57 protein-coding genes and 6 pseudogenes (2 of these 63 running past the window's edge) are annotated in these 56,151 nt (G+C 53.7%); 18 read left to right on the forward strand and 45 right to left on the reverse strand.

Going from position 1 to position 56,151, the window contains the following annotated elements; all coding sequences use genetic code 11:
- Together NSS88_RS01255 and NSS88_RS01260 are read left to right on the forward strand one after the other, a co-directional pair.
- Nucleotides 1-45: pseudogene (locus tag NSS88_RS01255) on the forward strand (spore coat protein) (its annotated part extends 90 nt beyond the left edge of the window); the annotation flags it as partial.
- 93 nt (nt 46-138) lie between these two features.
- Nucleotides 139-1,500 carry a S8 family peptidase gene (locus tag NSS88_RS01260; RefSeq protein WP_049625120.1) on the forward strand — a complete coding sequence of 454 codons (1,362 nt, stop codon included), beginning with the start codon at nt 139-141 and terminating at the stop codon, nt 1,498-1,500.
- 177 nt (nt 1,501-1,677) lie between these two features.
- On the opposite strand, the gene NSS88_RS01265 is transcribed toward NSS88_RS01260, so the two are convergent.
- From NSS88_RS01265 to NSS88_RS01280, 4 genes and pseudogenes are all read right to left on the reverse strand, one after another.
- Nucleotides 1,678-2,253, reverse strand: coding sequence for a YitT family protein (locus NSS88_RS01265; RefSeq protein WP_033015362.1), 576 nt, complete (start codon nt 2,251-2,253; stop codon nt 1,678-1,680).
- Between the two features lie 154 nt (nt 2,254-2,407).
- Nucleotides 2,408-2,578, reverse strand: a complete 171-nt coding sequence (locus NSS88_RS01270; protein ID WP_020959661.1) for a twin-arginine translocase TatA/TatE family subunit — start codon at nt 2,576-2,578, stop codon at nt 2,408-2,410.
- A gap of 108 nt (nt 2,579-2,686) precedes the next feature.
- A pseudogene (locus tag NSS88_RS01275) lies at nt 2,687-2,865 on the reverse strand (H-type small acid-soluble spore protein).
- A 3-nt stretch (nt 2,866-2,868) separates the two neighbouring features.
- Nucleotides 2,869-3,090, reverse strand: a complete 222-nt coding sequence (locus NSS88_RS01280) for a hypothetical protein (protein WP_033015364.1) — start codon at nt 3,088-3,090, stop codon at nt 2,869-2,871.
- Nucleotides 3,091-3,162: 72 nt separating this feature from the next.
- Between NSS88_RS01280 and NSS88_RS01285 the strand changes: the two genes are divergently transcribed.
- Nucleotides 3,163-4,155: an acyltransferase family protein gene (locus NSS88_RS01285; RefSeq protein WP_049625981.1), complete on the forward strand. Its 993-nt coding sequence runs from the start codon at nt 3,163-3,165 to the stop codon at nt 4,153-4,155.
- A 56-nt stretch (nt 4,156-4,211) separates the two neighbouring features.
- Here NSS88_RS01285 and thiE read toward each other — a convergent pair whose 3' ends face one another.
- The 11 genes and pseudogenes from thiE to NSS88_RS01340 all read right to left on the reverse strand — a co-directional run bounded on the left by thiE (nt 4,212) and on the right by NSS88_RS01340 (nt 13,416).
- Nucleotides 4,212-4,880, reverse strand: coding sequence for a thiamine phosphate synthase (gene thiE / locus NSS88_RS01290; RefSeq protein WP_049625119.1), 669 nt, complete (start codon nt 4,878-4,880; stop codon nt 4,212-4,214).
- 5 nt (nt 4,881-4,885) lie between these two features.
- Nucleotides 4,886-5,686, reverse strand: a complete 801-nt coding sequence (gene thiD, locus NSS88_RS01295; RefSeq protein ID WP_033009277.1) for a bifunctional hydroxymethylpyrimidine kinase/phosphomethylpyrimidine kinase — start codon at nt 5,684-5,686, stop codon at nt 4,886-4,888.
- Nucleotides 5,687-5,703: 17 nt separating this feature from the next.
- A complete protein-coding gene (gene thiM, locus NSS88_RS01300; RefSeq protein WP_033015373.1) occupies nt 5,704-6,513 on the reverse strand; it encodes a hydroxyethylthiazole kinase in 810 nt (269 codons plus the stop codon).
- A gap of 169 nt (nt 6,514-6,682) precedes the next feature.
- Entirely contained in the window at nt 6,683-7,705 is a 1,023-nt protein-coding gene (locus tag NSS88_RS01305; RefSeq protein ID WP_049625982.1) for a glycosyltransferase family 2 protein, read from the reverse strand.
- A 1-nt stretch (nt 7,706) separates the two neighbouring features.
- A pseudogene (locus NSS88_RS01310) lies at nt 7,707-9,421 on the reverse strand (DUF6044 family protein).
- 113 nt (nt 9,422-9,534) lie between these two features.
- On the reverse strand, nt 9,535-9,684 hold the full coding sequence (locus NSS88_RS01315) for a hypothetical protein (protein ID WP_155266792.1): 150 nt from the start codon (nt 9,682-9,684) through the stop codon (nt 9,535-9,537).
- 11 nt (nt 9,685-9,695) lie between these two features.
- On the reverse strand, nt 9,696-10,451 hold the full coding sequence (locus tag NSS88_RS01320) for a 5-oxoprolinase subunit PxpA (RefSeq protein WP_033015378.1): 756 nt from the start codon (nt 10,449-10,451) through the stop codon (nt 9,696-9,698).
- A complete protein-coding gene (locus NSS88_RS01325; protein ID WP_049625983.1) occupies nt 10,448-11,419 on the reverse strand; it encodes a 5-oxoprolinase subunit C family protein in 972 nt (323 codons plus the stop codon). Before NSS88_RS01325 ends, NSS88_RS01320 begins: the two co-directional genes overlap by 4 nt.
- On the reverse strand, nt 11,412-12,104 hold the full coding sequence (pxpB, locus tag NSS88_RS01330) for a 5-oxoprolinase subunit PxpB (RefSeq protein ID WP_341082630.1): 693 nt from the start codon (nt 12,102-12,104) through the stop codon (nt 11,412-11,414). Before pxpB ends, NSS88_RS01325 begins: the two co-directional genes overlap by 8 nt.
- A complete protein-coding gene (locus tag NSS88_RS01335) occupies nt 12,095-12,850 on the reverse strand; it encodes an IclR family transcriptional regulator (RefSeq protein WP_049625428.1) in 756 nt (251 codons plus the stop codon). The genes pxpB and NSS88_RS01335 overlap by 10 nt, the downstream gene beginning before the upstream one ends.
- 131 nt (nt 12,851-12,981) lie before the next feature.
- Nucleotides 12,982-13,416, reverse strand: a complete 435-nt coding sequence (locus NSS88_RS01340; RefSeq protein WP_033016602.1) for a GNAT family N-acetyltransferase — start codon at nt 13,414-13,416, stop codon at nt 12,982-12,984.
- A 304-nt stretch (nt 13,417-13,720) separates the two neighbouring features.
- On the opposite strand from NSS88_RS01340, the gene tnpA reads away from it, so the two are divergent.
- Entirely contained in the window at nt 13,721-14,122 is a 402-nt protein-coding gene (gene tnpA / locus NSS88_RS01345; protein WP_044743973.1) for an IS200/IS605 family transposase, read from the forward strand.
- Between the two features lie 18 nt (nt 14,123-14,140).
- A complete protein-coding gene (locus NSS88_RS01350; RefSeq protein ID WP_227412724.1) occupies nt 14,141-15,604 on the forward strand; it encodes a transposase in 1,464 nt (487 codons plus the stop codon).
- A gap of 695 nt (nt 15,605-16,299) precedes the next feature.
- On the opposite strand, the gene NSS88_RS01355 is transcribed toward NSS88_RS01350, so the two are convergent.
- The 5 genes from NSS88_RS01355 to NSS88_RS01375 form a co-directional block, all read right to left on the reverse strand.
- Nucleotides 16,300-17,820: a bifunctional ADP-dependent NAD(P)H-hydrate dehydratase/NAD(P)H-hydrate epimerase gene (locus NSS88_RS01355; RefSeq protein WP_049625430.1), complete on the reverse strand. Its 1,521-nt coding sequence runs from the start codon at nt 17,818-17,820 to the stop codon at nt 16,300-16,302.
- Nucleotides 17,821-17,966: 146 nt separating this feature from the next.
- Entirely contained in the window at nt 17,967-18,356 is a 390-nt protein-coding gene (locus NSS88_RS01360; protein ID WP_025950097.1) for a MerR family transcriptional regulator, read from the reverse strand.
- Between the two features lie 377 nt (nt 18,357-18,733).
- Nucleotides 18,734-19,522 carry an ABC transporter permease gene (locus tag NSS88_RS01365; protein ID WP_033016600.1) on the reverse strand — a complete coding sequence of 263 codons (789 nt, stop codon included), beginning with the start codon at nt 19,520-19,522 and terminating at the stop codon, nt 18,734-18,736.
- 2 nt (nt 19,523-19,524) lie between these two features.
- Complete coding sequence (locus tag NSS88_RS01370) at nt 19,525-20,298, reverse strand: ABC transporter permease (protein ID WP_033016599.1); 774 nt, start codon at nt 20,296-20,298, stop codon at nt 19,525-19,527.
- Nucleotides 20,295-21,266 carry an ABC transporter ATP-binding protein gene (locus tag NSS88_RS01375; protein WP_033016598.1) on the reverse strand — a complete coding sequence of 324 codons (972 nt, stop codon included), beginning with the start codon at nt 21,264-21,266 and terminating at the stop codon, nt 20,295-20,297. Before NSS88_RS01375 ends, NSS88_RS01370 begins: the two co-directional genes overlap by 4 nt.
- Nucleotides 21,267-21,424: 158 nt before the next feature.
- Here NSS88_RS01375 and NSS88_RS01380 point away from each other — a divergent pair, with 158 nt between their 5' ends.
- The gene (locus tag NSS88_RS01380; protein WP_033016597.1) at nt 21,425-21,853 is read left to right on the forward strand and encodes a hypothetical protein; all 429 of its coding nucleotides are present in this window, start codon (nt 21,425-21,427) and stop codon (nt 21,851-21,853) included.
- 376 nt (nt 21,854-22,229) lie between these two features.
- Here NSS88_RS01380 and NSS88_RS01385 read toward each other — a convergent pair whose 3' ends face one another.
- Nucleotides 22,230-22,370, reverse strand: a complete 141-nt coding sequence (locus NSS88_RS01385) for a hypothetical protein (RefSeq protein ID WP_155266805.1) — start codon at nt 22,368-22,370, stop codon at nt 22,230-22,232.
- 218 nt (nt 22,371-22,588) lie between these two features.
- On the opposite strand from NSS88_RS01385, the gene NSS88_RS01390 reads away from it, so the two are divergent.
- From NSS88_RS01390 to NSS88_RS01400, 3 genes are read left to right on the forward strand one after another with little or no spacing between them, the layout of a single operon-like run.
- The gene (locus NSS88_RS01390) at nt 22,589-22,843 is read left to right on the forward strand and encodes a FeoA family protein (protein ID WP_049625984.1); all 255 of its coding nucleotides are present in this window, start codon (nt 22,589-22,591) and stop codon (nt 22,841-22,843) included.
- Entirely contained in the window at nt 22,836-23,570 is a 735-nt protein-coding gene (locus NSS88_RS01395) for a FeoB small GTPase domain-containing protein (RefSeq protein ID WP_033016595.1), read from the forward strand. Before NSS88_RS01390 ends, NSS88_RS01395 begins: the two co-directional genes overlap by 8 nt.
- Nucleotides 23,539-24,933, forward strand: coding sequence for a nucleoside recognition domain-containing protein (locus tag NSS88_RS01400; RefSeq protein WP_049625323.1), 1,395 nt, complete (start codon nt 23,539-23,541; stop codon nt 24,931-24,933). Before NSS88_RS01395 ends, NSS88_RS01400 begins: the two co-directional genes overlap by 32 nt.
- A 249-nt stretch (nt 24,934-25,182) precedes the next feature.
- Here the strand turns inward: NSS88_RS01400 and NSS88_RS01405 are convergent, their stop codons facing one another.
- The 8 genes and pseudogenes from NSS88_RS01405 to NSS88_RS01440 form a co-directional block, all read right to left on the reverse strand.
- Nucleotides 25,183-25,809 (reverse strand): histidine phosphatase family protein, encoded by a 627-nt coding sequence (locus NSS88_RS01405; protein ID WP_049625324.1) that lies wholly within the window; start codon nt 25,807-25,809, stop codon nt 25,183-25,185.
- A 176-nt stretch (nt 25,810-25,985) separates the two neighbouring features.
- Nucleotides 25,986-26,440 (reverse strand): annotated as a pseudogene (locus NSS88_RS01410) (GNAT family N-acetyltransferase).
- 56 nt (nt 26,441-26,496) lie between these two features.
- Nucleotides 26,497-26,796 (reverse strand): DUF5634 family protein, encoded by a 300-nt coding sequence (locus NSS88_RS01415; protein ID WP_033016592.1) that lies wholly within the window; start codon nt 26,794-26,796, stop codon nt 26,497-26,499.
- A gap of 77 nt (nt 26,797-26,873) precedes the next feature.
- Nucleotides 26,874-28,854, reverse strand: a pseudogene (locus NSS88_RS01420) (putative bifunctional diguanylate cyclase/phosphodiesterase).
- Between the two features lie 134 nt (nt 28,855-28,988).
- Nucleotides 28,989-29,726 (reverse strand): IucA/IucC family C-terminal-domain containing protein, encoded by a 738-nt coding sequence (locus NSS88_RS01425; protein WP_044743913.1) that lies wholly within the window; start codon nt 29,724-29,726, stop codon nt 28,989-28,991.
- On the reverse strand, nt 29,726-30,538 hold the full coding sequence (locus NSS88_RS01430) for an ABC transporter ATP-binding protein (protein WP_049625985.1): 813 nt from the start codon (nt 30,536-30,538) through the stop codon (nt 29,726-29,728). Before NSS88_RS01430 ends, NSS88_RS01425 begins: the two co-directional genes overlap by 1 nt.
- Before the next feature lie 18 nt (nt 30,539-30,556).
- Nucleotides 30,557-31,609: a FecCD family ABC transporter permease gene (locus NSS88_RS01435; protein ID WP_049625288.1), complete on the reverse strand. Its 1,053-nt coding sequence runs from the start codon at nt 31,607-31,609 to the stop codon at nt 30,557-30,559.
- Complete coding sequence (locus NSS88_RS01440) at nt 31,606-32,607, reverse strand: FecCD family ABC transporter permease (protein ID WP_049625287.1); 1,002 nt, start codon at nt 32,605-32,607, stop codon at nt 31,606-31,608. Before NSS88_RS01440 ends, NSS88_RS01435 begins: the two co-directional genes overlap by 4 nt.
- 180 nt (nt 32,608-32,787) lie before the next feature.
- On the opposite strand from NSS88_RS01440, the gene NSS88_RS01445 reads away from it, so the two are divergent.
- Both NSS88_RS01445 and NSS88_RS01450 read left to right on the forward strand, forming a co-directional pair.
- Entirely contained in the window at nt 32,788-33,759 is a 972-nt protein-coding gene (locus tag NSS88_RS01445) for an ABC transporter substrate-binding protein (protein WP_049625986.1), read from the forward strand.
- A 229-nt stretch (nt 33,760-33,988) separates the two neighbouring features.
- On the forward strand, nt 33,989-34,459 hold the full coding sequence (locus NSS88_RS01450; RefSeq protein WP_375153654.1) for a PCYCGC motif-containing (lipo)protein: 471 nt from the start codon (nt 33,989-33,991) through the stop codon (nt 34,457-34,459).
- Between the two features lie 171 nt (nt 34,460-34,630).
- Here NSS88_RS01450 and NSS88_RS01455 read toward each other — a convergent pair whose 3' ends face one another.
- The 5 genes from NSS88_RS01455 to NSS88_RS01475 all read right to left on the reverse strand — a co-directional run bounded on the left by NSS88_RS01455 (nt 34,631) and on the right by NSS88_RS01475 (nt 38,670).
- Nucleotides 34,631-35,359, reverse strand: coding sequence for a 3'-5' exonuclease (locus tag NSS88_RS01455; protein ID WP_033016587.1), 729 nt, complete (start codon nt 35,357-35,359; stop codon nt 34,631-34,633).
- Complete coding sequence (locus NSS88_RS01460) at nt 35,352-36,404, reverse strand: DUF294 nucleotidyltransferase-like domain-containing protein (RefSeq protein WP_033016586.1); 1,053 nt, start codon at nt 36,402-36,404, stop codon at nt 35,352-35,354. Before NSS88_RS01460 ends, NSS88_RS01455 begins: the two co-directional genes overlap by 8 nt.
- Before the next feature lie 17 nt (nt 36,405-36,421).
- The gene (locus tag NSS88_RS01465; RefSeq protein WP_049625274.1) at nt 36,422-37,723 is read right to left on the reverse strand and encodes an ammonium transporter; all 1,302 of its coding nucleotides are present in this window, start codon (nt 37,721-37,723) and stop codon (nt 36,422-36,424) included.
- 174 nt (nt 37,724-37,897) lie between these two features.
- Nucleotides 37,898-38,305: a VWA-like domain-containing protein gene (locus NSS88_RS01470; RefSeq protein ID WP_014195627.1), complete on the reverse strand. Its 408-nt coding sequence runs from the start codon at nt 38,303-38,305 to the stop codon at nt 37,898-37,900.
- Nucleotides 38,306-38,475: 170 nt separating this feature from the next.
- Nucleotides 38,476-38,670: a YozQ family protein gene (locus NSS88_RS01475; protein WP_049625273.1), complete on the reverse strand. Its 195-nt coding sequence runs from the start codon at nt 38,668-38,670 to the stop codon at nt 38,476-38,478.
- 293 nt (nt 38,671-38,963) lie between these two features.
- Between NSS88_RS01475 and NSS88_RS01480 the strand changes: the two genes are divergently transcribed.
- Nucleotides 38,964-39,473 carry a YndM family protein gene (locus tag NSS88_RS01480; RefSeq protein WP_033016582.1) on the forward strand — a complete coding sequence of 170 codons (510 nt, stop codon included), beginning with the start codon at nt 38,964-38,966 and terminating at the stop codon, nt 39,471-39,473.
- Nucleotides 39,474-39,630: 157 nt separating this feature from the next.
- On the opposite strand, the gene NSS88_RS01485 is transcribed toward NSS88_RS01480, so the two are convergent.
- Together NSS88_RS01485 and NSS88_RS01490 are read right to left on the reverse strand one after the other, a co-directional pair.
- Nucleotides 39,631-40,827 (reverse strand): toxic anion resistance protein, encoded by a 1,197-nt coding sequence (locus tag NSS88_RS01485; protein WP_033016581.1) that lies wholly within the window; start codon nt 40,825-40,827, stop codon nt 39,631-39,633.
- Nucleotides 40,824-41,471, reverse strand: coding sequence for a 5-bromo-4-chloroindolyl phosphate hydrolysis family protein (locus NSS88_RS01490; RefSeq protein ID WP_049625272.1), 648 nt, complete (start codon nt 41,469-41,471; stop codon nt 40,824-40,826). Before NSS88_RS01490 ends, NSS88_RS01485 begins: the two co-directional genes overlap by 4 nt.
- A gap of 157 nt (nt 41,472-41,628) precedes the next feature.
- On the opposite strand from NSS88_RS01490, the gene NSS88_RS01495 reads away from it, so the two are divergent.
- Together NSS88_RS01495 and NSS88_RS01500 are read left to right on the forward strand one after the other, a co-directional pair.
- Entirely contained in the window at nt 41,629-41,757 is a 129-nt protein-coding gene (locus NSS88_RS01495; RefSeq protein ID WP_255350121.1) for a hypothetical protein, read from the forward strand.
- Between the two features lie 20 nt (nt 41,758-41,777).
- Complete coding sequence (locus NSS88_RS01500) at nt 41,778-42,440, forward strand: SIMPL domain-containing protein (RefSeq protein ID WP_049625271.1); 663 nt, start codon at nt 41,778-41,780, stop codon at nt 42,438-42,440.
- Here NSS88_RS01500 and NSS88_RS01505 read toward each other — a convergent pair.
- The 6 genes from NSS88_RS01505 to NSS88_RS01530 all read right to left on the reverse strand — a co-directional run bounded on the left by NSS88_RS01505 (nt 42,430) and on the right by NSS88_RS01530 (nt 48,918).
- Nucleotides 42,430-43,176 (reverse strand): TcaA second domain-containing protein, encoded by a 747-nt coding sequence (locus NSS88_RS01505; protein WP_049625987.1) that lies wholly within the window; start codon nt 43,174-43,176, stop codon nt 42,430-42,432. The genes NSS88_RS01500 and NSS88_RS01505 overlap by 11 nt on opposite strands.
- Before the next feature lie 137 nt (nt 43,177-43,313).
- Nucleotides 43,314-44,579, reverse strand: a complete 1,266-nt coding sequence (locus NSS88_RS01510; protein WP_049625269.1) for an MDR family MFS transporter — start codon at nt 44,577-44,579, stop codon at nt 43,314-43,316.
- 142 nt (nt 44,580-44,721) lie between these two features.
- Nucleotides 44,722-45,465, reverse strand: a complete 744-nt coding sequence (locus NSS88_RS01515; RefSeq protein WP_049625268.1) for a CAP domain-containing protein — start codon at nt 45,463-45,465, stop codon at nt 44,722-44,724.
- Between the two features lie 463 nt (nt 45,466-45,928).
- Nucleotides 45,929-46,120: a hypothetical protein gene (locus NSS88_RS01520; RefSeq protein WP_049625267.1), complete on the reverse strand. Its 192-nt coding sequence runs from the start codon at nt 46,118-46,120 to the stop codon at nt 45,929-45,931.
- A 144-nt stretch (nt 46,121-46,264) separates the two neighbouring features.
- Entirely contained in the window at nt 46,265-47,320 is a 1,056-nt protein-coding gene (locus NSS88_RS01525; RefSeq protein WP_061580645.1) for an RNA-guided endonuclease TnpB family protein, read from the reverse strand.
- Between the two features lie 155 nt (nt 47,321-47,475).
- Entirely contained in the window at nt 47,476-48,918 is a 1,443-nt protein-coding gene (locus NSS88_RS01530; RefSeq protein WP_055357779.1) for an NAD-dependent malic enzyme, read from the reverse strand.
- Nucleotides 48,919-49,232: 314 nt separating this feature from the next.
- Between NSS88_RS01530 and NSS88_RS01535 the strand changes: the two genes are divergently transcribed.
- Nucleotides 49,233-50,126 (forward strand): DMT family transporter, encoded by an 894-nt coding sequence (locus NSS88_RS01535; RefSeq protein ID WP_023634139.1) that lies wholly within the window; start codon nt 49,233-49,235, stop codon nt 50,124-50,126.
- A gap of 155 nt (nt 50,127-50,281) precedes the next feature.
- On the opposite strand, the gene NSS88_RS01540 is transcribed toward NSS88_RS01535, so the two are convergent.
- On the reverse strand, nt 50,282-50,833 hold the full coding sequence (locus NSS88_RS01540) for a DJ-1/PfpI family protein (RefSeq protein WP_033025223.1): 552 nt from the start codon (nt 50,831-50,833) through the stop codon (nt 50,282-50,284).
- 144 nt (nt 50,834-50,977) lie between these two features.
- Between NSS88_RS01540 and NSS88_RS01545 the strand changes: the two genes are divergently transcribed.
- Nucleotides 50,978-51,706 carry an NAD-dependent deacylase gene (locus NSS88_RS01545; RefSeq protein WP_055357780.1) on the forward strand — a complete coding sequence of 243 codons (729 nt, stop codon included), beginning with the start codon at nt 50,978-50,980 and terminating at the stop codon, nt 51,704-51,706.
- A complete protein-coding gene (locus NSS88_RS01550) occupies nt 51,703-52,191 on the forward strand; it encodes a fructosamine kinase family protein (RefSeq protein WP_341082670.1) in 489 nt (162 codons plus the stop codon). Before NSS88_RS01545 ends, NSS88_RS01550 begins: the two co-directional genes overlap by 4 nt.
- An 87-nt stretch (nt 52,192-52,278) precedes the next feature.
- Here the strand turns inward: NSS88_RS01550 and NSS88_RS01555 are convergent, their stop codons facing one another.
- Nucleotides 52,279-53,646 carry an ISLre2-like element ISGsp3 family transposase gene (locus tag NSS88_RS01555; RefSeq protein ID WP_341082672.1) on the reverse strand — a complete coding sequence of 456 codons (1,368 nt, stop codon included), beginning with the start codon at nt 53,644-53,646 and terminating at the stop codon, nt 52,279-52,281.
- A 191-nt stretch (nt 53,647-53,837) separates the two neighbouring features.
- On the opposite strand from NSS88_RS01555, the pseudogene NSS88_RS01560 reads away from it, so the two are divergent.
- Nucleotides 53,838-54,293: pseudogene (locus NSS88_RS01560) on the forward strand (fructosamine kinase family protein); the annotation flags it as partial.
- Nucleotides 54,294-54,319: 26 nt separating this feature from the next.
- Here NSS88_RS01560 and NSS88_RS01565 read toward each other — a convergent pair.
- A protein-coding gene (locus NSS88_RS01565; RefSeq protein WP_341082674.1) for a GDYXXLXY domain-containing protein crosses the window boundary here: on the reverse strand, nt 54,320-56,151 show its 3' portion. It continues 262 nt past the right edge of the window; only the last 1,832 of its 2,094 coding nucleotides appear in the window; its start codon lies off the right edge, out of view; it ends in the stop codon at nt 54,320-54,322.

Consider the following 56,151-nt stretch of genomic DNA (forward strand, 5'->3'; position numbering starts at 1 on the left):
GATATGCAAACGGCGCAGCAAGTGTTGCAATCAGCCGGCCGCTGAACGCACAAATGGGATTCGCCTGCTGCAAGGGGAATCCCATTTTTCATGATTTGCCCTCCATTCGCCCATCCTAACAACAAGGAGGTGAACAGCGTGAAACGCCGATACCGAATATGGGCCGCGACCAGCGCGGTTGTTGCTCTACTCGTTGCCGCAGCCGCCTTGGGGCGACCGGCTCTAGAAGAAAACGCCCCGGCTCCACCACGGCTGAAGCCGTTTGACGCCGAGGTCGCACCCACCCATCCAACCGTTGTCGCCTTAGACAGCTTAAGCGCAGGCGAACAGCTGAAACAGCAGTTGAACAAGCACCCGCGCATTCGGGAAATCCTCCATAATCGCCGCGGTGACCGAAGCCATTATTTCGCCAATGAGATCGTCGTCCGCTTTCGGGCATTGCCATCGGAAAGCCGTCTTCAACAAATGGAGGCAGCCATCGCCGGCCAGCTCATCAAGCAGGTCGACCACGTGTTTGTATTCCGTTCGCGCGGGCAAACGTACGAAGAGATGCGCCGCTATTTCCGATCCCTTCCGATGGTTGATTATTGCGAACCGCACTACATTTACATGCAAAATGAGTGGAACAAGCCGGCGCTGATCCCGAACGATTCGTTTTACGCCCGCTACCAATGGAATTTGCCGGCCATTCATACCGAAGCCGGCTGGACGTTGTCGCGCGGCAAACAAACCGTGCCTGTCGCCATCATTGACAGCGGGGTCGATTTGACCCATCCCGATTTAATCCGCCGCCTTGGTCCCGGATACAACGTATTGGCCGACGACCGCTCTCCGAATGACGAAAATGGCCATGGCACCCATGTCGCTGGCATTATCGCCTCACAGCCGAACAACGACGAAGGAGTCGCCGGCATAACATGGTTCAACCCGATCATGGCCGTCAAAGCATTAAATGCGGACGGCTATGGAACGAGCATCGACGTGGCGAAAGGCATCCGCTGGGCGGTCGACCACGGGGCAAAGGTCATCAATTTAAGCCTTGGCAACTACCAACCATCCTCGGTGCTTGAAGAGGCGATCCGCTACGCCGACGCCCATGATGTCGTCCTTGTCGCCGCCTCCGGCAATGACAGCACATCACAGCCGAGCTTTCCGGCCGCGTATCCGGAAGTGATCAGCGTCGGGGCCGTCGACCCGGATCTATCCTACGCTTTGTATTCCAATTATGGCGAGTACATCGATGTGGTGGCGCCCGGGACGAACATTGCCAGCACATTTGCCGGCCATCAGTACGCCGCTCTTTCCGGCACATCCATGGCCGCTCCCCACGTCGCGGCGCTCGCCGCCTTGATTCGTTCCGTCAACCCGCAGCTTTCGAATGATGAAGTGCGCAGCATTATTTTAGAAAGCGCTGATGACTTAGGCGAGAGAGGAAAAGATCCGTATTATGGCTACGGACTTATCAACGTCTATCGTGCCCTCGAGCTGGCGAAACCGTGAACAAGCGCCCGCCTTCCATCTGGAACAGCCTGCATGCCGCCCGTTGCAACGGAATGACGCCATCTCAACGAAGCGTTGCAGGCTCGAACGCTCAAGTTCCATAACCGCCTCCCTTTCCGTCTTGATCATGACAGCGGACAGGCGGGGAATGGCCATGAAAAAACGGTGGGGACTGGATTACACCCCCATCGTTTTTTCGTGCGTCAATATCGTTGTCACCGCCCCGACAACCGTGACGACGACAAGCGAATGAACAAAGGGCACGGAGTCGATGATCAAGCTTCCAGCTGAAATGATGCACGCATCAATCACAAAAATAACGATCCCAACGTTCCAGTTCGTCAGCCGCGCGATAAACTGGGCGAGCAAGTCGGTGCCGCCCGTGCTTGTCTCCTCACGCAGCATCAACCCGATGCCTGCACCAACCAAGATTCCGCCGATCATGGCACTCCACAATGGATCGAGCGCCACCACGCCGCGCAACACCGACAATACGTCAATCATCCAAGAGGAAAACAAAAGACCGTGCAAACTGTTGTAAAAAAACGGGCGGTAGTAAAACCAAGCCGCCACGTAAAGCGGAACGCTTAAGACGATCATCATCAATCCGGCTTGCACGTTCCAGACATATTTGGCGATCAATCCGAGCCCGATCATTCCCCCATCAAGCAAATGGTGAGGAACTAAAAAGACGTTGATGCCAACGCCAATCAACAGGCTGCCGACGATCACCGCCGCCATTTTTTTGATCATCATGACTCCCCTCCGCCACCGGCTGATTGCAACGAACGAACGCACCTCCGTATATGTATATGGCGCTTGTCAGCAGAGCTTGTCTTTTTTTTTGCGGCGAGAGAACAATGGCCGACAAAGCAAAAAATAAGAGGCTAGGCTCTCGCCCAACCTCTTATTTTTGCGCTTTTGTCGCCTCGTCGTCGTCAATGATGCCCTTTGTCGCGTTTTTGAATTCACGCAGCGTTTTTCCAGCCGCTTGCCCTAACTCCGGCAACTTTTTCGGCCCGAAAATGAGCAATGCGAAAAAGACGATGAGCGCAATTTCTCCAAACCCGATGTTCATATTGCTCACTCCAATGTTCAAGCGTCATTTCTTTCGCTATTATATCATATTCGAACAAGGAGTGTCATCGGCTTTCCCTTGACAAAACAACGACAACTTGCCCGGCGCCTACAGCTCTTCAAGCAGGCGCACCGGTACGTCTTGCTCGCGTTCCGGCTCATCAGCAAAATAAATGCGCGCCATTCCCGCCCTTCATCGACGTGCTGAATGATCACCCGTTTTCCTTCATACGTCACCGGGACGATCTCTCCGGCCTCGGCGATCCGTTTCGCCCGCAGCAACTCCATTTCTTATTCGCCTCCTTTTGCACTGTCTTCCGCCTGCGCCCGCAAGCTTTTCCAAAACAATTCATCGTTGCAGACGATGGCGTTCAATTCCCCTTCGTCCCCTTTGGCGTTGATGATTTGCAATAACTGCGTCATATCGTCCGTTTCGCGGCGGTCGTTTTTCACCCAATCATCACCTTTCTTTGTCAAACTGTTGCATGGACAGCCGCTTTCCGGCAGCGGCATGTTTCTGCGGTTGACTCCCCCAAAAAAAAGAAGTATGATTCGAATTGATGTGTTAGAAAAGGAGGAAACACTGTGAAGGAGCGGGACTATTATTTTGACAACGCGAAGTGTGCGTTGATGCTCCTTGTCGTGTTTGGCCATTTTCTGCGCCCGTACATTGACGGCGTCTTATGGGTGCACAGCTTGTATACGTGGATTTTTTTCCATATGCCGGCGTTCATTTTCATTTCCGGCTATTTCGCCAAAAAGTTCTATGAACACGGCTACTTGCAAAAAATTACGAAAAAGCTGCTCATTCCGTACGTTCTGTTCCAGCTGCTGTACTCGGTCTACTACTTCTTCCTGTACGACAAACAGTCGTTGGAACTTGACTTGTTGACCCCGCATTGGAGCCTATGGTTTTTGCTCAGCCTGTTCAGCTGGAACGTGCTGCTGTTATGGTTCGGCCGGCTGCCGAAGCGGATCGCGCTGCCGATGGCGCTTCTTCTCGGCTTGGCCGGCGGGATGATGGAAGCGGAAAAATGGCTGAGCTTGTCAAGAACGCTCACGTTTTTCCCGTTCTTTTTGCTCGGGTTTTTCACGCCAAAGCCGGCGATCGAGCGCCTGTTTGCCGCACCGGTGCGCGTCGCTTCGCTGTTTGTGCTGACTGGCATGTTTGTGCTTATTCATTTCGGGTTTCCAGACTTGCCACAAGACTGGTTGTACGGCTCAAAGTCATACGATACGCTCGGCGTGTCGGAGCCGGCCGGCGCGGCGGGCCGCCTTGCCATTTATGGGGCGAGCCTGCTCATGATGTTTGGCTTTCTGTCGCTCATCCCGAGCCGGCGCTTCTCGTTTTCCGTGCTTGGGGCGCGCACGTTTTACATCTATATCTTGCACGGGTTTATTTTAAAATATTTGCACGAAACGCCGTTTACGGATTTTATTATGGATGTGCACGGCTATCCGCTTCTGCTCGCGCTGTCAGTCGCCGTTATGCTCGTTCTCGGCAGCCGGCCGGTCGTCCGGCTCGTGCGGCCGCTGCTTGAATGGCGGTGGCCGAGGTGGCGGCAGACGGCTTCATAAGACGCAAAAAGGGTGTCCTGCGAACAGGACACCCTTTTGTCTTGTCTGTTTGATGGTCACCGTTTCACACGGGCAGCCCGCACCGCCTCCAATAAACGAGAAGCGGCGGCTTTAGGCGACGGAGATGACGCGATGGCGCTGATGACCGACACCCCGTCCGCTCCGGCCTCCATCACCTCTCTTGCATTGTCAGCCGTAATGCCGCCGATGGCGACAATCGGAATCGTAATCCCCGCTTCGCGGAGGCGGCGAAGAATATCGGGGCCTTGCGCTTCGTTCGCATCATCCTTTGAGCGGGTTGGATAAATTGGGCCGACGCCGATGTAATCAGCCCCTGCCGCCATAGCCGCCATCGCTTCTTCGACGTTGTGGGCGGAAACGCCTAAAATTTTATCACCGATTTTCTCCCGCACGCGCCGCGCGTCTTCATCATCTTGGCCGACGTGGACACCGTCGGCATCGATGGCCATAGCCAGCTCGACGTCATCGTTGACGATAAACGGCACGCCATAAGTGCGGCAAAGACGCTGCAATCTCTGGGCGAGCGCCGCTTTGTCTTCCCCTTTGAAAGCGCCCGGTCCTTTTTCGCGAAATTGAAACAGCGTCACGCCGCCGTCAAGCGCTTCCTCGAGCACCTGCTCCGCCGGCTTCTCACTGTTTGGGGTTCCCATAATAAAGTACACCGCCAACCGCTCTTTCATTTCTTCGCTTGTGATGCGCGTCACCCGTCTCACTCCCCATATTGCCGATACGCCCAATGGTTCGTCGGCCCGTGGCCTTGGCCGATGCCGAGCGGATGGGCAATCGCCGATTGTACAAACGCCTTCGCCGTTGCCACAGCATCAGCGGGGTGGCGCCCTTTCGCCAGTTCAGCCGCAATCGCCGCAGCGAACGTACAACCGGTCCCGTGCGTATGGCGCGTGTCGATCCGCTTGCTTTTAAAATACGAAAATCCGTCTCCATTATACAGCAAATCGACCGTTTCCTCGCCGTCGTCATCATGGCCGCCTTTAATCACGACGTAGCGGGCGCCCATCCGGTGCAGACGGCGCGCCGCTTCGCGGCGGTCATCCATCGTGCGGATGGCCGTGCCGGTCAGCGCTTCCGCTTCCGGAATGTTCGGCGTAATGACAAGCGCCAGCGGCAACAGTTCTTCTTTCAGCGCCGCCACCGCCTCTTCTTGCAGCAACGGGGCGCCGCCTTTCGCGATCATCACCGGATCGACGACAAGCCGCTCCCAGCCGTGTTTTTTCACCTGTTCAGCCACGGTGCGGATGATATCGGCGCTAAAAAGCATGCCGGTTTTCACCGCATCGGCGCCTAAATCAGCGGCCACCGATTCGATCTGGGCGGCGACCGCCTCCGCCGACAGCGGAAAGACGCCTTGCACGCCGAGCGTATTTTGCGCCGTCACCGCTGTGATCGCTGACATGCCAAACACACCAAGCTCTTGAAACGTTTTGAGATCCGCTTGAATGCCGGCGCCGCCGCCGCTGTCCGAACCAGCAATCGTCAACGCTTTGAATACCATGTGGCGCCCCTCTCCTTTTACCGTTGTTCGACCTGTCCGTCACGCTTCACATCATCGGCGCTTGTGTGCGCCAACGCGTCTAGAAACAACGACTGAAAACGGCCCGGACTGCGCTCCCCAGCTTCTGCAGCCGCCCGCTCCGCCGCGACGCCATAATAGGCGAGCGCCGCCACCGCTGCCTTCACCATATCACGCTCAACAGCGGCAAACGCCCCAATCACCGACGTCAACAAACAGCCCGTCCCGGTCACTTTCGTCAACAGCGGGTGGCCGTTGTGAACCAAATACGTCGTGTTTCCGTCCGTGACGACATCGTCCTTTCCGGTGATGATCACAACGGTGCCAAGCTTGGCCGCCGCCCGCTTCGCCAAAGCCGCGGCATCGCCGCTTCCTTCCCCGGCGTCGACGCCTTTAATCGCCCACGTCTCGCCGATCATATTGGCGATTTCCGCCGCATTGCCGCGGACCGCTGCAAGCTTCACCTGTTCGGCGATGCGGCGCGCTGTCTCCGTTCGATAGCGCGTGGCCCCGGCTCCGACCGGGTCGAACACCACCGGCACACCGGCTTCGTTCGCCGCCCGGCCGGCGATCAACATCGCCTCTACTTCCTCAGCGTTCAGCGTCCCGATGTTCAATACGAGCGCGCCGGCAAGCTTCGCCATCTCTGCCACTTCCTCTTTCGCATACGCCATCACCGGCGAAGCGCCAAGCGCCAGCAATCCGTTCGCCGTAAAATTCGTCACGACGACATTCGTCATATTGTGGACGAGCGGATTGGCCTCTCTCACCCGCTCGCGCAGTTCCGCCCATTCACGCCAATCGGCCATCACTTACCCTCCCCTTTCTCGACAAACACCCTTTGCCAGCTGGCGAAAGACCGCCTTCTCTGCATCCCCCGCCAATCCGCCATATCATTCCCATCCATCAGTCTACTCTTTCTTTTTTAGAATTGCAAGACAAAGAAAAACGGCGCGCTTGTGCACGCCTGCCGTTTCCTTATGGCCGCAGCCGCTTCTCCGCTTCCGCCTCCTCGGACGAAGCCGATGGCGACAGCCGCTGCGGCAGTGGCCAGTTCCATAAATCCAAATCGACGATGTAGCGCGGCCGCCGTTTCGTTTCCTTATAAATTTTTCCAACGTATTCCCCGATCAGCCCAAGGGCGATGAGCTGCATCCCCCCTAGCAGCCAAATCGAGGTAATGAGCGACGTCCATCCCGTCTCGGTATGTCCAGCCCACTTTAAAAAGAGAAAATAGGCGCCGAAGATGAGGCTGACGACAAACGAGAGAAAGCCGATGAGCGAAATAAAGCGAATCGGGGTGACGCTAAACGATGTGACCCCGTCGAGCGCAAAAGCGATCATTTTTTTTAACGGGTATTTTGTTTTTCCGGCCAGCCGTTCTTTCCGGTCGTAATAGACGACCGCCGAGCGAAAACCTAGAAGCGGAACGATGCCGCGCAAAAACAAGTTCACTTCCCCGAACTGTTCGAGCGCCTCGACCGCGCGCCGGCTCATCAGACGGTAGTCGGCATGGTTATACACGAGATCAACGCCAAACATCTTCATTAACCGATAAAATCCTTGGGCGGTATGGCGTTTAAACCACGTATCCGTATCGCGACGCCGGCGCACGCCGCAAACGATGTCATACCCTTCGCGAAACTTTTGCACAAATTCGCGAATGGCCGACAAATCATCTTGCAAATCGGCATCGATCGAAATCAAGCAGTCGGCGTGTGTTTTTGCCGCAAACAGACCGGCCAGCAACGCGTTTTGATGCCCAGCGTTGCGCGCCAGTTTCAGCCCTTTCACTTCCGGATGGCACAAGCTCGCCTTGTAAATGATTTTCCATGTATCGTCATGGCTTCCGTCATCCACGAACAAGAGCGCACTTTTGGGCGAAATCATTTTTTCCTCAACAAGTTCGCCGCGCAGCGCCTGCAAGCGGCGGATCGTCTCTGGGAGCACCTCTTCTTCGTTGTAACACGGCTCGACGATGGCTACTACCGGTTCGGACATCTCACGTTCCCCCTTTCCATGCGGCCTTGTATAAGTAAATCGTCCAAGCAGATTCGTCCGAGCGAAACACACGCTCAAGATGCAACGCGTTGTCGCTTGCGTTTTCAATCGGCAACGCCGAGAAAATATAACGCCCGCCCATGGCGTAAAACGCTTTTGTGTTCAATTCAAGATGGCGGATCGTCCGCTTCGACGTTTTCTTGAACATATAATGTTTGCCGAGTTCGTCGACAAAAAGGTAGCAACGCCCGCCCCATTCGTCAAAATACTCGCGCAGCTTTTTGTTTTTTTCCAGCTCCTTGGCGATAATGCAGCGGAACCGGTGTTTGTATTCCAACGGGTAAAAGTTATTGTACGTATCAAGCGTGTAAAAACCGTTGTACTGGGCGATCGCCGGGTGGATGCCGATGCTGGCGACGCGATATGTATGGACGGGACGGCCGATATACTCGCGGATGGCGGCAAATTGCTTCTCAGCGTAAAATTCGCGAAATGACGGCTTGTTGCGGTAGACGATTTCCTCATTGTGCAAGACAAGCACCAACAGCTGCAAAGCGATCGCCGCCGCGCTGACCGCCCGCCACCGCCGTCCTTCCTGCCAAATAATTTTCAGCGCCATCGCAAACAAAACGTAAATGACCATCGGCCGCAAAAAATGATAGCGGGCGAAATTGAACTTATCGAGCAAATCAAACCGTTCCGTGAGCGGCAGCCATCCTTTGTAAAACCAAAATGCATACCATGTCGACAACGCGAAGTTCAATACGTGCAGCACAAGAAACGGCATTTCCTGCCGCCAGCGCTTCCGCTTCCACACGAAGTACAAGGCGATGAGCGTCACCGGCAAAATGACGAACCCGTGCACCGTCATCACATGAGTATGGCCGAGCACATAGTTTTTGAACGTCAGACGGATCACCCGCAAAGCGGCAGGCGGGCGTGGAAATATTCGTCTCGGCTTGTCGGTTCATCGGAAAACAAGAGCGAATGGACAAGCCGGTAGTCGACCGCCGAATAGAGCACCGTCATATAGACGATGGCCGCCAAAAACCGCCAATTCCAACCCTTGCCGCGGATGACATCAATGAGCCACCAAATCCCAAGCGCGCTTAGGAAAAAGAAAAAGCCAAGCACAAAGCTCGAGTAAAGCGGCAAGAGCGTCAACACCGCCCAATTCACCCATGAACGCTCCCCGCCCCGAATGTTTAAAAACGCCCAAAGCGCAAGCGGCATGCCGAGCGTGCTCAACATCCCCGACGGCCAAAACGGCGTCAGCGCGAACGTTAACGAAACGCCGATGCGGATCCATCCCCAGCGTCCGGCCGGCAGCACATGCTTTTTCAGCAAAAGATACATGCCGACAAACGCGAACACGCGGGTGATGGCTTGGCTGAGCCCATAGGCGTAAATGGACGGAAACAAAGCGTGAAGCCAGACGATGCCGCTGAACTCCGTCCCGAACGCGTTGCGCGGCAATCCGTTAATGATTTGCGGGATGATTCCGTCAACCGGTCCAAACAGTTCGCCGCTTCGGGTGAGCACTTTATACCAGGCAATGTTGGAATCCAAATTGTCATGGACGCGCATATGCGCATCTTCACCGAGCACAAAGTACGGCGACACATATAAGGCGATGGCCAGCAGTGAGAAGAACAGAAGTCGTTTTTCTGTCACCAGCGCCTCTCTCCCTCCTTTCGCCCGGCTGATGTCTTTCATTATTGTTCAACAAATGAGGAAAATTATTCATAATGATGGCAAAAAACGGACGGCAAACGAAAAACCGCTGTCGGCCGGGCAAAGCCGGCTGGCAGCGGTTTTGAATTCGGCGCTTAGCCGGCGAAAATCGGCACGTGCATGCTGTGCACCATCCCGGTGACATGGAAAAACGGCAATGTCGCCAACCCGAGAGCGATGGCCGATGTCGCCATCAAAAAAACGGCCCCGATCAACACGCTTAATCGGCTTTCATTCTTATGCATTGTCTCTCTTCTTATCGCAGCGCCTGAATGGCAATGCCTTCTTGCTGCAACGCTTCATACAACCGCTTGGCAAATCGCACCGCCTGCTCATTGTCGCCATGCAGGCAGACGGTGTCGGCTTCAATCGTCACGTCCGTCCCTTGCAATGAGCGGACGCGCTGTTCGCCAACCATGCGAAGCACTTGGCGGACCGCCTCATTTTCATCCACAATGATGGCACGTGCATCACTTCTTGGAGTGAGCGAACCATCCGCCTGATACGTCCGGTCGGCGAACACTTCGCTCGCGGTTCGCAAGCCATAAGCGCGGCCCGCGCGGATGAGCTCGCTCCCCGACAAACCATACAAGACAAGCGACGGGTCGACATCGCGCACCGCTTTGGCGATCGCTTCGGCCAACGCCGCGTCTTTCGCCGCCATATTGTACAAGGCGCCGTGCGGCTTCACATGCGTCATCACGCCGCCTTCCGCCTTGACAAAGGCTGCAAGTGCGCCGATCTGGTAAACAACGTACGCATACACTTCTTCGGGTGAAACCGCCATCGCCCGCCGCCCAAATCCGAGCAAATCAGGAAGACCGGGGTGGGCGCCGATGGCAACGCCATGCTGGATGGCGAGCTGCACCGTCCGCCGCATGACGAGCGGATCGCCAGCGTGAAACCCGCAGGCGATGTTGACAGACGTAACGTATAACAATATTTCTTTCTGCCCAAGCTCGTATGCACCAAAACTTTCGCCAAAATCGCAATTGAGATCAATGACCGTCATGATTCTTCCCCCCATTGGCGGCGAATGGCGGCAATCCACCGATCCAGCCGTTGCTGTTGTTCGATATAAAGCTGCACCGCTTCCTCAAGCGCGATCGGTCGAAACTGGATACGGTCGCCGGGACGCGCCTGCGCCAACAAAGGCAAATCGACCGCTGCCACTTGGGCGATGCGCGGGTAGCCGCCCGTTGTCTGGCTGTCGGCCATCAACACGATCGGTTGGCCGGACGATGGCACTTGCACAGTGCCGAAGACGACGGTATCCGACACCATCTCCTTCTCGCGGGCGCGGACTAGCGCCGGGCCTGCGAGCTGGCAGCCGATCCGGTCGGATTGGGGCGTCACCTCATAGAAGGCGGCAAACAACTGAGTGCGGCTGTCCGGCGTAAACTCGTCATATTCCGGACCAGGGACAGCGCGCACCGTTTTCGTTTTTCCGCCGATATAGCGGCTGGCCAACCGGGAGAGCCCCCAACGCAGCGGCTTTGAAGGGAAAATGAGAGCGGCCGGCCCAATCTTCAACACATCCCCGCGCCGCAACGGCCGGCCCGATACACCGCCAAGCTGCGCCGGGACGTACGTTGAACGGCTGCCCATCACAGGCGAAACATCAATGCCGCCTGCTACGGCCATATACGCTCTCCATCCCACTCGGCATGCCCCGATTTCCAACACATCGCCCGGCTTGACGGCCGCCGGCTTCCAAAGCACCAACGGCTGCCCGTTCAGCGCGCATGAGAACTCGCCGCCGCATATGGCGATCACCGTTTCGGCGTGAAACCGAATCGTCGGCCCGGACATCGTCGCCTCGAGCACCGCCTCATCGCCATGGTTGCCGACAAGCGCATTGGCAAGGCGATACGCCCACGCGTCCATCGCCCCGCCCACCGGCACCCCGGCATGCCGGTAGCCGAAACGCCCGCTGTCTTGAACGGTCGTAAAAAATCCGCCCTCCATGACTTCAATCATGTTCATCTCTCCAACGTGCAAATTCATCGGCGCCAATCGGCCGAAATTCAACAATGTCACCGGCGGAAAGCAAGCTCGGCTCCTTCCGGTGCGGGTCAAATACGCGGAGCGGCGTCCGGCCGATCAGCTGCCAGCCGCCCGGCGTCGCCAGCGGATAGACGCCCGTCTGCCCGCCGGCGATGCCGACCGAACCGGCGGGCACTTTTGTGCGCGGCACCGCCCGCCTCGGTGTGGACAAACGCGGCGACAAGCCCCCCAAATACGCAAACCCGGGCGAAAACCCGATCATATAGACACGGTAGCGGCCGGCCGAATGAAGCGTAACCACCTCATCTTCCGTTATCCCGTGAAAGCGGGCGACCTCTGGTAATTCCGGCCCAAATTCACCGCCATAGCAGACAGGAATAACAACCGTTCGCGCCAAAGGCCGGTCCGTCTGTCCAGACGACTCGACCTTTTCGCGCAGCCACCGGCATACGTCCGCATAACCAATCGCCAGCGGGTCGTAATACACGGTAAGCGATGAAAACGCCGGCACAATTTCGTTGACCCCTTCTTTTCGTTTTCTCTTTAGGCGAACCGCTGTCTCATGAACGATATCATTTACGGTCTCATCGATATAATCGGCAAACCGGACGGTCACTGCATATTCACATAACGGAAACAGCGTATAGTTCATTTCCATCCCTTTCCTTGAAAGCCAAGTTCACGTGAAATCTCCATCGCCGCCTGCCGAAGCAACGGAACGATGCGCGCCACATCATCCGGCAAAAAACGCTGTTCCGGGCCGGCGACACTCAGCCCGGCGATGGCCGCGCCTTCATGGTTAAAAATCGGTACAGCCACAGCCGCCGAATAGTTTTCCAGCTCAGAATAGCTGACCGTATAGCCCCGTTTCCGATCTTCTTCCAACTGCCGACGCAACGCCTGCTTGTCCGTTACGGTATTTTTGGCGATTTTGACAAGTTTTGTTCGTTCCAAATAGCGTGCTTGCTCTTTTTCGTCCATAAAGACCAGCAAAGCGCGCGGGCACGCGCCGGCGTACAGCGGCGCGCGCCGGCCGACTTTCGTATAGACGCGCACCGGCTCGGACGTCTCGACTTTTTCAATATAGAGCGCCTCATCACCGTCGCGGATGACAAGATTCACCGCTTCGTTCGTCGCTTCTTTCAGCCGCTCCATCACCGGCAGCGCCACCCGACGAATATCGAGCCGCTCGGCAACGAGCGACCCAAACGTCAACAATGCCAAACCGAGTTCATAGTGATCGCCCCGCTTTTGCAAAAAGCCAAGCGCGACAAGCGACTGCGCCATCCGGTATACCGATGTTTTCGGCATCTGAAGCCGTTCGACCATCTCTGGCAAAGTCAACCGTTCGCAGTCGAGAAACAAATCAAGCAGTTCTTTTGTTTTTAACACCGTTTTGTTCATCATTGCCCCTCAATTCCGAATATCAGAATATTAATTCCAAAATACGGACTATATATTCTTATTATAATGAAAAGTAGGACAATTTCCCACCCCCAAAATGAAAAGCGTCTGCTGAACAGACGCCGTTGGATTCAACTCGATAAGCGTTTTGAAAACACATAACTGACTTTTGCATATTCCATTTTTTCCTCATAAAAGCGATGGGCGTCTATCCGTTGCAGGCCGGACGACAGCGAAACAATCCCGTAGCCGTGCTCCCTCGCCCACTCGTGCACATAGGACAACAACGCCTTTCCATATCCTTTCGAACGTTCGCTCGAAGCGGTAACCAAATCGCACACCCAAATAAAGCGGCCGTTATAGAGCGTGATCATCGGCATGAATCCGACAACCGCAACCATTTTGTCCTGATCATATAACGCCACAAGCTGATACCCTTCTTGTTCTTGCGCTTCTCGCACGAGCGCCGTGTAGGTTTCCTCATCCAAATGGGTGCGCAGCTCACGCATCACCGGAAAGGCGCTTCTCACTTCTTCCTCCGTTTCAAGCCAAACGAATCGCGGCACGATTCCTATCTCCCTTCTTCTATTTCTACATTCATGATATCAATATTTATCTAAAAATGGAACTGCCTCCTTTCCGCAACGTTGATCATCGTTTCGAAAGAAGACTCTCGCTTCAAACGCGTAAAGGTCGCAGCCCAGCGATCAGCGGAAGCTGAATGTCGGCTGATAAACCAATAATTACAGGATGCGTTTCGTGAAAGCCCACGACTTTAGTCGTTGGGATGAAACGAAACAAAAAATATTAGATAATTGACTCCTATCTAATATTTTGTATAATAAATATTAGATAGGAGGTGTTTATCTAATGTCTAATGATAAGTATACTCATAAAAATGGAATTGTTTATTTAAATCAATATCATGTTATATTTTGTCCAAAATATAGACGTAAAGTATTAGTTGGAGATATTGAAAAAGATTTAAAAGAGATTTTGTATGAAGTAGCGAAAGAAAATGATGTTGAAATTAAAGCGTTAGAAATTATGCCAGATCATGTTCATATGTTTATTTCTTTTGATCCACGACAGCATATCCATAAATTAATACAAGCATTTAAAGGAAAAAGTAGTCGAATACTAAGAGAAAAATATCCTTCGTTAAAAAGCAGACTACCGTCGCTATGGACACGAAGTTATTTTTGTTGCACAATTGGTCATATTTCAGAAGAAGCGGTTAAACAGTACATCGAAAACCAAAAGAACGTATAAAGGAATATAAAGGAAGTGGTGTCATTGGCGAAAACAAAAACCAAAAGCTACGTGCTGACGTTGAAACTCAAAACAGAATTATGGCAAGCGCACATATTAGAGAAACGTTTTGAAATTGGCAGAAAAATATACAACGCTTGTTTGGGCGAATTGCTGAAACGGTATAAAAAACTACAACACGATAAGCAGTATCGTCATCTAATCCAACAACCAAAATCAAAAGAAAGAAACAACTTGCTAAATGAGTTATATCGGCAGTACGGAATCAATGAATACGCTATGCACGATTTTGTTAAGCCAATGCAACACCATTTCAAGAAACACATCGACTCACACACCGCACAAAAAATCGCTACGAGAGCATGTATGGCAATGGAAAAACTAATCTTTGGCAATGCCAAAAAAGTGTCTTTTAAAAAATACAACGATATGGATTCATTAGAAGGAAAAACAAATAGCACAGGCATCCGTTTCAAAAACAAACATTTGCTTTGGAATGGTTTATCTATTCCTGTTATAATTCGCTCAAACGATATATATGCACATACGGCTCTACAAGACCGTATAAAATATTGTCGCATCGTTCGTAGACGGATTAGGGGGAAAATCAAGTATTTTCTCCAACTCACCCTTGAAGGTGTGCCGCCAAAGAAAATAAACCGTCAAACAGGAGAAGTAAAACATCCAATAGGGCAAGGCGATGTTGGCATCGACATAGGAACACAAACCATCGCTATTTGTTCAATGAATAATGTCAAGTTGTTCGTTCTTGCGCCGAGCATCGAAAACATAGAAAAGCAAAAGCGAGTTCTTCAACGAAAATTGGATCGTCAAAGACGGGCGAATAATCCACACAAATACAATGAAGATGGAACAATAAAAAAAGACAACAAGGAAAAATGGGTTTGGAGTAAAAATTATCTAAAAACTCGTCAACAACTAGCCGAGTTGCAAAGAAAGATGGCTGAAAAACGTAAACAAGATCATCAACGGCTTGCTAATTGGATCATCACATTAGGCCATCATATCCAAGTAGAAAAAATGAATTTCAGAGCACTTCAAGCAAAGGCAAAAGAAACAAAAGTCGATGCCAACGGAAAATACAAAAAGAAAAAACGATTTGGGAAAAGCATTGCGAATCGTGCGCCAAGTTTGTTTTTGAACATACTAAATCAAAAACTGCAATATGAAGGCTATTCCCTTCAATACATCGACACATTTAGCGTCAAGGCAAGTCAATACGACCATCAAAACGATGAGTACAACAAGAAAACACTTTCTCAACGATGGCATGAAGTAGACGGACACAAAGTACAACGAGATTTATACAGCGCATTTTTAATCATGAACGTGAAAAACAATCGAAAAGAAATAGATAGGAACAAATGTTTAGAGAGATGGGATCAATTTATTCGACTGCATGATGAAGAAATCAAACGACTTCGTCTTCAGCCATATGTCGTAAGTAGCATGGGAATTTAAATGATAAAAAGCGTCTTGAATCGGGCGCACAGGGCGATAAGCACCAGTAAGGTGTTTGCCCATGAAAGTCTTGTGGAAGTAGAGTCAGTATCCATGCGAAGGTATGGAAGAAGCTCTATAGTACACAAGAACCCCGTGGCTTTAGCCATCGGGAGGTTCAGAGCCGCAGGCGCAAATACGGCTTCAGCGTTGAAAATGGGATCGAGAATTCACAAATGCCGGCGGTGTAAGGGGCTATTTCATCCTATTTCGCGCAGAAGTGGGAGAGGAATGCGCGTTCCCCTTTTCTTTTGTGTATGATATAATAAAGGCGTGGAGAAAACCGTTTAATAAAGGCACTCCAATAACTGCTACTCGATGTATGGAGTTGGTTACAGGAAACGTTGTAACCGTAAAACATCGAGCGTAGATCCGTCTGTTGTGTGTGGAAGCCAAGTACTGCCAACAGACACACCGAGAGAATCGGTAACGATGCAGGCATGACCTGCGTCGTTGGGTAGTTGTCAACCTGCCCTGATGCAACCCCAAGTCAAGGAAGGAGGACGAAGTCCGCTTGTACTTCTGGGGAGTTGCAAGCCCCCACTTCAAGCGTTAGCTAAGTGGGGGTAGTTGACACAGCCCATACGCCAGCCGGTCATCGCAAACCGGCAGGAATCGTGTTCATCCCCCATTGCCCCTTTCAATGGGCCGGTTGATCACGTCAGCGAAGTGAGCACAGCCGGCAAGGCATCCACAACGTCCGACGCCAATACATCCCAGGACGAATGACCGTGTTGAACAAGCCAATCAGCAGCCTTTCCATGCACGAACACTGCATTGCTCACCGCCGGCTGCACCGCCTCGTGCTGCAGCAAAAACGCCGCCACGATGCCCGTCAACACGTCGCCGCTCCCGCCTTTCGCCAAGGCCGGATTGCCGGTCGCGTTTACATATTGCGCCCCGTCTGGCGCCGTCACAATCGTATACGGCCCTTTCAACACGACATAGACGCCATATTCCATCGCCAGCCGCTTCGACACGCCAAACCGGTCGCGTTCCACCTCGCTGACCGGGCGGCGAAGGAGGCGCGCCATTTCCCCCGGATGCGGCGTGATCACCGTCGGCGCGCTCCGTTCGCGCACCAGCTCGGCGTAGTCGTCCCAAAAAAACAAGGCATCGGCGTCGATGACAAGCGGCACCGGCTGGCGCACAAGCTCATTGACCAAGCGGCGAACCCCTTCCGTCCGGCCCATCCCTGGGCCGACCGCGATCGCATCGATCTCAAGCCCGTCCCAATCGGCCGCGCCGGCAAACGCGCCGCCCTCGGCCGGCCATAATCGACACATCGCCTCCGGCACGCGGTTGGCGACCGCCTCATACATCGCTTCCGGAACGGCGATCGTCACCAGCCCCGCCCCGCTGCGAAGCGCCGCCTTCGCGGCGAGTGTCACCGCGCCGGCCATCGCCTTGGACCCGCCGACAATGAGCAGCTTGCCGTACGTTCCTTTATGCGATGACCGTGTTCGCTTCGGCATCGTCCGCACCACATCGCTCTTTTCCCACAAAAACCGAGCAGCCGCCTTCGCCTGCACCGCCGCCGGCGGAATGCCGATATCCACGACGGTGAGCTCTCCGTAATAATCGGCCGCCGGGAACGTGTACGCCCCAAGTTTCGGGCATTGCACCGTCAGTGTCGCATCAGCGCGGACCGCCATGCCGGCTTCCCCACCGTCCGCCGGCACCCCGCTCGGCACGTCAATCGCATAAACGACCGCCGGCGAACGGTTCACTTGCTCGATGATTTCCTTATATGGCGGACGTACGTCCCCTTTGACGCCGATGCCAAGCAAGGCGTCAATGATGATGTCATAATGCGGCAAGAGCGCCGCCAACTCCCGCTCTTTTCCTTCATAAGCGATCCATGCATAACCGGACTGCTCGTACACCTCAAGCGCCGTGCGCGCCGCCCCTTTCACCTTTTCCTTTGGCGGAACGAGCCAGACATCGGTTTCATAGCCATAACTTTTCAACATGCGCGCGATGACGAACCCATCGCCGCCGTTGTTGCCCGTGCCCGCGAGCACCGCCACCTTGGCAGCGGGCGGAATCCGCTTCTTCAGCGCCCAAAACAGCGCCTGTCCGGCGTTTTCCATCAACGAGTCAGCGCTGATGCCGATCCGTTCTGCCACTTCCCGGTCAATGGCGTACATTTCCTCAGCCGTTACGATCGGAATCATATACGTTGCCCCTTTCGATTGTTCTTCCCATACATATAGGTTGACCGTTCGGTTGACTTCGGCGTAGAAAAGCTCCGTTTCCCCATCGATAATCGCCGTCTTGTCGGGAAATTTCCTCGCATTGCGGGCAAGCAGCTCTGAAATGTTCAACCATCCGATCCCTCCCATTGCCGCAATCGCTGTTCAAAATCGGAAAGCAGCGCTTCCATCTCCGCCTTCAGCTGCAGCAAATCCTCAATCCGCTCGTTCACCTCCTTCAATTTCCGCCGCCCGTATTCGACCGTTTTTTCCAGCTGTTTCTTCCCCGTTCGGTCCTCATCAAACAGCGAAATCATCTCATGAATCTCGTCAAGCGAAAAGCCGAACCGTTTGCCGCGCAAAATGAGCTTGAGCTTTGCCCGCTCCTTTTTCGTATACAGCCGCTGCCCTGACTCGGTCCGGATTGGGGAGAGCAATCCGCGTTCTTCATAATAGCGGATCGTCCGGGTGCTCACATCAAACTCGTGCGCCAAATCGGAAATGGTGAAATAGTGCATGGCCATCCCTTTTATAGAAGTAATATTATGAATTTTATTTTAATTGACGTTGACGTAAAAGTCAACGAATATGAAAGCAAAGAAACAGTCATCCTCCCCCTTCTCCGTGTCCATTCTCTCCGCCATCCAACCATCAATATGGAAAAAATGGATCTGGGAGTCGCCGGCGAAAGGAGAGCATCCCGAGCCAATGCAAGGAAAGAAACAATCAACCGAACGCTCGAGTCATAAACACTGGAACGCTTCCCCATCATTCACGGCGGAAAGAAGCGAATCGAGCAGCATGATGCTCGTCGATATACTGCCGATCACCGTCGATATCTTGGCCAAATAGCCATGACTAAAGAAAAAAAGCCCCCGTCTAGGGAGCCGTTTCCTCACCCGCCCGCCCCGGTGTAAAAGCGCAAGGCAAACCGCCAAAAGCGGCGGGAAGCCCATAAAAAGAGCATAGCCACAGCCAAAGCCGCCAGCACCGCAGCCATGCTCCATTTCCCAAGCAGCGCCAAAGCCGGCGTATTGGTGATCAACACCGCCGGCAGAACGTACGTAATCACGAAGCGCACCGCGCCGCGGTACATGCTGCCCGGGAAGCGGGCCGTATCAAAAAACGAATCGAAAATAAACGACAAATCATCAATGCGCACCACCCAAAACGACGTCGTCATGAGGATCATCCATAACGAATAAATAAGCAAGAGTGACGCGGTCATCACGACGAAAAACATCAAGACGTCCGCCGCCGACGGCACGTAGCGTTCGACATACAAGCCGTAGCCGATGACGCCAAAGCCAAGCGCCACATCGATCAACCGCCAAAAGACAAGGTGGCGGAAGCTGACGTAAAACATGCTGTCGACCGGTTTCGTCAAAATATAATCGAGCGTGCCGCGCCGGACATGCTCAAGCAAACGCGGCATGTTCGGCCGAAGCGCGAAATCGATCCATCCGCGCAGCGTATTAAAAACGCCGAGCAGCACAAGCACTTCCCCATACGTCCAGCCGCCTAACCGGTCCGTCTGATAAAAAAAGATATGGATCGTAAGCAGGGCGATGCCGAGACCAAAAAAGCTGGCGATGAAATTGCCGAAAAATTCGCTTCGATATTCCAATTCCTCAACCAAACAAGCACGGAAAAACTCGCGGAACACCCGCCCATACCGCCGCATATTCACCCACCTACCGCCTGGTTTTTTCGCATTCCTGCTTTCCAAAGCCACTGCACCCCCGCGACAAACACGGCCATCCACCCGACCGCCACCGCAAAGCCGCGCGCCAACTCTCCTCCATCCGCCGCCCCGGTGGCGATTTCAATCGGAAAACTGATCATATAGCGGAACGGCAGCCATTCGCTCCATTCGCGAAGCGCCGGCGGCAGCATTTCCAGCGGCGCGATCCGTCCTGACAAAAACAACGAAATGACGTCGATCACCCCGTACACCGCCGCCACCTTTGTGACCCAAAACGCGAGCAGCCCGCACGAGTAGCTCAACAAAAACCGAAGCGCCGCACCCAATACGACCGCCGCCAAAAACAGCACCGCTTGCCCTGCCGTCATATGCGGGCGAAGCGGCGGCCAAAACACCGCCCCCACCAGCCAAACCGGCGCTAAAATGACGGCAAACAGCCATTTGTAAACGATGTTTTCCGCAATCGCCCAATGGATCGGATGAACCGGCCTAAGCAGCAAATTCGAAAACGTCCCTTCGCGAATTTCACGGTCGAGCTCCCATACATCCCACGCGCTCGTCATCCGCTCGACAAAAATGACCGCCATAAAATAGAACAGAAACGACTCGCTCTCTTCCGGATGAATGTTCATCCAGACAAACATCGTAATGAGCGGCTGCGTGATGGCGCCCGTCATCCAGACGAACGTCGCAAGCCGATACGCAAGCATTTCGATGTATTTCATCCGCAATAGGGCGATATATTTGCGAATCATACGTGTTCCTCCCAAAACGCGCGCGCAATCACTTCCTCAAGCGGCGGGTCTTCGATGTTGATGTCGCGGACATCAAACCGTTCCAATAACCGCGCTGCTGTCTCCGCCGCCGTCTCGCGCGCCACCCTGAGCACAATCGTTCCTTCTTCGATTTCCACCACTTCGCCGTACTCGCTCCAATCGACATTCGGCAGCCGAGAAAACCGAACCTCAAGCCGCTTGTACGGCGCCAGCTTCTCCGTCAGCACCGACAGCTCCCCATCGTAAATCAATCGCCCGTAGTTAATGATCATCACCCGGTCGCAAAGCGCCGCGACATCCCCCATGTAATGCGACGTCAACAAAATCGTCGTCTCGTGCTCCCGATTGTAGTCGACGATAAAGCGGCGCACGTTTTCCTGCGTATGGACGTCCAGCCCGATCGTCGGCTCATCCAAAAACAACACGTGCGGCCGATGCAACAGCGCGGCCGCCAGCTCGCAGCGCATCCGTTGGCCAAGCGACAAGCTACGCGTCGGCTTGTCAAGAAGCGGCGCCAAGTCGAGCAGCTCCGTCAATTCCTCGAGTGTCTGGCGGAACGACCGATCGTCGATGTCATAAATCGCTTTATTGACCAAAAACGTCTCCATCGGCGGAATGTCCCAAATGAGCTGGCTTTTTTGCCCCATCACCAAGCTCATCATTTTTTTAAACTCCGGCTTTTGCTCAAACGGCACAAACCCGCCGACCGTGATCTCTCCTGACGTCGGATGCAAGAGACCGGCCAACATTTTCATCGTCGTCGTTTTCCCTGCCCCGTTTGGCCCTAAAAAGCCGACGATTTCCCCTTTCTCAATCGTAAACGAAACGTCCTTCACCGCCTCAATGACGCGATAGTCGCGCCGCCATAAATGACGCACCGCCTCAAGCCATCCCGCATCGCGGCGATGGACGCGGAACGATTTATGCAAATGGCTGACACGGATCACAGTGCCCATCCTCCAATAGTGTACTGTTGACATTCTTTTGTTATATCACATCGAGGGGGCGCGCCGCAAAGAAAAACATTTCGCCATCTTTTCTCTATCGTTCCCATCTTTCGTCATGTATAATAGAGAGAGAATCGAACGAGAAAGGAGATTGTCGAATGGGGGATATTACAAATGAAATGATTTGGCAAGCCATTAAAGAACTTGCCGAGCAGCTGCAACAAACGAACGGACAAGTGCAGCAACTGGGCCAACAGGTGCAACAAACAAACGAGCAAGTGCAACAGCTCGGTCAACAGGTGCAACAAACAAACGAACAAGTGCAGCAACTGGGCCAACAAGTCCAACACCTTAACAGCCAAGTGCAGCAGCTGAATCACCAAGTACAGCAAACTCATGAGCAAGTCGACCAGCTCGCCAAACAAGTGCAGCAAACGAATGAACAACTCAACCAATTAAGCCAGCAAGTGGCCGACATGGACAAACGGATCACCGATGTCGCCAACGGCCAAAACATTTTAGTTGAAGAGCTGTTCGAAAACAAAAAGGAGATCAGGCGGGTCAAGACGGCGCTCAATATGTACTAGACGTCAGTCCGCTCCATTTCGTTGATCTCTTCGACGTTGAACGCTTGTTCCATATCCTGTGTGAACATAGCCATCATCAAACAACATCCCCCTGCTTACGTCATACTAAAACTCCGAATCATCGTCGCCGCAAATGAAGCCCGGAAGGTTCTCCTAAACAGATCTTCCGGACTTTCTCATCATGAAAACGGACACCGTCTCGTCTCATCGCCCCAACATCTCTTTCACCGTCGTCCGCTCCTCAATCACCGATGGATTTCCAAACTAGCCTAGTCCGCTTGCTTTCTTCCATACCCCCGACTCCTCTATTTATAATTCACTAATACATAGAAAGGTTGTTATTAAGCATCGTCACTTAATAACAACCTTTCGCATTTCAGCTTGTCTGCGTCTTCGCCGCCAGCGTCTTCGCCAGCTCGAGGAAAAAGTCGAGCACCTCTGGATTGGCCATCGAGCCTGGGTTGACCGCCTTTTCGAGCGGGAAGCCAAGGAGCAGCTTGCGGATCGGAATCTCCATTTTCTTGCCGGTTAGCGTTTTTGGAATTTGTTCAGACTATTCATATGATAACATGATTTCCTACTGTTTTGAATAGTTGTTGGTTCGACAACTCTGTCAGAAAAAGATGAAACGAATTTGTTGACAACAGCGAGGCAACTGGAATATGATAAATTCAAAAGTTGGTCTAATCCAAAAAAATGTCCTTAACAAAAAATATTAATCGGAGGGAAACTTTTATGACAAAAGCAAAACACTGCTGCCTCTCCAATATGAAACCGGGCGATCGATTTCGCATCGAAAAGGTTGATGTTCCTGATCCTATTTTAAAAAGGCGGTTGCTTGATTTGGGATTTGTACCCGGCGGGGAAGTGAAGGTGGGACAAAGAAGCCCGCTTGGCGACCCGACCGCCTATCGCGTTTGTGGCACGACGATCGCATTAAGGAAAGAAGAAAGCGACTATATTTACGGGGAGAAGATCCACCATGACTGATATGACGTATACGATTGCCTTAATGGGAAATCCGAACACCGGCAAAAGCACGTTGTTCAATGTCTTAACGGGCCTGCGCCAACATACCGGCAACTGGCCCGGGAAAACGGTCACTCATGCCGAAGGAGAATGCCGCCACCGCGGCGCATTGTACCGGATCGTCGACTTGCCGGGAACGTATTCGCTCTATTCCAATTCAGCCGATGAAGAGGTGGCGCGCGATTTTCTTCTGTTTCAACGTCCTGACGTCACGGTCGTTGTCGTCGATGCGACGGCATTAGAACGCAACTTGAATCTAGCGCTTCAAGTATTGGAAATGACCGACCGCGTCATTATCGCTATCAATTTGATGGATGAAGCGAAAAAGAAAGGCATTCATATCAATACAAAAAAATTAGCCGTCAAACTCGGCGTGCCGGTCGTGCCGATCTCGGCCCGCAACCGGGAAGGAATCGATGCACTGCTTGATACAGTGGATGCCATGGCGCATGGCCGCATCAACACCACCCCGCTTTCCATCCGGTACAGCCCGGAAATCGAACGAGGCATTGCCAAACTTCTTCCACTCGTGAAAGACGTGATGGGAGACACGTATCCTGCTCGCTGGATCGCTCTTCGTCTCCTTGACGGTGATGCATCGCTGCTTCAAGCGCTGAAACAACCGCCGCAACCATTGATCAAGGAGGGGAACGCGTATGCCTGCTGCGGATCTGTCAAATCAGTTTGACCAGCTCATGAACGAAGCCAAGTCATTAGCACCGGCTGACACGCGTGAACAGATCGTGTCTGCCATTTTCCAAACGTCCGCTGCGCTTTCTCAAGAATGTGTCACGCATACAGCGGTCGCAAAACGTGATCGAACGGAACAAATTGACCGGATCGTCACGTCGAAGCGGTGGGGATTTCCCATTATGCTGGCGCTTCTCGCCGCTGTCCTGTACATGACGATCGCCGGCGCCAACGTATTTTCCGATTCGCTCGCCCGCTTGTTCGGAACGATCGAAACGTATCTCACCATGGCCTTTCAAGCGATTCACGCCCCCGACTGGTTGCACGGCCTCATTGTACTTGGCCTATACCGCGGCACGGCTTGGGTCGTCAGCGTGATGCTGCCGCCGATGGCGATTTTCTTTCCCGTATTCGCGTTGCTCGAAAATTATGGCTACTTGCCGCGTGTCGCCTTTAACATGGATCGCTTGTTTAAAAAAGCGGGGGCGCATGGCAAACAATCACTGACGATGGCCATGGGCTTCGGCTGCAACGCGGCGGCCATCATGTCGACGCGCATTATCGAATCACCGCGCGAACGAATGCTGGCCATTTTGACCAACAACTTCGTCCCCTGCAATGGACGTTGGCCAACGCTGATCCTGCTTTCCTCCTTATTTATGGCAGCCGGCTATACAGGCGGATGGAACACGTTCGTGACAGCAGGTGTGGTCGTCGCCATGGTGTTGTTTGGCATCGTCGTCACGTTGACCGTTTCATGGGTCTTATCCAAGACGGCCTTGCGCGGCATTCCGACCCATTACACGCTGGAGCTGCCGCCGTACCGACGCCCGAAAATCATGGAGACGATCATCCGGACCACCCTCGACAAATCGCTCTATGTGCTGAAACGGGCGGTAACGGTTGCGGCGCCGGCCGGCATTCTGACATGGGTGCTCGGCAACGTTCACGTGGGAGATACGACCGTGCTGGCGTATTTAGCCGACTGGCTTGACCCATTTGCCAAAGCATTGGGATTGGATGGCTACATTTTGATGGCGTTCATTTTAGGCTTGCCAGCCAATGAAATTGTCGTGCCGATTTTGCTGATGGGCTATTTATCCGCGGGGGCGCTCATCGAAGCCGATGGTCTGCATTCTCTTAAACAACTTTTGCTCGACCACAGCTGGACGTGGCTCACCGCCCTTAATATGATGCTGTTTTCCCTGCTTCACTACCCATGCGGCACGACGCTCGTCAACATTTACAAAGAAACGAAAAGCGCAAAATGGACGTTCGTCGCCTTTGCCTTGCCGACAGCGATTGCCATTGCGGTCACCTTTACGACCGCACAGCTAGCGAGATGGCTCGGGCTCGTATAAACGGCGCAGCCCCGCTTCCCGATCGAGGAAAACGGGGCTGTTTTTTTGGATAACTAGACTTGATAAGAAAAAGCAGTTCTTCACCAAACGTTGTACTGGAAGGCGCCCACTCATAGCTTTCATCCATTTCTTGAATCATGAATGAGGATGCATGATGGCGCAAGAAACCGATCCGCTTGGCCAAGCGCATATTATGGCGATGAACCGAAGAAACAGCGCCGCCTCCAATTCTCCATCCTTCTTCCCTATCTATACTTCCTTGACTTCTTCTAGATGGGAAACATCGCCTTCCACAACCAGGCGAAACACGTCCGCATTCACCTCCACAATCGTCACGCTCGTGCCGTACATATACGGCGGCGCCCACAGCTGGTCAAGCGGCGCGCCCTTGAACGCCGCCATAAGCGTTTTCAGCACAACGCCGTGAGTGACGATTAACACCGTTTCTCCCTCGTGCCGCTCGATGATGCGCCGCACCGCTTCAAGCGCCCGCTGCTGCACGTCGCAAAACCGCTCGCCTCGCCTTGGAGCGTACAGATGGGGCGCGTTCCAAAAATGATCGAACCCAGTCGGATCCATTTGCCGAATCTCGTCATGCGTCTTGCCTTCCCAATCGCCAAGTTGAATCTCTCGCAGCCGCTCGTCTTGATAGATCGGAATGAGCCGCCCGCCGCGGACGAGCTCGGCCGTTTCCAGCGCCCGGCCGCTTGTGCTTGTGTAAATCGCGGCCAATTCCACCGCTTCAAGCCGCTTTCCAAGCCGCATGGCGTCTTGCCGCCCTTTTTCCGTGAGCGGCGAGTCTTGCCATCCTTGCATCCGCTTTTCGACGTTCCACTTCGTTTCCCCATGTCTGGTCAAATACAAGGTTGTCCCCATGTGTTCCTTTGCTTCTCCTCTCTATTCATCTATCGATCATTCAACCGCCCGCTCAGGCAAACGAAACGCAACAGATCCGCTTTTCATCTCTGCTTGAGCGCCTTTCGGCAGCACTGCCATTGGATCTGTATGGCCAAGATCGGCATTATGCACAACTGAAAACTCACACCCGCTTGTCATCCGCTTCGTTTCACGAGTTTCAGTAACTCGATTTTTTCTGGTGTTTCGATGCGCTCGATGGCGCGAAACCCATGGCGTTCGTAAAAGCAAATGGCCGGCGCGTTGCCGCTTCCGGTCGTCACGACGATCTCGCTGATCGACGGTTCTTGCTTGATGACAAAGTCAAGCAACGTGCTGGCGATCCCTTGGCGGAAAAAATCCGGGTCGACCATCAGCCGGCAAAGGTGAAGCGTCGGGCCGCTTCGCTCATAGGCGATCGCCCCAACGAGCCATTCACCTTGAAAATAGCCAAAAAAGCGATCGCTGCATCGTTGCAGAGAAGCGATCGCATCGTGAAGCGGCGGAAGCGCTGTGCTGCCGATGAGCTGCGCCTCGATCGCATACGCCGCCGCTGCAGGCGTAGCACCATAGCGGCCATTTTTTCATCTGCTATGCGGAGTTCCGCAATCATGCTCCTCTCTCCCCTTCCGTCAGCCAAAAAAGCGGCCGAGCTGGGCCGCCTGCTTGTTAATGGATGATTTCTTTCATCGCCTCTTGCAGCGAATGAAAGCCTTTTTTCTCCCGACCGTCTTTTCGAACGGTCCATTCCTGCTTCTCAAGCGCCAGTTCACCGCGTTCGTTTTTGACAAACGGCATGTGAATGGTGATCATCTCGTCATCTTTGTTGATCGTATAACCGATATAATAGCGATTGCCTTCACCATGCTCTTCAAAAATGCCGACTTGGTCGAGGCCATACGCTTCCATCATCGGCTCAAGCGTGTCGATAAACTCGTCGATCACGACGCTTCTTGGCACAAATTCCATCTTCGTTTCCTCCTCTTTGCCCATGCTCAATGTTAGTGTGCGGCAAAACGAGGAAAAGAATGAACGGAAAAGATCGGCTACGCCGGCGGTTCGCCGCAAGCGTTGCGGTTGTGTTCTTCTAGCCATTGTTGCAGCTTTTCCGCTTCAAGCGAACGGCTGAAATAAAATCCTTGCGCGTAGTCGCAATCCATTTGCGACAGAAGCGCCACTTGCGACTCCGTCTCGACTCCCTCCGCCAACACTTCAATATCCAAACTTTTGGCTAAATGAATGATCGTATCGACAATCGTCGCATCTTTCGAATTTTCCGCAATGCCTTGAATAAAACTGCGATCAATTTTCAACAGCGACACCGGCAAATTGCGGATATACGCGAGCGAAGAGAAACCGGTGCCAAAGTCATCGATCGCCGCCTGTACACCAAGTCGCTGCAGTTCGGTTAAAATGTGTCTTCCTGTCTCAATGTTTTCCATCAGCCCGCTTTCTGTCACTTCTAAAATGAGCCGATCAGGCGCTAGCCCCGTCTCGCGCAAAATGCGCTTCACATGCTCGACAAGTTCGGGGCGGTTGAGCAAAAACGGCGATAAATTGACCGCTAACTTCAGTCTGGGAAATTTTCTTTCCCATTCTTTCACTTGGCGGCACGCCCGTTCCAACACCCATAGCGTTAATTTCAAAAATAAAGCCGCTCTCTTCAGCCAGCGGGATGAAATCAAGCGGCGGAATGTCGCCAAGCGCCGGGTGGCGCCAGCGCAACAGCGCCTCAACGCCCATTGCCCGGCCTTTGGCAAGCCTCACTTTCGGCTGATAGCATAAATAAAACTGCCCGCGCATAACGGCAAACGGCAAATCTTGCTCGATCACCGCCTGCCGATGCTCGGTCGGGCGGTAAAAGGCATAGCCGTTCCGCCCCCGCTCTTTCACTTCGTACAACGCTTGATCAGCGTATTTCATCACTTGCTCGATCCGATCGCTGTCTTTCGGGAAAAAAGCGATGCCGATCGATAAAGTCGATTGGATGAGCTGTTTGTCGTAATAAAACGGCTCGTGAAACGAACTGACAAGCCGCTCGGCCAAGGCGGTCATCTCTGTTTTCGTGATGTTTGGCAACAAGAGAACAAACTCATCGCCGCCGATGCGGGCAAAAAAGTCGCCGGGACGCAACGCCCGCTCGACGCGCTTGACCGCCTCGCGCAAAAAGTAATCGCCGGCTTGATGGGAAAAATGATCGTTGATCCATTTGAATTTGTCAAAATCCAAATAGCAAAGGGCAAACGGCGTCTGACTCGCGATCAGCTCATGAATATGCCGCTCGAAATAGCTGCGGTTGGCGATGCCGGTAAGCGAATCGAAGTAGGAAAGCTGACAGAGCTTCTCTTCATACCGTTTCCGCTCGCTGATGTTTTTCACGGTTACAATGACGCAATCCAATGCCCCTGCCTCGTCGAGAATCGCCTTCCCTTGCGCTTCGACCCAAATCCATTCGCCCTGCTCCCCTTGTTTGCGAAACTCTGCAGCTTGCGTTTCATATGTATCGTACAGCTCAGCCAGTTTTTGCGCCACCGCCGGCGCATCATCCGGATGGACAAACGCCAGCACATCTTTGTACGTTATCGGATGGCGCTCATCCGTTTTGTGTTTCCACGACGGCGGAATGTACGCCAACTCACCGTGGCGGGAAAAAATCAATACATAATCGCTCGAATGTTCGACGATCAGCTGCAAGCGCCTTTCCGCTTCGGCCAGCCGCTCCTGCAGCCCGCTCTCTTCCGCTTGACGGCGCAGGACGCATAAGACGGCGGCCGTCTGTCCGTTTTCACCGATGATCGGCGACACCCCCGCAACCAATAAGCCGCCAAGCAACTCCCAGCGAAAGGCAGCCGGGCGCTGTTTCACCCGTTCAACCAACGCCCGTCCTTCGACGGACAGCGTCCTCTGTACTTCTTCACTCAGCGCCAAGCCGGCAAAAGCCGGATTGTTGTAAATGATCACGCCTTGCAAATTCAAGATGACCACTGCTTCTGTGAAGTGATGGAAAAAGGCCGTATATTTGTCCATGCAATTGCTACCTCGCCGTTTCACCAAAATAAGCGATGTCCACACTTCCATTTTCACGAAAATCACGGCAAAAATCAACAAATTTCGCAAACATTTTGTCAAAAATATGGAACTGCCCACCGGCGGCCTTCCGGTCACCCGGTTTGCCGCTGGCGGGCTTTGAGTGGGCACGTTTGGCAGCATGTCCCCCCGTTGGTTTGCACGTATAGGCAGCACGTTGTCCGCTGCATGCCGCTCGCGCCTTTCCAAAAGCGACGGAGCGGATTGTCTTTTTGGCCAAACAGGCGGCCGTCTGCGTCATAAACAAGGAAATAAAAATCATCGCGCAGCCGGTCGGCGACCGGAGCAAGCGACTCATCCTCAAGCCAACGTTCATATACCCAGTACACATAAATCGCGACATTTTCCCATAAGATGAGCGGCGATACACGCGTCAGGCGCCGCAACCGGACGATGAGCGGAGCGAACAAGCCGGCGAACACGTCGCGAACGGCCTGCTCGCGCCAACCGCTGCGCTCAATGCCGCACATCTCCGCTTCCGGCGGCGCAAGGCGAAAGCGCGGCATCCACATTTCCCCTTCGCCGTCCGTATCAAGCCAAATTCGCTCAGGATCGAGCACAAGCCGCTTGTTCCACACCGACATGGCGTATAAGGCCATCGGCGCCAAAAAGCTTAGGCGCTTGACGAGCATCGAAGCGGCAACCGCGTCGTTTGCCGCCCCCATCTCGGCGCGGACGTGCGCCACATACTTCGCGAGCTGCCCGTCATCATTCAGCAGCCGGGCCAACAACATCGATGACGAGACATCAGCAGCTTCGCTCGAAAAACGGTACGTTTCCAACGCTTTCACTTCTTCTTCACTTAACCTCATCACGATACGCCTTCTTTCTGTAGAATGCGCCGCCCTTTGCCGTACGGAATGCAAAGCGGAGTGCCAAAGAGCGGATCGTACGTAATTTGACAGTCCATTTGGAACACATCTTTCACGAGCTGGTGGGAAATGACATCCTCCGGCTTCCCTTCGGCGTACACCGTTTTGTTGCGAATGGCGACGAGATGATGGGCGTAACGGCACGCTAAATTCAAATCGTGAAGCACCATGACGATCGTCCGCTGTTCTGTTGCATTGAGTTCGAACAATAAATCCAAAATATCAATTTGATGCGCCAAATCTAAGTAAGTGGTCGGCTCGTCAAGCAAGATGATGTCCGTTTCTTGCGCCAGCGTCATGGCAATCCATGCGCGCTGGCGCTGGCCGCCGGACAGCGAATCAACCGGCCGCTCGGCAAGCTCTGTCAGTCCTGTTGCTGACAAAGCGCGCGCAACGGCGCGCTCATCTTCGTCGCTCCATTGCTTGAGCCACGTTTGATATGGGTAACGCCCTTGCTTGACGAGCTGAAGGACCGTCAATCCTTCCGGAGCCACAGGCGACTGCGGCAAAATGGCCAAACGGCGGGCGATTTCCTTGGTCGGCTGCTTGGCAATCTCTTTTCCATCAAGCAAGACAGCGCCGCCTGCCGGCTTCAACAGACGAGCCAAGGCGCGCAGCAACGTCGACTTGCCGCAGCCGTTCGCGCCGATGAACACCGTGATTTTCCCTTTTGGAATCGTCAAGTTCAACCGATCGATAATGAGCGCATCCCCGTACGACAATGTCAATTCTTTCGCCTGCAGCGCGTGCATGTTTGCCCCCTCCTTCATTTATGGTTTCCGGGTTCGGTACAACAAATAAATAAAATATGGCGCACCAAGTGCGGCCGTAAATACGCCGGCCGGGATTTCCGTCGGCGCCAAAAGCATCCGCCCGGCGAGATCCGCCCCCATGACGAGCACGCCGCCTAACAGCGCTGCCGTCGGAAGCAGCGCACCAAACGCCGAACCAACAAGCCGGCGTGCCATATGCGGCGCCATCAGCCCGACAAAGCCGATGCCACCGGCGAAAGCGACCGCGCCGCCGGTGAGCGCGGTGCTAAGCAAAACAAGTCCTAGCCGTTGCCGTTCGACCGCGCCGCCAAGCCCAATCGCCAGCTCATCGCCCAGCTCCTGCACATTGACATGCCGCGCGGCCAATATCGCCACAAGGAGCAGTCCGATGACCCATGGCGCCATGAGCGAAACGTGCTGCCAAGAAGCTCCATACACACTGCCCGTAATCCACACGTTTGCCTGGCTCGCCCGATAGATGGGTCCTGTGATCATCAACAGTGTCGTCAACGCCTGCATGAGCGCAGAAACGCCGATGCCGACAAGCACGAGCCGAAGCGGGGCGAGGCCGTTTTTCCACGCCAGCATATATACGAGCCAAGCAGCGGTCGCTGCGCCGAGAAAGGCGGCAAGCGGCAGCCAGTGGATGCTGACGGTCAAAGAGTTGTTTTCATCGCTAAATAGCGCCAAAAAGCCAACGACCGCGGCCGCCGCTCCGCCGGTGATGCCGAGCACATCCGGCGAAGCGAGCGGATTGCGCACCATTCCTTGCAAAATGGCACCCGCGGCAGCCAGCGCCATTCCGGCCAACCAAGCGACAAGCACACGCGGCAGGCGGAACGTCACAATCACCGTCTGATGAATTTCCTCTCCGTATCCGAACAGCGCGGCAGCGGCCTCAAGCGGGGACATGCGCATTTCGCCGCTGCCAATGCTGATCAGGAAAAGTAAGACGGCCGCTGCTATGAGCGCGGCGAGCACCGCAACAGCTTTTTTGTCATAGAAAAACGAGATGTGTTTTCCCATTCGGACCGTGATGTATTTTTTCATTTTGCGGCGATCCCCCTGCGGGCAATGTAGATGAAAAATGGAACGCCGAGCAAGGCGGTGACGATGCCGACCGGCACTTCGCGCGGCATCAGAACGTAGCGCGCCCCAATATCGGCCATAAGAAGCAAAATCCCGCCAAGCAAGGCGCAGTATGGAAGCAGCCAGCGGTGGTCGACGCCGGCCAGCGCCCGCGCCATATGCGGCACCATGATGCCGATAAAGCCGATCGGACCGGCAACAGCGACCGAACCGCCGGCGAGCAGGACAACTAAGAGAGCGGCGGCCGCTTTAATGAAGGTTGTCCGCTGCCCGAGCCCTTTCGCTACATCGTCTCCCATCATTAAGATGTTGACATGGCGCGCCAGCAACATGGCCCCAAGCCAAGCGGCAGCCAAATACGGAAAGACGGCTGCCAACAGCTCGAGCTTCCGGCCGGCGACCGACCCGGCCAGCCAAAAGAGCACTTCTTCAAGCGCTTTTTCATTCATCGCCAGCATCCCTTGCGTCAGCGAGGCAAATAAAGCCGCGACCGCCGTGCCGGCGAGCGTCATTTTGAGCGGGGTCAGCCCGTCCTTCCCCGCGGCGCTGATCACAAACACGATCAACGCCGCCATCGCCGCCCCCATAAATGCGACCCAAGACAACATTTGCAATGAAGAAATGGAAAAAAAGGTGACCGTCACAACAATCAAAAAACCGGCCCCGGCGTTAATGCCGAAAATGCCTGGCGAAGCGAGCGGGTTTCGCGTCAGCGCTTGCATGAGCGCTCCGGCCATCGCTAGGCTTGCGCCAACGGCAGCCGCAATCAACGCTCGCGGCAGCCGAACCGTCGCCGCGACTAAATGGGCATTCGATCCGTTATTGTCGATGAGAGCCGCCACCGCCTGCCGCCAACTCGTATCGGTATATCCGCAAACGATGCTCATCCACATGGCGGCAAGCAGCACAATCAGCAAACCGATAAGGCCAACCATTTTTTGACGGTTTGTCACCAGCATCTCTGAGATCTCCCTTGCTTCATTCTCTATATCTCTATCGTCAAGTATATTTGATAATGACTCTCATCGTCAATGTTTTTTTCGCATTTTCTTATGATATAGTTGACAACGATTCTCAATTTTATTTATTATAATCAACGTAAATGAAATTCATTATCAAACTTCAAGGGGGATTGGCTAGTGAAATCACGACATCTCACCCTTTTTTCCGCCTTCATTCTTTCTCTCCTGCTTCTCGCGGGCTGCGGCGGAAAACAGGAAGAAACAGCCAAACCAGCGGAAAACAATGGGGCGAAAGCGGAAGTGAGCTACACGGTCGAACACGCCATGGGCACGACCGAAATCAAAGGAACACCCAAACGGGTCGTCATTTTGACGAACGAAGGAACAGAAGCGTTGCTGGCGCTAGGCATAAAGCCGGTCGGCGCCGTCAAATCGTGGACGGGCGATCCGTGGTACGACCATATTAAAGATAAAATGGAAGGCGTCAAAGAGCTCGGTTTGGAGTCAGAGCCGAACGTGGAAGCGATCGCCGCCTTGAAACCGGATTTGATCATCGGCAACAAAATGCGCCATGAAAAAATTTACGAACAACTGAAACAAATCGCCCCGACCGTGTTCTCAGAAACGCTGCGCGGCAAATGGAAAGACAACTTTATGCTGTATGCGAAAGCTGTGAACCAAGAGGAAAAAGGGAAACAAATCATTGCTGAATATGACAAGCGCATTGAAGACTTAAAAGCGAAACTCGGCGACAAGTTAAACATGAAAGTCTCGATCGTCCGCTTTGAGGCCGGCGACGTGCGCATTTACCATAAAGACTCGTTCTCCGGCGTCATTTTGGATCAACTTGGCTTCGCCCGCCCGGAATCGCAAAACGTAAACGACTTTGCGGAAACCGGCGTGACGAAAGAACGCATTCCAGCAATGGATGGCGACATCCTGTTCTACTTTACATATGAGACGGGGGACGGCAAAGCGAGCGAACTTGAAAAAGAATGGATCAACGACCCGCTATTTCAAAACTTAAACGTCGCGAAACAAGGCAAGGTGTACAAAGTGAGCAACACGATTTGGAACACGGCTGGCGGAGTACTTGCGGCCCACTTGATGTTGGATGATATTGAAAAATATTTTCTGCAAGGCCAGTAATGCAGTGAAAGGCGATGCAAAGCCTCTTCTTCCTTTGCATCGTCTTCTTTTTTCTTATGAAAACGCACTGCCTTGATCAGCCATTTTTATGCTGGAATGGTGAGCGCAACGCGCCTAGCTACAAGATGATTGCCGCCCAAGACAAAGTATGATACATTCAAACTGTCAATAACCGAGCCAGGAAACGACCAAAAAGAAAGGAAGAAGAAATTTGAGACGTCCAGTATGGATGGCGGCATGTATGTTGTCGTTTAGCGTTCTTCTGTCAGGCTGCGCAGATGGCAACAGCCAAGAACAAAGCCATTCGCATATAACGAAAACAGCTACTGGCGATATTCGCGAAACAACAAAATCGATCGAGCATTTGCCAAGCTTTTTGAGCGCGTTTGAAGAAGAGATGGCGGTCTTGTACCAGCAGGCGGCCGAACACCGCGAGCTGCTTGAGAATATCCCTTGCTATTGCGGCTGCGGGCAATCAGCTGGCCATAAGAACAGTTATGACTGCTTTGTCTATGAAACTAAAGAAGACGGCTCGGTCGTCTGGGATGATCATGCGACCAAATGCGGCGTCTGCTTGGAGATCGCCGCTGAATCGATCGCCGCTTACGATCAAGGGAAATCGATCAAAGACATTCGGCATATGATCGATGAAAAATATAAAGAAGGCTACGCCGAACCGACGCCGACCAAACCGCTCTAATACCAGCAAAAAAAGCGCCAAACTTAGCGCTTTTTTTCGTTCAGCCGATGCCCTAGGCCAAAACGACATTGATCCTGTAAAATCAACTCTTTGTTCACGGCGAACTCGATCGCTTGGCGAACAATGACCATTCTCCACCAACCTTCCAGTCCTCTGCCCTGCCTAGGAGCGTCAGTGGCGGCTGAGCGCGGCGTACAGATCATGCAGCGTGTCGATGCCGCGCTGGCGGAATTCATCGAGCAAAATCGCCCATAGCTTTGCCATCGCTTCGACGTCGCCATCCGCCGTATGGCGGCGCGGGCAACAGATGCCGTAACAAGCTAACGCATCGTCAAACGTCGGGCACGAATGGCCGATCAGCGTCATCATCGGCTGCAAGTCAAGAAATCGTCCGCTCCATTTTTGCCGATAATGGCGCCAAAGGGCATGGCGCAAAAACGCCAAATCATGGCCGATATGATAGCCGACTAAAACGCCTGTGGCAATAAACGGCACAAACGTGCGCAGCGCCTCGGCAAGCGGCGGAGCGAACACCACATCCTTCGCCTCAATGCCGGTCAAGGCGGAGATGTGTTGCGGGATCGGCTTTTCCGGCTTGACGAGCGTCATGTACATATCGGTCACGGCTCCTCCGACCGTTTTCGCTGCCGCCATGGCCAAAATTTCATCGCCTTGCTCCGGGGAAAAGCCGGTCGTTTCCATATCGATGATGACAAACGGGATGTCAGTCAAACGGTCATGCCAATTGATGATGTGCTGTTTTTCCTTTTGCAGCGAGCGAAGCCATGTTTCCTGTTGCAGCGAATGGTCATGCCCAAATAAGGCGGATGATGCCTCGCGCGGAACGCCAAGCGACAACAAGCGGAGCGCCCGCTGCCAAAAACGGTGCCGCTCATGCATGAATGCGAGCCACCTGCCGGGCGACAAAGCGCTGCAACCGTTTTGCGGTGCGCATCGCTTGCTTCAGCTGCTTTTGCTCTGTCCGCTCAAGCGTCCGCCATAACACATATTCACGACCATCCCTCGCCTCGGTGCTGTACTTGAGACGAATCGAATAGTAAACAGACAGCGCCTCGCCAACGGCGGTGGAAAGCGGTGCCGTCAATACGCCCGCCGCCTCAAGCGCCCGCCGCCGCTCTGCCGTGTCCGCCGCTGGGACTTGAGCAAAACAGGCTAACCATTTTAAGGCGTTGGCGAGTTGCACGTAGCCGCTTTGTTTCATATGAACGGCCCCACTATGCGGCCCCCATCGCTCCGTTTGCACGTTACCCAGCCAACCGAGCGGAACCGGAGGGAATTGAACGTGCTCCCCCATGCGCGCCAACAGCGGCGGCCGTTTGGCCACCGCTGAAAACAACATCCTCCTGCCCTCCTCAGCCAATCTCAGCTCGCCATAAAGCGGACGCATATCCATCGCGATCAACAAAAAACGAATGTCGTTCGGCCACCCGCTTTCGAAATAGGAAGAAAGTTGTTGCTCCCAACCGCGGACCGACTGCGCCCACCGCTTGTTCGTCGCCATCACGTAACCGGAGCAGTACGGATACCCAGCCTCATGCAACATGTCCACCCCAATCGCCGCCATATGGCGGATGAATTCATAACAATCCGCCTCCACTTCCTCGGGACAGTCGAATAAAACGCCGTGATCCTGATCCGTCCAGATCGTCGGCTCACGCCGGCCGATGCTTCCCATCACATACCAGCACCACGCCGAGGGACGAATGCCGACCGACTGTTTCATCGTCTCCCGCTCCGCAAGGAAAAACGCGCGGCGAAGGATGGCTTCATGCACACAAACGATGTCGCTTGCAAGCTGCTCCATTTGTTCAAGCGTCAAACAGCGCCGCAGTTCACGCGCCAGTTCATCATGACAAAAACGAAGTTCGGCGGCCGACTCGGCTGCACTTAGCCGTTCGGCCACCTTTTCCGCCAACGATTCCACCTCCTTTTCCCCCTTGGCTATTGCTGGGCAGCTGTCTTCGGCTGATACACGGGATCGAGCTGTTCCGGATAGCCATAAGAGCCGTGCTCGCTAATATCAAGACCTGAAATTTCTTGTTCCGCCGTCACACGCAGTCCGATCGTTTTCTTCATGGCATATAAGATGATAAACGAAACGGCAGCGACATACACCGCAGCGCCGAGCACCCCGACCGTTTGCACAATCAGCTGATCAAATCCGCCGCCGTAAAACAGTCCGGCCTTCCCGATGCCCGTGATCTCGACTAAACGCGGCGAAGCGAAAAACCCAGTTGAAATCGTGCCGATAATGCCGGCAATGCCGTGGACGGAAAAGGCGTAAATTGGATCATCAATCCCTTTGCGTTCGAAGTAGATGGACGTCCAGAACGTGAACGATCCCGCCACTGCACCGATGATGACCGCCGCCCACGGTTCAACGAACGCGCACGCCGCTGTAATGGCAACCAATGCCGCCAACACACCGTTGACCATCGCCGGAATGTCCGCTTTGCCGACCAAAATTTTCGCCGTCAAGATCGCAGCAACCGCCCCCGCCGCAGCAGCCAAGTTCGTCGTCAAGGCCACATAGCCGAAAAATCCGTCGCCAACCGCCATCGTGCTGCCCGCGTTAAAGCCGAACCAGCCGATCCATAAAATCAATCCGCCAATGACTGTATACACTTGGTTATGCCCCGGAATGACGTTTGGCGTCTTGTCTTTATTGAACTTGCCGATGCGCGGGCCAAGCAAGACCGTGGCGATGAGCGCCGCAATCGCGCCTTGCAAGTGGACAACGGTTGAACCAGCGAAATCTTGCATCCCGAGTTGCCCGAGCCAGCCGCCGCCCCACACCCAATGGCCGATCACCGGGTAAATGGCGATCGTAAAAATCGTGCCAAAAAGAAAATAAACAGACAGCTTCGCCCGCTCAGCGAAGCCGCCCCAAGCGATGGCCAGCGACACGCCGGCAAAGCCGAGCTGGAATAAAAATTTGAGCTCGAGCGGCACATTCGCCCACGACAACGAGTCAAACGTTCCTTTTCCTTCTTTTAAAAACCATCCTTCCGTCCCGATGAAGCTATTCCCAGCCCCAAACGCAATCGCAAAGCCGAACGCCCAAAACGCCAATGAGGCGATAGCAAAGCTTAAAATTTGTTTGCCAGCCACATGCCCGGAGTTTTTCATGCGCGTTGATCCGGCCTCAAGCAAAGCAAACCCTGCCTGCATGCCGATGACGAGCACCGCCGAAAGCATGACCCAGAGGGCATCCAGCCCAAGCGTCAACGTTTTTTCATCCATTTTACGCATCCCCCTTTTGTCATTTATCATCCCTTTTATATGTAATAATATATAACACAAACCAACCAAAAGCAACGTGTGTTTTTGGTTGCAATCGGTTTCGAACACAAAAAGTTTGTTAAATTTCTTAACAAAAAAGAATGCCTCTCATCACGAGGGGCATCCCTCACAGTGTTACGCCACACGAATGGGCTTGCCAAACGGCACGCGCGGCATATAATCGTCCGGCACAAGCCAAAACACTTCATAGTCGACTTCGAGTTCTTCATAAAAATAGCCGGTTACATCGGTGATGTAAAACAACGTATCGATTTTTTGCGCAGCGGCCCATTCCAGCACTTCGGTGTACGACGATTTCCCGTGCTTGAAATATTTAATCGTCGCCACGCCAACCGGAGAGACATCGCGAATTTTAAAATCCGCTTGGACGAGCAGCGTGTCCGGGCGCAGCTTTTCAAACAGCTTCACAATGTTTTGAATGAGCATTGGCCGCTCCGGACGGTTTGATGTGTCGATCGCCAACGCGATGGAATGGTCTTTCCGCTCTTTGAGCAACGCCAATAAAGCCCGCTGCCATCTCACGATGATCATCCCCCTTATATCGGTGAATCGCCGTGCGCACTACTAGTATAGACGACGATGGGGGAAAGTACGAACTGTTTTTCTTTCCTTTTGCCCTTTCATTTCTCACCGATGGACAGCCTTAGCCATCAGCGGAAACGCCAAGGAGCGAATCCTTGGCGTTTCGGCTTTTACTCCGGCGTGGACAGGGGAATGTCTGGCGCGTTTTCTTGCTCGGCCGCCGCCTCGATCGTCCCTTCCGCGTAGACGTCGCTTACTTGTTCATGCGTCTCGGCCAACCCGGCGCCGAGAGCCGCGGCTGACTTGTAATCAGACGGATCATACTGGCGCCCGGCCACCTCAAGCGATTGTTTGTTCTCTTCCATTCGCTTTCCTCCCTGTTTACATCGTTCATTATATTAATGTGAAACAGGGATGAAAAATAAAAAGAGGGAGTTTATGGATAATACATGTATACATCAAGACAAATGCGGCAAACTAACGGTAAACAACCAAAAGAGAGGATGATGATCAATGAGACAGCCACAACAAAACGACAGCTTGGAGCAGCAACGAAAAAAACAACAGCCGGCAAAAAATATGGAAAAGCAACCGGGGTACGGAGATAAAAAATTAGAGGGTCCGAACTCCCCTGCAGAGTGAAGACGGCGGCGCAAAGATGAGACATTTGCTCGCATTGGCGCTGAAGTATTTGCTGACGGCTACCGTGATGTTCGCCATTTTGCCGTTGTTTTTGCGCATATCGTCCGCGGAACTATTATGGTTCAGCCTTTGGCTGACGCTAGTCGCCTACGCGCTCGGCGATTTGTATGTCTTGCCGCGCCTCGGCAACGTCTCGGCGACGATCGCCGATTTCGGCCTAGTGTTTGTCGCTACTTGGATCGGCGTTGGCGCGTTTTATGACGGTGCAGGGGGCGCTATGATCAATGCAGCCTTTTTCTCGGCCTTGCTTGCCGCATTAGGGGAGCTGTTGTTCCATGGCTATGTGTTGCGTTTTGTCATCGGCCAACATGGCGAGGAAGGGGTGCCGCTGATCGGCCGCCAGTGGCAGACGGAAGCGGCGGAAGAGTTTGACATCCGCACCGCCCGCCCCGATGGCCGCGAAGACGAACGGGTGGACGACGAAGACCGGCCGAAGCAAGAACCGCCCAACCCCCCGATTTTGTAGGCGAGGAGGCCGCCTAGCGCAAAACGCCATCGAACGGCGGCTCTTGGCTGCACAACCGCCTGCGGCCGAAACAAGCGGCCGCGCAAAACGACGAAAAGGGTGCCCATTTCGTGGCAGGCACCCTTTTCTATGCGCCGAGCCGCGGGCAAGCGATCCCCTAACGCTCCGGCCGCTTCAAAGACAGAAGCGTCTGTTTCAGTTCCGCTTCCATGGCCGCCAGTTCGCGTTCGGCCTGCTGCCGTTTCAAACGGCCTTCCGCTTGAATTTTCAACGTCTCCTCAAGCGTGGCGATCAAGTTTTCTTGCGTCCGCTTCAGCGTTTCGATGTCGACCAAGCCGCGCTCATTTTCCTTGGCGATTGCGATGCTGTTCGTTTTTAACAGCTCGGAGTTGCGCAACAGCAGCTCATTCGTCGTTTCAGCAACTTGTTTTTGCGCCTCCGCCGCTTTTTGTTGTCGAAACAGCGTCAACGCGATGACGACTTGGTTTTTCCAAAGCGGAATCGCGTTTAAAATCGATGACTGGATGCGCTCGACGAGCGTCTCGTTCATATGCTGAATCATGCGGATTTGCGGCGCGGTCTGGATCGTCACTTGCCGGCTGAGCTTTAAGTCGTGCACCCGCTTTTCCAGCCGGTCGGCAAACTGGCGCAAATCTTGCACCTCTTGCCAAGCCATTTGGTCGCCGGAGCGCTCGGCGGCCGCTTGCTTTTCCGGGATCGTTTTCGTCCGCAGCTCCTCCAGCTTGTATTCCGCGGCCGCAATATAAATATTGAGCGCCTCAAAATACTCTTTATTTTTCTCGTAAAGCGTCTCGAGCATCATGATGTCGCGAAACAACAAATGCCGGTGTTTTTCCAGCTGGTCGGCGATTTTGTCGATTTCAACGCCGATTTTTTGATATTTCGCCACCATCCCTTGCAGCGGCTTGGCCACTGTGCCAAACAAGCGGGACAAAAACCCTTTTTTCGCCGTCATTAAATCATCGGGATTGACTTCCTTAATTTTCGCCATCAGCTCGCTGATCACTTCACCGACCGGACCGGCGTCTTTCGTCTGCACATGATGCAAAATCGCATGGGAAAACTTGGACAGCTCAGCTTGCGCCGCCACCCCGTATTGCAAAATGGCCTGGTGGTTGGCCGGATCGATTTGTCGGGCCAGCGCCAATGCTTTTTCCCGATGCTCCGGTTTGAGCGCATCGAGTGCGTTAGCCGTCGTTTCCCCTTCTTCAAGCTGGGGGGCGGCCGGCGGGGAAAACGGCTGGGCCAGCAGATCGTCAAGTATGCTTGTCCGTTTCCGTTCATGAAGCTGTTCGAGTGACTCCATCTCATGATTCCGTTCGTCCACCGTCATTCTCCTTTCTTTGACAACGGCAAATGAAGCCGGGCCGATGATTGATGCAACGACTGCTCAAGCATTTTTGCTCCGGTGTGCAGCGACCAAACGTCGTTTGATAACACTTCGAGCAGCTGCCGCTCCGCCGCTTCGGTCAGCTCGCCAAGCAACCGCTCCGTTTGTTGCAGCGCCGCGGCCATTTCCGCATTTTGCACCGGCTGCTGCGACAAGTATACGTATTTTTCCACCATTTCCACCGCCGTCGGCCACTCATTTAAGAAAAACGGCTGGGCGAGGCGAAGCTGGTGCGGCTGCTGCTCGACCGCGCGAATGATCCGATCGACGATGGCACTCAATCGGGAAACGGTTTGCCACATCGCCACCGAACGAAGCCGATAGCGGGCCCGGCGCAGCCGCTTCCATAACGCGCGCGCCTCGCCAAGCTGGCTGCGAACGTATGCCTGCTCCTCGGTCGGTACGTCAGCTGCCAAACGGCGATGCCGCCTTTTCATCACAGCGGACACCCCCCACATCGCTCCCATTCCTGATAAAAGCGAGGCCAGGACGTGAAAATCGGCGGCAATAAATACCGTAACTGCAACGATGATCCCAATGTTCCATGAAACGAACCAACGCCATATCGTGCGAAGCAGTTGCTTCATTGTCCATCCCTTTCTTCATCTTTTCTTCCATTATAACATGTCCACGCCATGATACGTACAAGCGCCCAAAGAAGTTTCATCACCAACTAGACGGCGCGCATAGGACAATGGCCGCTTTGAATAAGCTATAGTGAAACCATCGAAAGGAGAAATGGGGATGAATTCGATCGACTGGCAATTTGCCTCCTTTGTCGTGATCTCGCTGTTGAAGGAATATTGGTGCTATGTCGGCCTGCCGCGCGTCTACTATTGGCAAGCGGCGGACGAGGATCAAAAAGCTGCCTAATGGTGGAAGGAGGGAATGAAATGCAGTCATGGCATCGTCCCGCTCCCCCTGTCGCTTCTCGCCCCACACTGACCATCACTGGCCAAGGAACCGTCATCGCCAAACCGGATACCGTCCTCATCGCAATCGGCGTTCATACAGAACATCACAACATCCAAGAAGCCCTGACTGACAATGCCAAACGCACCAATGCCGTCACCGAAGCATTAAAGGCGCTTGACATTCCAATAGAAGACATTGAAACGACATCGTTTTCCATCCGGCCAACATACGAACATCATAACGGAACAACCGCTTTATCTGGCTATGAAGTCGAACATTGGCTGGAAATCACCGTCCGCGATCCTAAAAAAGCCGGCGCCATTTACGAGGCGGCCGTTGCCCGTGGAGCAAACCTCGCCCGCGGCTTGGAATTCCGTCTAGCAAACGAACAAGCCTATTACCAGCAAGCGTTGGCATTGGCCGTGAAACACGCCAAAGAAAAAGCGCTGGCCATCGCCCGCGCTCTCAGCTTGCCTCTTTATGACACGCCGATTGAACTGAAAGAACAGTCATCGCCTCGGCCGGCGCCATACAATCCGGCTGTTCTCAGCATTTCCTCATCAGCGCCGCCTGTACAGACGCAAGATGTTGTCATTACCGCCGTCGTGGAAGCGGTATTTGCTTATTCGTTCATTTCGTGATATCGACCTCATGGACGCGGGCGCCGCCAAACAGCTCAACGCGGATGGTTTTCTTTTTCCCATTCGAATGGACAATGGTTACAGTGTACGCGCCCGGCAAATACGGGCCGATTTTTTTGACAAATGGGTCTTTCGTCGCCTCCTCTTCCGCTTTCACCCCATTGACGACAAGCGACGCCTCCGGATCATCGACGCGGACATGGAGAAAATAGAGGGCTGGCTCAAACACATACCGATCCTCAAACACATGAATCGTAAACACCGGCGGGCGGGACGTCAATCCTTTAATATACACGTGCCCCCCCTCACGCTGGCGGTCGAACTCCTGATCGAGCGCTTCGTACGCCTCAGAATGCTGTTCAAAATAGGCGAATAACGGCGTGAGCGTTTTCTCATTAATGGGCACCGTTTCATCGGTCGTTCTCAGCATCGTTTGCAAGGCAGCCGCATCGCGGTCTTCGATCGCTTCTTTCAACCGCGTGATGGCCAACTCTCGGCTCGCTGCCGTCTTTAATGTTCCGTACCCGCTCCAAACGAGCGTGCCCGCCCCCCATGCGACAGCGACCGCCAAAAGAAGCCAGCCGATGAAACGGTATTGTTTTTTTCTCTTTTCTCGGGACAATAGGCGCTTTTGATGCCGTTTCTCATAACGCGCTAACGCCGCCGCGCCGTCTTGTCCGCCGCGGTTGTCCGCTTCCCCCCCGTTTATGTTCGTTTCCCACCGTTGCAGTTTCATGATGGCTTCCCCTCTCCTTCTCTCTGTCTAGTTCCACTTTATGTCAGAGACAGGGAATATATGTTACACGAACAACGACACGCTTTTTATTATACCGGGGAACACAAAAAAACGGGTAGCCATTTGCATAGCCCCCGTCATTGGGAAAGGGAAATGTCCGGCCGCTCTGTTTGCTGCCTGGCCTGGTGAAACATCCATGCATAGAGCGCCGCGCTGGCGAGCGCCAGCATTCCAAGGCCAACAAACGTCCATGTATAGCCGACCCACGTCGCGGCTGCAAGCGACATCGGCGCCACCATCCGCCCGATCGTAAAGCGGAGGCTAGCGGCGGCAAAATATTGGCCGCGCATGTCTTCAGGTGCCAGCCTGGATACAAATGACTGCTGCAGACCGGCCGTCATCAGCTCGGCCAAGGTGAACAGCACCATGACCGCCGCAAATCCGAAAAACGACGATGTTTGGCTAAACAGCCACATTGTGATGCCATATAAAACAGCCGAGCCGATAAACGCCCACCGCTCCGAAAAACGCGCCATCTGCCGCGTCATCATGACCGTGCACAGCGCCACAAGCAGCCCGTTTTCCGCAATAAGCAGGCCAAAAGCATTGGCGCCGTCCACCGTCCAGCCAGCCCATAACGTTTCTTTATGAAGCGTCTCTTTCATATAGACCGGAAGCAACAAATCAAGCTGCATAAACGTCTGTGCGACAAGCACCCCGGCTATAATAAACAAGAAAAAGGTGCGGTCGCGGACAATGACGGCATACTGTCCTATTTGTTCCCGCCAAAACCGCAGCCACGGCACGGTTCGCCGCCCTCCCGCCGAATGCGGGGCTGTTTCGCGCAGCCGTCTGGCCAACACAGCCGCCATCGTTAAACAGGAGCACGCCGCCAAAAGCAGCAGCCAAAACAGGTGATCAGCATAAAACAGCCCGCCGACCGTCGGGCCAATCACGACCGAAATATTCACCGACGTATAAAACACCGCGAACACGTAGCTCCGGTCTTTTTCTGGCACGATGTCAGCAACCATCGCCTGGCTCGCCGGCCAATAAAAGGCGACGCAAATGCCGGCAAACGTAAAACAAAGAAAACCGACAAGTGGCGACGACCACCATGGGGAACTGGCCAAGGCAAAGACGAAAAACGCCGCCCCCTGCCCGTAAGCGGATAACACCATCATTCGCTTGCGCCCGAACACATCGGCGCAATAGCCACCCATCAAATTGGCGACCACGGAAAACAATTGCGACACAATCAATAACATACTGGCTGTTTCTTTGCCAAACGAGTCTGCAAAATAGATGGCCATAAACGGAAAAAACATCCAAAAAGTCGTATTCATCAGCGCCTCGCCATACAGGCGGGCTTTTAAGTTGTGATCCCAATCGCGTATTCGCATTGGTGTCTCCCCCGCGATCTTCTCATTTTTTACAGCCTGTTGACCATTATAGCATAGTTTCCCAAGTTGTTAGCGAAATATTTTTGTACAAAAAAACCCTGCCCATCTGCATGATGGGCAGGATCACCGTCAACCATCCGCCTTACTTGCGGATAAATTGTTGCGTCCAAATATAGCCGTTTTCTTCAAAACCAACGCCGATATGCGTAAAGTTTTTGTTCAAAATGTTCGCCCGGTGGCCTTCACTGTTCATCCACGCATTGACGACTTCTTGCGGGGTGCGTTGGCCTTTGGCGATGTTTTCCCCGGCGGCTGTGTACGAAATGCCGAATTTTTTCATCATCTCAAACGGGGAGCCGTACGTCGGGCTGTTGTGCGAGAAGTAGTTGTGGACCGCCATATCGCGCGATTTTTCGCGGGCGACTTTGCTGAGAGCTAAGTCGACTTGAAGCGGCGGCAAACCGTATTTTGCCCGTTCTTTGTTCGTCAGTTCTACGACTTGTTGCTCATAAGCGTTCAAGCCGGTTGTTTTTTGTGTCGTTGTTGTTGGCGCTGTTGCCGGTTTTTTCGCTGGCGCTTGCGTATTGGCTGCCGGTTTTGCAGCCGCCGGCTGTTTGACCGCTGCCGGAGCTTGCGGTTTCGCTGCGGCCGGCTGTTTCACTGCCGGTTGCTGCACGGCCGGTTTCGCCGGTTGGAACGACACAAACGGGAAGTATTGTTTCAACCATTTCTCGAAATCTTGAATGTTAGTGCTTGTATATTTTACTTGATACACGTTCGCTGTCGGACACGTCACCCCTGCCGCTTCCGTTTTCGTCGTTGCCGCAAACGAAGCGCCGACAAGTGCGACCGAAGCGGCGATCGTGGCTAACATTTTTTTCTTCATCGGAATTCCTCCTTCTTAACGTTTCTATTTTCAAAGTTTCAAAGACTTTCTCTATTCATCGTCACGCCATCCACTTAAGTTCTGTTTAGGAACAGTTCCAGCTGTTCTCTTGCCTGCACCCCCATTATAACACGGGTTTTTTGTAATATTTTTGGTTTAAATTTGGGAAAAAGGACTGTTGGAAAAAATGAGCAAAAAACAGGCTTGTTTTCATTGCCAAATAAACGCCTAAGCCGCCGGCTGCAACGGCTGGCGATGTCATCCTTTCACACACTTCCATTCCTTTTTTTCTTCTATCAGCCGATCATTCTATATTTTTCTTGCAAAAAGGGAGTTGACAACCCCTCGAACACGCTGTTTCATTTAACAATTGTTACAGTATTGTTACAAAACAGACGGACAGCTTGTCCTATTGTTACAAACAGAAAAGCCGGGGCGGCAAGCCCCAGCTTTGATGACCATCTTATTGTTTATCAACGACAAGCACGGTTTGCACTTCATTCGGCTTCACCTCGACCGCAAACGTTCCGCATTCGTCCGCCACGAGCGAGTCAAGCAGCTCCTCATTGAGATTCGTGCGAAAGACGCCCAAGAGCGGCTTGTTCCATTGAAATACCGCCGTCGTCGCCTTTGGCGCCGGATTTTGACACTCCACACGGCTAAAGCCATGGGATTCTTGGGTCGTTGGCGTCCTCATCCATTTCTGGTTCGGACAACGCCCAAGTTCGGGGCTGTGTCATCAGCCCATCCCATCAGGTTAGCGTGTACCCCAATGGGCGGCGCACCTGTGACCAGTGCGCTAGGTGCTCAAACCCGAAATCGCTTTGGCGATGTTGATGGCACCATTCAAGTCAGCGTGGAGGGTGTATCCGCATTTTTGGCATCGGAAGCGGATGCCGTTTCGGTTCGCTTTCTCTCGATGACCACACTTGCACGTTTGGCTTGTATAGGTCGGATTCACCCACTCGACCCGAATGCCTGCCTTTTCGGCTTTATAGGCAATCATCGTTTGCAGTTGATGGAACGCCCACGAATGAAGATTTCGTCCTGCTTCTTTTGCCGAAGCGGCTCGTTTCCGAATCCCTGTCAACTCTTCCATCCGAATCACGCCAACACCGTTGGCGAGGGCAAAGTTGACGATTTGACGGCTGATTTTATGGTTCATATCTTTCATCCAACGAGATTCTTTATCACCGATTTTGCGAATCATATGGAGCTTTTTGGCTTTGCCCAACGTTCGCCGCAAAGCCGCGTATCGTCGGCGAATGAAAGCGCATTGGTTCCCTTTGAAAAACAACGATTTCGTTCCTACGCTGGCAACGGCGATATAGCGAAGCCCCAAGTCAACGCCCATCACCTTTGTTTCGTGCCGCGGCTCCACTTCAAAGGTGATGGCAATCGCCAAGTACCATTTCTTTCTCTTTTTGTAGAGCTTGGCTGCCCCTTGTTTGGCGGTTCCATCGAGCAGCCGATTCAGCCACGTTTCTTGATAGGAACGCACGACGACCGGCACGCCAATTCGTTTCTCCAGTGTGGGGAATGAAACCGTGTAGAACTCTCCTTTCTTTTCCACCTTTACGTTTTGGTTGTTAAAGCAACACCATAATGTTCGGAACTTCTTTGTTTTCTGGTTTTTCTTTTGAGACTTCACTTCCCGAATCGTCTGATTGACGACGGCGGAAGGAAACCGCTGCGACGAAAAGTCTTTAAAAATTTTGCTCGTCGCTTGATTCAGCTCGGGATGATTCAACAGCCAATTGGCAAACGCGGTATTCACTTCTGTCATCCGTTCATACATGTCTTGTTTGACTTTCGTTGGGGTGTGCAGCTCCAGCCTGAGTGTGATCGTGGGCATGGCTTCACCCCCTTTTCTTTTGAGATTCCACACCTAAAGAGAAACATGGTGGCTCGAAGCCATCCTCTTAAGGGATTGCCGAGCAACGTCGCCTTTCATCCTACAATTAAAACCGTGGGCCTTCAGACGGCTTTTTCTGTAATTACGCACTTATTCTATTTTTGCTCCCCTGTATATCCACCTAAAGGAATATGATCCTTCCGCGCCACCCCAGTGCGGTAAGCCGCTTCGACGACCGCTTGTCTGACGCGTTCGACGACTTTGCTGTTGAAGACGCTCGGGATGATGTATGTTTCGTTCAATTCATCCTCCGTCACGACAGAGGCAATCGCCTTCGCGGCAGCGAGCTTCATTTCCTCGTTAATTTCTCTCGCCCGGCAGTCGAGCGCCCCGCGGAAAATGCCCGGGAAGCAAAGGACGTTGTTGATTTGGTTCGGATAGTCGGAACGCCCGGTCGCCATGACGCGCACGTACGGTTCGGCCAGCTCCGGATCAATTTCCGGAATCGGGTTGGCCATCGCAAACACGATCGGATCGCGCGCCATTTTTTTCACATCTTCCACTTTTAAAATGCCGGGAGCTGAGACGCCAATAAACACATCTGCGCCGGCGATGACATCGGACAAGCTTCCTTTCAGATTATCCGGGTTCGTGAGTTGCGCATATTCTTGCCAATACGGATTTTCATACGTTTCATCGCGATGGATGGCGCCATGGCGGTCGACCCCGATAATGTTGCGCACGCCGGCCGCAAGCAAAATTTTCGTGCAGGCGATGCCAGCGGCGCCAATGCCGGTGAGAACCACTTTAATGTCCTCGAGCTTTTTGTCGACGATTTTCAGCGCGTTGAGCAGCCCGGCCAAGAGCACGACCGCCGTGCCGTGTTGGTCGTCATGGAACACCGGGATGTCAAGCTCTTCCTTCAACCGCTTTTCAATCTCAAAGCAGCGCGGAGCGGAAATGTCTTCGAGATTAATGCCGCCAAACGCCGGGGCAATCGCTTTCACAATTTGAATGATTTCTTCCGTGTCTTTCGTATCCAAACAAATCGGGAACGCGTCCACTCCGGCAAATTCCTTAAACAGCATCGCTTTCCCTTCCATGACCGGCATCGCCGCATACGGGCCGATGTCGCCAAGCCCGAGCACCGCCGTGCCATCCGAGACAACGGCGACCGTATTCCGTTTAATCGTCAGCGAATACGCCTTGCGCGGATCCTCAGCGATGGCCGTGCAGACGCGCGCCACGCCCGGCGTGTACACCCGCGACAAGTCGTCGCGCGTTTTCACTGGGATTTTTGAATTTGTTTCAATTTTCCCCCCGATGTGCATCAAAAACGTGCGGTCGGAAACGTTGATGATTTTGACGCCGCGAATTTTTTTCAGCGCCTCAATGATCAAATCGCACTGCTTCGTGTCGAGGGCGCTGACGGTGATGTCGCGCACCGTGTGAACTTTGCTTGATGAAATGACGTCAATTCCGACAATGTCCCCGCCCGTTTTGCCGATTGCGGCGGCGATATCGCTGAACGAGACGATATCTTTTTCGAACTGGAGACGAATCGTAATGTTCATCGCTGCCCCGCCTAGTAATGCCATAACAATCGTCCTTCCTTTTCTCCATTTTTGTTTAAATCAGTAAATCATTTTACGGTACAAATGTTATCCTATGAACCGGAAAAAGACAACCCTTATTGTACACCCCCTTTCGGCAAACGCATGCATCTTTCCGCCGAACGTGAAACAGCATGCGTCCTGAGCCAGCGCAGCCTTCTTCCCACCGTTCATGTTCCGCTGTTGGCAAAACAGCAACAGGGGTGGCTGACGGCAGAAAAACAACATGCAAGAAGGAAATCAGAGCAGCAATGAAGTAAACGTAAAAGAAAGGAAAAGCTAGACAGGAGCGAAAAAGAATGAGAGAAAAGCTGTTTCTCGTGCTGGCCAACTTGTTTTGGGCCGGCAATTACGTCATCGGGAAGTCCATCATTGCGGAAACGGGCCCATTTTGGCTGACGTTGATCCGTTGGTGCGCCGCTTTTATCGTGTTGGCGCCCGTATCGTACTGGCTTGAGCGGCCGCGCTACCAGGACATCATCAAACAATATTGGCTGCCGCTCGCTGCAGCCGGAATTCTTGGCGTCATCGGCTATAATTTGCTTTTATACGGCGCGCTCGCCTATACATCGCCGATGAACGCAGCGATTGTCAATTCGCTCAATCCGGCGATCATCGTCGTGTTGTCGTATGCGCTGCTGCGGGAGCGGCTGTCAAAAACCAATATTGCCGGCTTTTTGTTGTCGCTGGCCGGTGTATTGTTTATTTTAACGGATGGGCATATAGCACACGTCTTCCGAATGAACTACAACCGCGGCGATTTGATGATGCTCGCCGCCGGCGTCGTCTGGGCGCTTTATTCGATCATCGGCAAAAAACTACCCGTCCCGCCGATTACAGCGACAACGTGCTCCGTTTTTTTCAGCTTGCTGCTGCTGTGGCCGTTCGCATTCTTTTATCCGTTTCCAGCTGATCACATAAGTGCAGCTGGGCTCGCCGGATTGGTCTATATTTGCTTGTTTCCGTCCATTCTTTCCTTCTTATTTTGGAACATCTCAGTGCAAAAAGTCGGTCCGAGCCATGCCGGTGTATATTTAAACTTAATTGCCGTATTTACCGCTGTGATCACGTTTTTGCTTGGCGGTGCTCTATCCGTCCTGCAGCTGGCCGGCGGCGCAATCGTCTTGTTCGGCGTCTATTTGGCGACAAAAGCGCCGAAAGTGAAGACGGAACAAGTGGATATCGCAGGATGACGGCCGGACCGTTTGGCGGACAGCATCATCAAAAATAAAACCCGCCATCACAAGCGGGAACCTTTAGCCATGAAAAACAGCGCCGCCCGTCGCACCCAAAACCCTGTTGCATGCACAAGCGGTCTCCCCTCACCCAAAGGGAGACCGCTTTTTGGCTATTGGAGCAATCGAAGGAACTCACGCATAAACGCCGGCAAATCCGGCCACGCATGGGCGGAGACGAGGTTGCCGTCAACGTGGACTGTATGGTCAGACACATACGTCGCTCCTAGCGCCTCAACCCCCGGCTTGCAGGCAATATACGCTGTCAAACTCCGTCCTTTCAGCAAATCCGGCATCGTTTCAAAAATGAGCGAGGCGTGGCAAATGGCGGCAATCGGCTTATTCGCCTCAAAGAAATGACGGACGATGCGCTGCACGTTTTCATCAAGGCGAATGTATTCCGGCGCCCGCCCGCCTGGAATGACTAACGCATCGTATTGCGTCGGGTCGATCTCGGCGAACGATGCATGGGCGTCGATCAAATAGCCTTGTTTTTCCACATACGTATCCCAGTCGGCAAAATCATGGACAACGGTGTGCAGTTTCTTTTTCTTCGGCGCGGCAATCGTTACGTCATGCCCTTCCTCCAACAAACGATAATACGGATAATACACCTCCAGCGCCTCAACAGCGTCGCCGGTGATGATCAACACTTTTTTGCTCATGGATTCCCGCCTCCTTGTCCATTTTTTCTTTCATTTCTATCATACTGGAAACGAGTGAAAAGGAAAAGTAAAATGATTGGTGGAAAGAGATGAAGCATCAGAAATGAGAGTCGCTATGGTTGCGACAGTAAGGAGGGAAACAGAATGACCATCACCTCATGGCTGGCCGCCTCGCGCCACACCGTCGTGCTGACCGGCGCCGGCATGTCAACCGAAAGCGGGCTGCCCGATTTCCGTTCGCCGCGCACCGGGCTGTGGGCGCGTTTTAACCCGAGCGAACTCGCTACCATCGATGCGCTGTACCATCGCCGTGAATCGTTCGTCGAGTTTTACCAATATCGCATTCGCACCTTGCAACAATGCCAACCGCATGACGGACACCGCTTATTGGCCGATTGGGAGCGGCGCGGGATCGTGCAAACGATTGTGACGCAAAATGTCGATGGCTTTCACCAAGAAGCGGGAAGCCGACGCGTCATCGAACTTCATGGCTCGCTCCGCACCGTCCATTGTCAGCGGTGCGGGGAGTCAAAACCCAGCTTTGTCTATTTGCACGGTGTGTTGACGTGCGAATGCGGCGGAGTTTTGCGCCCGTCGGTCGTGCTGTTTGGCGAGCCGCTGCCGGAGAAAGCCATCGATCAAGCGTGGGAAGCGGCCCGCCAAGCGGACTTGTTCGTTGTGCTCGGCTCCTCTCTGCAGGTATCCCCAGCCAACCAGCTGCCGCTTGTTGCCAAGCGGAGTGGGGCTAAACTCGTGATCATCAATTGGGAGCCGACTGACTTGGACGATCTCGCCGACGCTGTCATTCACGGCCGGAAAATCGGCCAAGTGCTGACCGAGCTCAATGAGCAATTGGCGGAGGTGGATCCATGACCAAAGAAACGATGTTGCAAATGGCGCTCGAATCGATCGGCGATCACTCCCGCATCCGCCATTGGCGCCGCGTCTCAGGCGGCGACATCAATGACGCCTATCGCGTCCAAAGCGGCAAGCAAACGTACTTTATCAAAATGCAACGTTTCCCGCCGAGTGGATTTTTCGCTGCCGAACAGATGGGCCTCGAGCTGATCAGGCAAGCACGCGCCATCAACGTTCCGCATACCTTTGGCTTCGGGGAAGCGAACGGCTGGGGCTGGCTCGTCTTGGAATGGGTCGAAGGAACGGAAACGGCGCAGACGGCCGAACAGCTCGGCCGCGGCCTTGCCCGCCTCCATCAATGCCGCGGCCCGGCGTTTGGCCTTGACCGCGATACGTACATCGGGACGCTGCCGCAGCGCAACGGCTGGTACGGCCGCGAGTCAGTCAAGACTTTGTGGAGAACATTTTTTCGGTTCACTACGGGTGTTGCCAATCACTAGTTAGCGAACCATTTTCAGGAATTCATTCGTAAGCGCTTTCGGACTCTCATCCCTCATCTTGAGGCGATGATACGATATTCCATTTTTTTACATCCAACCACCATCCCGGAGCGCCGACAACGCTTGATGGATCGGCGTCCCGGATGACCGCTGCAGACACGGTAGATTCTGACGCACCACATCTGCCCACAACCGTCCTGCCTTCCGTTTGGCCTGTTCAACCCGCTTGGACTTCGTCGAGGCCGAGGCTGCCGTTCGGGTCTCTTCTTCCTCCACCAACTGCCCATTTCTCCGCCAAATCCCGTCGATTCGGGCTGCCATCGCCCTCAGAAACGCCCGAAGCCCTTGGTCTTTCCAGCTGCGGCGGGATTTCACCCGATGCGCAAACCGGCTCATCACGCTCTCGGCGTGGCCCATCGGACGCATGCCGGTCGTCTCCACCCCTTGCTCCGACAGCCACTCCCGATAGTCCCGGATGCATCCCGGCATCGACTCGATCCGGCGGATCATGGCAGCCATCTGCTTCTCTTTCGCTTCGTCCTCCAACGTGCCGACCGCGCTGTTCAGCTCCACGAGAAGCCCCTCTTCGTCTTGTTTCGCCAGCTTCTTCCGCACCTCCTGCCAACGCGGATGGCCGGACAGACACTGACGCAGCTCCCGCGCCACATGAAATCGATCCAGCTGAAAGCACGCCCGCTTCCCAAAATACTCCCGGCAGGCCGTGATCCACGACGCCGCGTCGCCGTTGATGATCAACAGGTCCCGGCACGGATCATAGGCATATTCGTTCATCAGCCACTCCTCAAACCGTTCCCACACGTCTCCCTCCCCTTCATGGAGGTAGTGGCGCCGGTTCACGAACTCGAGCTGCGAACCGTTTCGTTTCCATCCCTCGTGAACCGCCAGGATTTTCTCTTCTTTCGCCCGTTTCCCTTTCCCCTGGCGGGAAATAAACAGTCCATCCGCCTCCACAAACAGCACCCGGCCGTGCCGTTGGGAAACAGGGCGGTGCAGCGAGACAGGGGCCTCCAGCACCAGTTGGCGAATCGCCTCGTGGCTCATGACCGCATACCCCACGATCGACTCCAACGTACGGGCCGCTTTGCGGTAGGAAGAGCACTCTACGGCCAACTCGACCGCCGTTTCCTCGAGGCAAGGACTGATCGATCGGGCCCCATCAAAGCCTAATTCGGCATCCAGCAAGAAGGTATAGTTCCCCGTTTGCCGGTCATAGTAGTAGTTCCGTCGAAACGTCACTTCTCCAAACAGCGTTTGGATCGTAGTCGGCCGTTTGTCTTTCAGCTGATACCGGCGCTTGTCCCGCGCTTCCGCCAGTTGTTGATCAATCTCCTCCAAAAGGGCCGCCAACAAGACAGCGAACACCTTTTGAAGAGTTCTGACTAATTGTTCCTCCAGCTCTTTTAATAAAGGCCATTCTGTGGTAAGATGTTTCATGGACTCTTTCCCTCCTGTTTTCGGTTGATGTTGACAATCACCATCATAGCAGGGAGAGAGTCCTTTTTGCATGACATTTGCTTTTTTCTACCGCGCTTCGCTTGGTGGCCCCGACGAGCGTCGCGAACAAAAGTTCGCAACCCTCGTCGGGGATCATTTCGGAATGTCACCCACAAATATTTTACTCACACTACGGCCGCTGGCCCGACTATTACCGCGCCGCCCGCCTTAGACCACAAATGACGCGGGCGGCGGAGAGAGGCCTCCTGCCCGCCAAGCGGCACAAACGTCTCGAATGGCTGCTCGAGCGGCTTGACCAATGGCTTCCGGATGACTGTTTCCCGTCGCTGTTGCACGGCGATTTATGGAGCGGCAACTGGATTCCGGGGCCAGACGGAGTGCCGTATTTGATCGATCCGTCTGTTTTATATGGCCATCATGAGTTTGAGATCGCGTTTACCGAGCTGTTTGGCGGCTTTCCATCCCGATTTTACGACAGCTATCGCGAGCTTATGCCGCTCTCGGCTGATTATCATGACCGAAAACCACTCTACCAGCTGTTTTACTTGCTCGTTCATCTCAATTTATTCGGCGAAACATACGGCAACGCGGTCGACCGCGTGTTAGAACGGTATGCGGGGGAGTAGTTTCTCCTGCTTTCCCCGCGCCATCTTTATTCAGCACGGATCGCTTCGAGCAGCGCATCCCCGCTTTCGCTCACGCGCACATAGGCAAACCGAACATTCTCTTGCCGTGTCATCCCCGTTTTTTCCGGAATGAAATACGATTCAATGCCATACACGACTTGCGGGCCGTGGAACGTGCCGGTGATGATCACATCCCCAGGCTGCGGCGTGTATCCCGGCCTTTTGTTTCCATTCACCATATATACGCCAGCCAAACGATGCACCCCATCCGCTCCTTTTCGCAGCCCAACTTGCACCCGTCCGCTTCCATCAAGCGACGGAATGGTGGAAATATCGTACCGAAGCTGAATATAATCCCCTTGCAGCATGGAACGCGGATCCACCGGCTCAAGCTCCAGCTTTACGACATCACCATATCGCAGCAATCGCTCTTTTTGCCACACGGTATAACCTAAAAATGAAAATTGAGCGATCACGACTATGAGCGTCCACAATGAAACGCGCCGCCCCCAGCGTACTCCCTTGGCCCATGTGAAGCCATTCCGTTTCTCGAGCCACAATGTCCATGCAAGCAACGCCACGCCTGCCGCCAGCAAGCTGATCGATTTATGAAGCAAATTCCAGGCGAACTCGTAATATTTCAGCACGAGATAAAGCGCCGTGTACACCCAAGCGGTCTTCCGCTCCAGTTGCCGACCGCGGAAAAGAAAGAAGGCAAGCGCCAAGACCATGACGATATTCAACGCCACGTACAGTCCATCAGCCGCAAATACATCGGCGCTCGTCGCGATTCCAAGCGCTCCGAACGCCAAGACAAGCGGAGTGAGAAACGGCGTTCCGCGAAAGCGGCCATACGCATACAACCCGCCGTTGACCAAAGCCAAGGTGAGCAACACCGTCCGGCCGTCATCCATCGCCGAACTTAAGGCGATCCCGAAATAGACCGTCAGCGCCGCCGTCGTCAACCGGCGCACTCCGCTGTCTGATGACCGGATGATGCCAATCGCAAGCCCAATGGCATAGAGGAACAGAGCCAGCCGCGAGACCTCCCCCGCCATCGCCACCCCGAACCCATAACCAACAGCCAGCAGAGTATAACGAACGACCGCATTCCAATGCCGGCCCAATGAGGCGGGAACGACAAATCCAAAGATGGAAATGAAAAAGAGCACATAAGGCGACCATGACTCTGTCCAAAGAAAATACAAGCCAAGCAGGCTTTGGATGGCCAACGCGGAAGCCGCAAGCGTGACAATCGCTTGAAACGCTGCCAAAAACCATTTCCTGGCTTTCGTCTTTGCTGAAAACAGCCCCGTGCGCCGCAATAGCACAACGCCCCCGTACAACACGGCAGCAGCCGCCACGAGCCCAATGAGAAGCAACCATGTTCCATAATGATCAGCGAGCAAGCGAATGTATTGAATGAACAAAAACAGTCCAGCAAACAAACTCGTCAACAACACATACAACCGCTGCTTGGCGATGACAAGAAAATAATAAAGCAACACAGCGAGCAACACGGCATACACGTATGGCCACCATGCGTCGCGCCCATAGGAAAACCCGGTTATGTCCATCACAAGCAGCCAACCTTGCATGGCTAGGTAAGCGAAACAACGGATGGGCGGTGTCCGAGCAAACACAACGAGCGCACCGTTTACGATCACGAATAACGACAGCACGCCAAACGAAGACCATTCCGTCCACTCAATCCGATAAGCGGACGGAAAATAATAAAACCAGCACGCAAGCTGCAGCAGCCCAATCGCGATCACGGAAAGCACCCGTTCTTTTGTCAACAGCGCCAACAAAGCGGTTGGCGCAAGCCAGACAAGAAACAGCCAATAACTGTCCGCAT

Origin of the sequence: Geobacillus sp. FSL W8-1251, assembly GCF_038005945.1 — a bacterium.
In the GTDB taxonomy this organism is placed as follows: domain Bacteria; phylum Bacillota; class Bacilli; order Bacillales; family Anoxybacillaceae; genus Geobacillus; species Geobacillus stearothermophilus.

Coding starts and splice junctions, on each gene's coding strand:
- NSS88_RS01265 (WP_033015362.1), bottom strand. CDS start 2,253: ATGATCAAAAAAATGGCGGCGGTGATCGTCGGCAGCCTGTTGATTGGC.
- NSS88_RS01270 (WP_020959661.1), bottom strand. CDS start 2,578: ATGAACATCGGGTTTGGAGAAATTGCGCTCATCGTCTTTTTCGCATTG.
- NSS88_RS01280 (WP_033015364.1), bottom strand. CDS start 3,090: ATGCCGCTGCCGGAAAGCGGCTGTCCATGCAACAGTTTGACAAAGAAA.
- thiD (WP_033009277.1), bottom strand. CDS start 5,686: ATGGTATTCAAAGCGTTGACGATTGCTGGTTCGGACAGCGGCGGCGGC.
- thiM (WP_033015373.1), bottom strand. CDS start 6,513: ATGGCCGATTGGCGTGAATGGGCGGAACTGCGCGAGCGGGTGAGAGAG.
- NSS88_RS01305 (WP_049625982.1), bottom strand. CDS start 7,705: ATGTCCGAACCGGTAGTAGCCATCGTCGAGCCGTGTTACAACGAAGAA.
- NSS88_RS01315 (WP_155266792.1), bottom strand. CDS start 9,684: ATGCATAAGAATGAAAGCCGATTAAGCGTGTTGATCGGGGCCGTTTTT.
- NSS88_RS01320 (WP_033015378.1), bottom strand. CDS start 10,451: ATGACGGTCATTGATCTCAATTGCGATTTTGGCGAAAGTTTTGGTGCA.
- NSS88_RS01325 (WP_049625983.1), bottom strand. CDS start 11,419: ATGATTGAAGTCATGGAGGGCGGATTTTTTACGACCGTTCAAGACAGC.
- pxpB (WP_341082630.1), bottom strand. CDS start 12,104: ATGGAAATGAACTATACGCTGTTTCCGTTATGTGAATATGCAGTGACC.
- NSS88_RS01335 (WP_049625428.1), bottom strand. CDS start 12,850: ATGAACAAAACGGTGTTAAAAACAAAAGAACTGCTTGATTTGTTTCTC.
- tnpA (WP_044743973.1), top strand. CDS start 13,721: ATGTCTAATGATAAGTATACTCATAAAAATGGAATTGTTTATTTAAAT.
- NSS88_RS01355 (WP_049625430.1), bottom strand. CDS start 17,820: ATGATTCCGATCGTAACGGCTGAGGAAATGTACGCCATTGACCGGGAA.
- NSS88_RS01360 (WP_025950097.1), bottom strand. CDS start 18,356: ATGCACTATTTCACCATTTCCGATTTGGCGCACGAGTTTGATGTGAGC.
- NSS88_RS01365 (WP_033016600.1), bottom strand. CDS start 19,522: ATGCGGCGGTATGGGCGGGTGTTCCGCGAGTTTTTCCGTGCTTGTTTG.
- NSS88_RS01370 (WP_033016599.1), bottom strand. CDS start 20,298: ATGATTCGCAAATATATCGCCCTATTGCGGATGAAATACATCGAAATG.
- NSS88_RS01380 (WP_033016597.1), top strand. CDS start 21,425: ATGGGGGATATTACAAATGAAATGATTTGGCAAGCCATTAAAGAACTT.
- NSS88_RS01385 (WP_155266805.1), bottom strand. CDS start 22,370: ATGGAGATTCCGATCCGCAAGCTGCTCCTTGGCTTCCCGCTCGAAAAG.
- NSS88_RS01390 (WP_049625984.1), top strand. CDS start 22,589: ATGACAAAAGCAAAACACTGCTGCCTCTCCAATATGAAACCGGGCGAT.
- NSS88_RS01395 (WP_033016595.1), top strand. CDS start 22,836: ATGACTGATATGACGTATACGATTGCCTTAATGGGAAATCCGAACACC.
- NSS88_RS01400 (WP_049625323.1), top strand. CDS start 23,539: ATGCCTGCTGCGGATCTGTCAAATCAGTTTGACCAGCTCATGAACGAA.
- NSS88_RS01405 (WP_049625324.1), bottom strand. CDS start 25,809: ATGGGGACAACCTTGTATTTGACCAGACATGGGGAAACGAAGTGGAAC.
- NSS88_RS01415 (WP_033016592.1), bottom strand. CDS start 26,796: ATGGAATTTGTGCCAAGAAGCGTCGTGATCGACGAGTTTATCGACACG.
- NSS88_RS01425 (WP_044743913.1), bottom strand. CDS start 29,726: ATGAGGTTAAGTGAAGAAGAAGTGAAAGCGTTGGAAACGTACCGTTTT.
- NSS88_RS01430 (WP_049625985.1), bottom strand. CDS start 30,538: ATGCACGCGCTGCAGGCGAAAGAATTGACATTGTCGTACGGGGATGCG.
- NSS88_RS01435 (WP_049625288.1), bottom strand. CDS start 31,609: ATGAAAAAATACATCACGGTCCGAATGGGAAAACACATCTCGTTTTTC.
- NSS88_RS01440 (WP_049625287.1), bottom strand. CDS start 32,607: ATGCTGGTGACAAACCGTCAAAAAATGGTTGGCCTTATCGGTTTGCTG.
- NSS88_RS01450 (WP_375153654.1), top strand. CDS start 33,989: ATGGCGGCATGTATGTTGTCGTTTAGCGTTCTTCTGTCAGGCTGCGCA.
- NSS88_RS01455 (WP_033016587.1), bottom strand. CDS start 35,359: ATGCATGAGCGGCACCGTTTTTGGCAGCGGGCGCTCCGCTTGTTGTCG.
- NSS88_RS01465 (WP_049625274.1), bottom strand. CDS start 37,723: ATGGATGAAAAAACGTTGACGCTTGGGCTGGATGCCCTCTGGGTCATG.
- NSS88_RS01475 (WP_049625273.1), bottom strand. CDS start 38,670: ATGGAAGAGAACAAACAATCGCTTGAGGTGGCCGGGCGCCAGTATGAT.
- NSS88_RS01480 (WP_033016582.1), top strand. CDS start 38,964: ATGAGACATTTGCTCGCATTGGCGCTGAAGTATTTGCTGACGGCTACC.
- NSS88_RS01485 (WP_033016581.1), bottom strand. CDS start 40,827: ATGACGGTGGACGAACGGAATCATGAGATGGAGTCACTCGAACAGCTT.
- NSS88_RS01490 (WP_049625272.1), bottom strand. CDS start 41,471: ATGAAGCAACTGCTTCGCACGATATGGCGTTGGTTCGTTTCATGGAAC.
- NSS88_RS01495 (WP_255350121.1), top strand. CDS start 41,629: ATGAATTCGATCGACTGGCAATTTGCCTCCTTTGTCGTGATCTCGCTG.
- NSS88_RS01500 (WP_049625271.1), top strand. CDS start 41,778: ATGCAGTCATGGCATCGTCCCGCTCCCCCTGTCGCTTCTCGCCCCACA.
- NSS88_RS01505 (WP_049625987.1), bottom strand. CDS start 43,176: ATGAAACTGCAACGGTGGGAAACGAACATAAACGGGGGGGAAGCGGAC.
- NSS88_RS01510 (WP_049625269.1), bottom strand. CDS start 44,579: ATGCGAATACGCGATTGGGATCACAACTTAAAAGCCCGCCTGTATGGC.
- NSS88_RS01515 (WP_049625268.1), bottom strand. CDS start 45,465: ATGAAGAAAAAAATGTTAGCCACGATCGCCGCTTCGGTCGCACTTGTC.
- NSS88_RS01525 (WP_061580645.1), bottom strand. CDS start 47,320: ATGCCCACGATCACACTCAGGCTGGAGCTGCACACCCCAACGAAAGTC.
- NSS88_RS01530 (WP_055357779.1), bottom strand. CDS start 48,918: ATGGCATTACTAGGCGGGGCAGCGATGAACATTACGATTCGTCTCCAG.
- NSS88_RS01535 (WP_023634139.1), top strand. CDS start 49,233: ATGAGAGAAAAGCTGTTTCTCGTGCTGGCCAACTTGTTTTGGGCCGGC.
- NSS88_RS01540 (WP_033025223.1), bottom strand. CDS start 50,833: ATGAGCAAAAAAGTGTTGATCATCACCGGCGACGCTGTTGAGGCGCTG.
- NSS88_RS01545 (WP_055357780.1), top strand. CDS start 50,978: ATGACCATCACCTCATGGCTGGCCGCCTCGCGCCACACCGTCGTGCTG.
- NSS88_RS01550 (WP_341082670.1), top strand. CDS start 51,703: ATGACCAAAGAAACGATGTTGCAAATGGCGCTCGAATCGATCGGCGAT.
- NSS88_RS01555 (WP_341082672.1), bottom strand. CDS start 53,646: ATGAAACATCTTACCACAGAATGGCCTTTATTAAAAGAGCTGGAGGAA.